We start from the raw sequence: 56,936 nt of genomic DNA on the forward strand, positions 1-56,936 counted from the left end.
GCTTTTCTTGCAGGGTGATGACAGAAGCACCACGACATCACGCATGACGTGCGCTCGAAGATCACTGCGGCGTTGCCCGCGCGTTGCGCGGTCAACGCCGCACCCCCTCCTATCAATGCAGGGATGCACAATGCAGGGATGCACAGTGGAGACAGAGCAATGAGCATGCAGGTGCGGCGCGCGTGGTGGCGCGATCTTTCGATGCCGGCAATCGTCGCTGGCTTCATTACGGTGCTGGTGGGCTTCGCCAGCTCGGCCGTGATCGTGTTCCAGGCTGCACAGGCCGTCGGTGCCGATCAGGTGCAGATCGCCTCCTGGATGTGGGCGCTGGGGCTGGGCATGGGCGTGACCTCCATTGGCCTGTCGCTGCGTTATCGCGTGCCGGTGGTGACGGCGTGGTCGACCCCGGGTGCGGCCATGCTGGTGGTGGGTGCCGGCGGCGCCTCGCTCTCTGAGGCCACGGGTGCATTCCTGCTGGCCGCAGTGCTGGGCATGCTGGCGGGCTTTTCGGGCATCTTCGCCCGACTGATGCAACGGGTGCCGATGGCGCTGGCCGCCGGCATGCTGGCCGGCGTACTGCTGCGCTTCGGGCTGGATGTGTTCGTGGCCATGAACACCCAGCTGGTGCTCGCGCTGGCAATGTTCGCCACCTGGCTGGCCGGACGGCGGCTGTTCCCGCGCTATGCGGTGATCGCCACGCTGCTGGTCGGCATCGCCGTCGCCGCCAGCCGCGGCCTGCTGCATGCCCAGCAGGTACAGCTGCAACTGGCAATGCCACAGTGGGTGGCACCTTCACTGTCGTGGACGGCCGTGGCCGGCATTGCCCTGCCCCTGTTCGTGGTCACCATGGCCTCGCAGAACATTCCCGGTGTGGCGGTGATGCGCGCCTCAGGCTACGACGCGCCGGTGTCGCCGCTGATCGGCTGGATCGGCGTAGTCAACACGCTGCTGGCGCCGTTCGGTGCATACGCGCTGAACCTGGCGGCGATCACCGCTGCCATCTGCATGGGCCGCGATGCGCATGAGGATCCGGCGCGACGTTACACCGCCGCCATGGCCGCGGGCGCTTTCTATATTGTCGTCGGCCTGTTTGGCGCCACGGTGGCGGCACTGTTCGCGGCCTTCCCCAAGGAACTGGTGGCCTGCGTGGCCGGTATCGCGCTGTTCGGCACCATCGGCAACAGCCTGGCCAGTGCGTTGGCGGTGGAACGCGACCGCGAGGCGTCGCTGGTCACCTTCCTGGTTACCGCCTCGGGAGTTTCCCTGGCCGGGATCGGCTCGGCGTTCTGGGGCCTGGTGGCCGGTGCGTTGTGCCTGCTGGTGCTGCGGGCACGGGTACCGGCCTGAGCAAACGGATCAGGCAGCCAGGCGAGCGACGGTGTTGATCACCGCGACGGCTGCCATGCCGGTCACCACCGCCCACACGCTGGTGCCGCCACGACGCTGCAGTTCTGTGCGGATGCGGTTGTGCTGCCCGGCGTGGGCAGTCTTCACCTTGGCCAGCAGCCGCGTGCAATAGCGCAGGTACAGGCTGTTGGCTGTCACGGCGATGGCGAACCGTGGCACCGCCAGCAACGCCACGGTGAGCAGCGGGTTGGCGTGGGCCGACAGCAGCGCGATGCCGAACAGGACCAATTCGAAGAGAATGGCCGCCAGGTACATCTTCCGGTGCAGCAGCCAGTACGTCGGCACCAGGAACGCGGGCCAGTGCCACGGCCGCGGCGGCTTCGGCACCGGGCTGTCCAGATGCCAGCGCTGGCGGTAGAGCGCCGCGTTGGGTCCCACAAGGAGGTTCAGGTAGTCCGCGTCCGCCGGAGCGGCCGTGCCGTCCACCTCTGCGGCGGGCGCGAGATAGGGATTGTCATCCGCCGGGGAAGCCGGCGGGGTATCCAGATGATTCATGTCGGCGGTTCCTTGCCCGTGATGAACCTGCGGTAGCGGCAGGTGCGCGCGAATCTGAAGCCGCCCAGCCTCAGCCTGCCATCGCCTGCCCCACCAGCATCACCGCAACGACGGCGATGGCCACCACTGCCGCTGCCAGGGCATTGGTGTCACCCCGTCTGGCCAGCTCGCTGCGCAGGCGCGCCTCATCGTCACCCGCCAATGCGCGCGCGCGGGCGATCTCGCGCTGGCAGTGCGCCAGGTACCAGCGATTGGCATACATCGCAGCAGTGACGTTGATGGCAAGGGTAATGACCGTCGACACGCCTTCCGGCACGCCCAGCAACGCCTCGGCGATGCTGAAGAACACCAGCAGGCCGGCCCAGATCGCCGCCAGCCGGTACATCCTGCGGTACACCATCCAGATCACGCCGATCAGGAACGCCGGCCAGTGCCAGGTGCCGCTGCCCTCGGCAACGCCCTGGTCCAGCCGCCAGCGCTGGCGATAGATGGGGAAGTTGCCGCCGACCACGGCGGCGTACAAGGCAATGTCGCCTTCCAGCTGCGGCGCGGTCGCTGCTACGGGCGAATTGGCGGGTGCACGATAGGGGTCGGACGGATCAGCGCTCGGCGCTTCGCTGGCGGTGACGGCCTGCACCGGTTCAACCGGCAGCGGAGTCGGACCCAGCGGCGTCACCGAGGGGTCCAGCTCGGCCAGCGGCCGCCACGATGCCATTCCTTCGCGCCACATCAGCGTGTGGGCGGTTACCGTGCCGTCCTGCCGCAGGCGGCGCAACCCGGCCAGGTCCACCGGTCCTTCGCTCTGCTTGCTGTTGGCGTACCACCATTGTGCTTCCTGCATGCCATCCATTCCTGTCGATCCCATCGCTACTCTGAACGTCCGGCCACGGCCTCCAGCGGTTCACTGGCCAGCACCTGTACCAGAAGGTGGCGCGCGCCGGGTGCAAGCGTAATCTGCTCTGGACCTGCATTGGCCACTTCCAGGCACACGTAGTCGTGCCAACCGTCGCCGACATCGGCCATCTTCGCCGCCGCCTCCGCGCCCGGATTCCACGCCACCAGGGTCTGGCTGCCTTCGCTGCGGATCTCGATCCGCCGCTGCAGGACGGGATCGCGCAGCACGTAACAGCCACCGGCACCGGTATAGATGCGGTCGCTGCGCCCCGGATCGCGCGGGTCGCGCAACGACCAGGGCCCCTGCTGCTGGCGCAGCTGCGCGTAGTCCTCGTACTTGTCCAGATAGTGCAGGCCATCGAGGCCATCGACTTCGACACGACGGGCATCGCCGACCCGGAAGTAGCTGTGCAGGGCCTGGGTGAAGGTCACCGGGGACGTGCCGGTGTTCTCGGTGGCCAGTTGCTGCCGCAGCTGGCGACCGATGCGCAGCTGCATCTGCAGGCGCAGGCCACGTTCGGCAGTCAATGCGGGTGCCAGCTGCAGCTCCAGCTCACCGTCATCGTCCTGGCGGGCCTGCAGCAGCTCCCAGCGCGCGGTGCGCACCAGGCCGTGTGCCAGCGCATCGTCGCTCTGGCCCTGGCGACCGAACCACGGCCAGCACACCGGAACCCCGCCCCGGATCGGCGTGGGCAACCCGGCCCGTTTCGGCGACAGCCACAGCAGGTCCGGCTGCCCCTCTGGAATGAACGACAGCAGCTGTCCACCGAACACGCTGATGACCGCGGTGGCGCTGGGGGTGCGTATCTGCCAGGCCTCGAGCCCGTGGTACAGGCCGGTGCTGATGTCCGGGTTCGACTGCATGCGCTGACACTCCTTGATGACCGCGGCGATGATGTCGCGGCCACCGTGCGATCGGCAAGGTCTAGCGGCTGGCAGGCGCCCCTGCTGCTGCCTCCTGCTGCAACGCGCGCAGGATGCGCTGGCCGGCGCGCCCATCCGCATTGGCCCAGCCCAGGCGCTGCTGCTCGGCCTGGATCGCGCGGCGGGTTGCGGTGCCGATCATGCCGTCGGCGCTGCCGATGTCGTGGCCACGGGCCAGCAGCAGGGTCTGCAACTGGCGGCGTTCATCGCGGCCGATGCCGGGATCATCGGTCGGCCAGGCGGTGGCCAGGCCGGTGCCGCCACGCAGCTGGTCGGCCAGCGTGGCGATCGCCAGCGCATAGCTTTCGGCGGCGTTATAGCTGTAGATCGCATCGTAGTTGCGGAACACCAGCAATGCCGGGCCCTTGATGCCAGCCGGCAGCAGCAGGGCGGCGCGCGCGTCGACCGGCAGGTTGGCTGGGGCCAGCACGCTGCCATCGAGCGCGGTCACGCCCTGCGCGCGCCAGTCGGCAAGGGCCCGGCGCTGGGTGCGGCCCGCCAGACTGGCGTTGAAGCCGGCGGGAACACGGACCTCCATGCCCCACGGTTCGCCACTGCGCCAACCGGCACGCTTGAGGTAGTTGGCGGTGGACGCCAGCGCGTCGGGAATGCTGCCGACCAGATCGCGGCGGCCATCGCCATCACCATCGACCGCGATACGTGCGTAGGTACTGGGCATGAACTGCGTGTGCCCGAAGGCGCCGGCCCAGGAACCGGTGAGCCCCTGGCCCTGCAGGTCACCGCGATCGATCAGCTTGAGCAGCGCCAGCAGTTCGCCACGGAAGAACGCCTGGCGGCGTCCGGCACAGGACAGCGTGGCCAGCGACTGCAGCAGCGGGCGCTTGCCGAAGACGCGGCCATAGTCGCTCTCCACGCCCCAGACCGCGACGATGGTGGCCGGATCGACGCCGTACTGCGCGGAGACACGATCGAGCAGATCGCGATGTTGCTGCAGCAGGGTGCGGCCATCATCGACGCGCTGGCGGTCGACCAGCGCGGCCAGGTAATCCCAGATCGGCGTGGTGAATTCCGGTTGTGCGTCCAGCAGCCCGAGCACGCTTGGGTCCGGCGTGAGCCCGGCGGTGATTCCGTTGAATCGATCGGCGCTGATGCCCTGGGTCGCGGCGGTGGCCTGCAGGCCCGCCAGGCAGCGGCTGAACGCCGGATCGATAGTGGCGGCGGGGGCCGCAGGCAGCGGCGGGGTCGACGCGAGGGCGGCCGCCAGGCCGAGCGTGGTCAGAATGGGCATGGCGTCCTCCGTGTTGCCGTTGCACGGCCATCTTAGGGGCAGCGGTGCGACCGAACCTGAAGGGGCGCCGGCTGGTTGGCCGCCCTAGGCGATGCGCAGCAGGCGCAGGCCATAGGCGGGGCTTGCGGCATCCCAGCGCTGCGCGACCTGCAGGCCGGCCTGCTGCACCAGCGCGTCGAAGCTGTCATCGGTGTACTTGTGGCTGTACTCGACGCGGATGGGTTCACCGGCAGCAACGTGAAACGTGCGGCCATCCAGGTGGACGTCCTGCGCCCACTGGCTGACCAGGTCGGTTTCGATGCGCAGCCGCGCGGTGCTGTAGCAGGCACGGTGGCGGAAGCCGTCGAGGTCGAAGTCGCTGCCGATCTCGCGATTGAGACGCGCCAGCAGGTTGAGGGTGAACGCGGCGGTGACGCCCTGCGCATCGTTGTAGGCCGCTTCGATCAGTGCCGGGTCCTTGTGCAGATCGATGCCGACCAGGGCCAGGCCGTCGCGGCCCATGGTCTGGCGCATCGCCCGCAGCAGGGCGACGGCATCGGCTTCGGAGAAATTGCCCAATGTGGAACCGGGGAAGAACAGCAGGCGGCGGGCCGGTGTACGTTCCGGTGCGGGAACGGCGACAGGGCGGGTGAAGTCGGCGCAGACCGGCAGCATCTCCACCTCGGGCAGCGCCGGTGCCAGGTGATCGATGCTGGACAGCAGCGCGGCCCGCGAGATCTCGATCGGCGTGTAGGCAACAGGGTCGTGCAGTGCGGCCAGCAGCAGCGCGGTCTTGCGTCCGCTGCCGCTGCCCAGCTCGACCACGTGCAGGCGCGGGCCAACGGTGCAGGCGATGTCCGGCAGCACGCGCTTCAGCAGCGCCAGCTCGGTGCGCGTGGGGTAGTACTCGGGGGTCTGGGTGATCTGCTCGAACAGGCGCGAGCCGCGTGCATCGTAGAAGTACTTGGACGGCAGCTGCCGCGGCGTACGTGAGAGCCCAGCCACCACGTCGGCCAGGATCTGTTGGCGGCCGGGAGTGAGATCGGTCAATGCCTGCAGCGCGTCATGCACGGTGCTCATGCAAGGTCCCTGGCCAGGCGCAGCCCGGAGAACTGCCACCGTGCCGGTGGCATGAAGAAGTTGCGGTAGCTGGCGCGCACGTGGCCGCGGGGTGTGGCACAGCTGCCGCCGCGCAGTACCCACTGGCCGCACATGAACTTGCCGTTGTATTCGCCGAGGTTGCCGTCAAAAGGACGGAAGCCCGGGTAGGCGCCATAGGCGCTGGCGGTCCACTCCCAGACATCACCGAACAGCTGCCGCAGCCCACTGCCCTGCCCCGCCTGCGGGTGCAGGTGTTCGTCGTCGGCGAAGTGGCCGCGCAGGGGCTGCGAGGCGGCGGCCGCTTCCCACTCGAACTCGCTGGGCAGGCGCGCGCCGGACCAGCGGGCGCAGGCATCGGCCTCGTAGTAGCTGAGGTGGCAGACCGGCGCGTGCGGATCCAGTTCGCGCCAACCGCCCAGGGTGTACTCGCGCTGCAGGGCATCATCCCAGTACAGCGGGTGCTGCCAGTCCTCGGCTTCGCGCAATGCCCAGCCTTCGCTGAGCCACCAGCGCGGTTCGCGGTAACCACCCGCCTCGATGAAGGTGCGGTACTCGGCATTGCTGACGGGGCGCTCGGCCAATGCATGCGCGGGCAGCAGCACGCGGTGTGGCGGCGATTCATTGTCGTAGGCGAAGGCAGCGTGCCGTGGCCATGCTGCGGCACCGACGGTGACGATCCGTTCGGGCGATTCGATCCAGCCCTGCGCCGTAGCGGTGCTTGTGACGGGCCGCAGATCCTCGCGATACGGTGGCTGCAGTGGATTGCACCAGAACGCATGCTTGATGTCGGTCAGCAACAGTTCCTGGTGCTGTTGTTCGTGCTGCAGTCCCAACTGCAGGTGGTGCAGCGCCTGCTCGTCGAGGTCACCCGCCGCCAGCCGGGACTGCACCTGCATGTCGACCTGTTGCCGATAGTCGCGTACCTGCTGCAACGAGGGCCGTGACAGCAGCCCGCGCTGCGGCCGCGCATGCGCCGGACCGACGCTCTTGTAGTAACTGTTGAACAGGTAGTCCCAGGCCGGATCATGTGCCGGCGTGGTGGCAAAACCGGCCAGCACGAAGCGTTCGAAGAACCAGGTGGTATGGGCCAGGTGCCATTTGCTGGGACTGGCGTCGGCCATGCTCTGCAGCATGGCGTCCTCGGCACTGAGCGGGGCAGCCAGCTGCAGGCTGCGGGCCCGTACCTGCGCAAAGCGGCGGGCGAGATCGCGCTGCGGAGCAGCGACGGCGGCGGGTGCGCTGTCCATGTGGGCAGCATCGGCGCTGGACGGTGAGTGCGATGTCATGGTTCGGCGTCACTTCGTTCACATGGCAGCGGCCGCACGCGTTCAAGAAGTGCGTGGGGACGCCGCTAACGGCAATGCTGCGGTCGCATCGTCACCGCACTGGACTTACCGCGTGCCCCTGCATCCGCTCCGCCAGCCTGCGCATTACCTGTTCGTGCTGCCCGCCGTGCTGGTCGTCGGGGTGCTGTGGATGGCGCTGGGCACCGAGGATGTGGCCAGCCCGGCCCAGCGCATCCTGCCCTGGCTGCTGGCCTGCCTCGGTGCCGGCCTGGCCCTGCTCTACCACCAGGTGCGCACGTTGTGCCTGCTGCTGGTGATGGCGGTGGTGTTCGCGCTGCTGCACCAGGACGTCGCTGGCTACCTGCGCAATGGCCATGTCACCACGCTGACCCCGCTGCGCTTCCACGCGATCTCGGCCTGGGTGCCGGCGCTGTTCGCGGGACTGGCGCTGTGGCCGGAGCGCGGACGCCGGCGCCAGGACCTGCTGCTGCGCAGCGTGGTCTGCGGCGCGGCACTGGTGATCTTCCTGCTGCTGGCGGCACAGCAGCCGCAGGGCATGCACGATCTGCTGTCGAACCGTCATTGGGCCTGGATTCCCGCCGACTGGAACGCGTTGGCGCAGCTGCCCGCGCTGCTGTTCCTGCTGGCGACCGCGGCATTGGGCTGGCAGGCGTGGCGACATCCGCGGCCACTGCACACGGCGATGCTGCTGGCCCTGCTGTGCCTGTGGTGGATGCTGCCGCGGATCTTCCTGCAGCCGGTGCTGCTGCCCGCGCTGAGCGGTGCCGCCCTGCTGCTGATGCTGGGCGCGATGCTGCAGGAATCCTTCCACATGGCCTTCCGCGATGAGTTGACCGGCCTGCCGGGGCGACGGGCGTTCAACGAGACCCTGCAGCGGGCACGCGGCACCTACAGCATCGCAATGGTGGACGTGGACCACTTCAAATCGTTCAACGACACCCATGGCCACGACACTGGCGACGATGTGCTGCGGCTGGTGGCGTCGCGGCTGGCGCGGGTGGGCGACGGTGGCCGTGCGTTCCGCTATGGCGGCGAGGAGTTCGCGGTGGTGTTCCTGGACCGCCCGGCGGCGGCGTGTGTCGATGCCGTGGAAGCATTGCGGCAGAGCATCGAGGATACGCGCATGCAGCTGCGCGACCGCAGCACCCGCAGCCGCGACGATGAAGCCGGCCGCCAGCAGCGCGGACGCGGCGGCAACGGCCAGGTGGTGCAGGTGACGGTGAGCATCGGGCTGGCCGACAGCCGCGTGGATCCGCGGCCGATGGCCGTGGTCAAGGCCGCCGACCAGGCCCTGTATGTGGCCAAGGACGAGGGCCGCAACCAGGTGCGGGCGCACGGCGGCCAGCACCTGCTGGCTGCGCGCAGCGCGTAGGGCTCAGACTGCGTCGAGGTAGTACCAGCGGCCGTCGATGCGTTGGAAGCGGCTGTGTTCGGTCATCCTCACCGCGCTGCCGCCGCCGATGCGATAGCGCGCGGTGAAGCGGACTTCGGCGCTGTCGGTACCGGTGACGGTGTGCTCGTGCACGGTCAGGCCCAGCCAATGGGTGCGCTGGCCGGGTGCTTCGTCCAATGACAGCTCGGCCGGACGCGTGTCCGGGTGCCAGGTCTGCCGCAGGTAGTCGGCCAAGCCCCGCACATAGGCGCTGTAGCGCGAACGCATCAGATGCTCGGCATCGGGTGCGGCTTCGCCTGCGTGGAAACGGCCGCAGCAGGCGGCATAGTCGGCAGGCAGGCCACAGGGGCAGGGATCGGCGGGTTTTCGGCTCATGCCGGCATTGTCGCCGGGTTGCGCGGATTGATCCACGCGCGGCACGGGCCAGCTGAAGCAGGACAGGCGTATGCTGTCGCGCCCCCACCTTGATTGATCGCCGTGCTGGAACTGGTTCCCCCTGAGTTGTGGTGGCTGGTGGTGATCGCCTTCATCGCCGGCCTTGTGGATGCTGCCGTGGGTGGCGGCGGCCTGGTGCAGCTGCCCGGCCTGTTCACGGTGCTGCCGCAGCAGACGCCGGCGATGCTGTTCGGTACCAACAAATTCAGTTCGATGTTCGGTACCGGCGCGGCCGCCTGGCGCTATGCGCGCAACGTGCGCTTCCCGTGGAAACCGGTACTGTTCGCGGCCGGTACCGCCTTCATCTTCTCCTTCGCCGGCGCCACCGCGGTGAGCCTGCTGCCCAAGGACGCGGTGCGCCCCCTGGTGCTGGTGCTGCTGATCGCCATGCTGGCCTACACCCTGTGGAAGAAGGACTTCGGCGCGCTGCACCGCCCGCAGGAGATCGGCCGCCGCGAACTGGCGATCGCGCTGGCGATCGGTGCGGCAATCGGCTTCTACGACGGCTTTTTCGGGCCGGGCACCGGCAGCTTCCTGATCTTCCTGTTCGTGCGCTTCTTCGGCCTGGATTTCCTGCGCGCATCGGCGGCATCGAAGGTGGTGAACCTGGCGACGAATGTTGCGGCGATCTCGTTCTTCGTGCCGACCGGCAACATCCTGTGGTTGTTCGCGCTGCCGATGGCGGCGGCCAACATCATCGGATCGGTGGTGGGCACGCGGTTGGCGTTGAAGGGCGGCACGCCATTCATCCGCAAGCTGTTCGTGGGCCTGGTGGTGGTGCTGATCGCGCGGATGGCGTGGGATACGTTCCGCGGAACGTGAATGCGGTTGCCGGCCAGCGGCCGGCACTACCGGGTCATGAACCCTGCCGATGGGCAGTGCCGGCCGCTGGCCGGCATTCCCATTCAACCGGCCGGATCAGGCCTCCGCTTCTTCCGGTTCGTTGGCCTGCTGGCGGCTGCGCTCGGGCAGCTTCAGGCGCTTGCCTTCTTCGTCGTACTCGATCAACAGCACGCCGGAGTCGTGGCGGCCGCTGATCTCGACGAAGCAGGCACCACCAATGAAGGGTTCCAGCGTCATCACCGACTTCAGCGGCGTGGCCACCACCATCTGGAAGCCGAAGTTGTCGAAGATGTTCATTGCCAGTGCGGTGAACTCGTTGTCGGCCTTGTCGAAGGCTTCGTCGAGCACGACCGCGGCATAGCTGGGCAACTGGCTGTCGGCACCGCCGAGCTGGTAGCGCAGTGCCGCGGCCAGGCAGGTAGTAGCCAGCTTCTGGCGCTGGCCACCGGACTTGCCGGCACCGCTGCGGTAGATCTCGACCTGCTGGCGCGTTTCCGCATCCAGCTCGACGCCGATGAACTCCACGTGCATGCGCACGTCCAGCACCAGCTCGCGCCAGCGCTTGTCTTCGCCTTCCTGCGAACCCAGGCGGTTGACCAGCTGGCGCAGCACGGTGAACTGCGATTCGGCCAGCTCGCGCTGCTCGGTCTGCTGCTGCGACAGCACCTCGCGCAGCTGCAGGTGGAACTCGCCCACTTCTGGCAGGCGGCGGTCGCTCAGTTCGATGGTCAGCAGCGTGCCACGGTTGAACGGCACCTGCTCCAGGCTGGCGTTCACTTCGTCCAGGCGCTGGCCGATCGACTTGCGGGCTTCTGCACTGTGGCGCTGCAGGGCCAGCAGGTTGTTCTTGCTCTGGTTCTGCAGCAGATCGAAGAAGCGCTCTTCGTGCTGCGGCAGGCCATCACGCTCCAGCCGTTCGAGGCGGGCCAGGAAGTCCTCGGCCGAGGCCACCGAGACGGTGAAATCGCCCGATTCCTCCGGCCACTGCTGGACGAAGCGGCGGAAGCAGCCGATCAGCTGGTTCTCGATGCGGTTGAGATCCTGCTGCGAGGACGACAGCTGCTCGTTCAGCGCGTTGCTGACCTGGCGCATGTGCGCTTCGAGCGTTTCCAGGCTGAGCGGGCCCTGCTCCTGCAGGCGCTCGGCCAGCCCGGCTTCCTGCTCCTGGGCCAGGCTCGGCAGCACCAGTGCACGGCTCTGCTGGCGGGCGCGGTCGAGGCGATCACGTTCCTTGACCAGCTGGCCACGCTCGACGCGGACGTCTTCATAGGTGCGGCGCGACTGCTCGATGTCGGCGCGCACGGCATCGATCTGCCTGGCCAGCTTGGCGAGGTCGGCATTGCCTTCGCGCAGGTCGCGCAGGGTCGCCTCGATATCACTCAGGCGCTGCTGCGGGGCAGCGATGTCGATCTCGTTCCAGCTGATGCTGACCAGCTCGTGGCAGGCCAGGCGGCGCTCGTTGTCGCGGTCACGCTGGCCGCGCAGGCGCGCGATGTCGGTCTCGCAGCTGGCGATGCGCTTGGCCAGTTCCTGCGCTTCGCGCTCGAAGGCGCCCACCTTGTCGTGGTTGTTGAAGCCGAGGATCCAGCGACGGCGGTCGCCCACCGCACTCCGGTCATCCTTCTCGAAACGGTCGCCGGGATGCTTGACCTGGCCCTCGCGGGTGATGCCGCGGTCGACGTTGCGCAGCTGCTTGGCATCCACGCACTCGTAGTCGAAACGCTTGCCAAGCTCGCGCCGCAGCCAGCTTTCGAACACGTGCTCGCGCAGTTCCAGCTTGTGCAGCAACGATCTGGGCGACGGCTCACGCGCGAACGCATCATCGTTGCGGCGCACCCGGTAATAGGTGAAGCGCATGCCCAGGTGGGTGCGGTTCACCCACTCGGCGACGTCGTTGTAGTGCTTGTCATCGACCAGCAGCGACAACGCGAAGCCGCCCAGCACACGCTCGATGGCGCCCTGCCAGCCCTGCTCTTCCGAGCGGACCTGGATCAACTCGCCGACGAACGGCAGTGCCGCTTCGGCGATGCCGGTTTCCTCGGCCAGGCGCGCGCGCAGCTTCTGCATTGGCGCCGGAATGTTGGACGGCGTGCGCTGCATCGCTTCGAGTTCGAGGCGCACTTCGCCGAAGCGACGCTCGTCATCGCGCTTGCCACCGAGGCGATCACTGATCGCGTCGTCCAGCGCCGAAGAGGCACGCTGGCGATCCTGTAGCTCGTTCTGCGCGCGTTCGACCAGCTCGGCGAAACCGTGAGCGTCGTCCGGCAGCTCAGCCTGCAGCTGCTTTGCCGCCTGGATTGCCTGCTCGCGCTTGGCCTGGCGGCGGTCGCGCTCGGCTTCGGCACGGCCCTGCTCGCGTTCCAGTTCCTCGATGCGCTCGCCGCCCTGCTGGCGGCGCTGCAGTTCCAGTTCGGCCAGGCGCTCGGTGTGGTTGTCGAGTGCGGCGCGGCGCTGGGCTTCTTCGCCGAGCAGGCCACGGTCGCGCACATCCATTTCGCGCAGGCGTGCTTCGATCAGCGCCTGGCGGCGGCTTTCGCGGAAGCTGTCGACGCCGAGCTTCAGGGCTTCGTCGTCGCCACGCTGGCGGTGCATTTCCTTCAGGTCGTTGTAGTAGGCGCGTGCCGGCAGCAGGGTTTCCACCTGGCGGCGAGCGGTGACCACGGCCTGGTGCGCACCATCGAGCTCGGCGAAGTCGCTGACCAGGCGCTCGGCGGCGTCGAAGGTCTTCGGCGTGTCGAGCATGAAGTCGCGCAGGAAGACGTTGAGGTCGCCCAGGTTCTTCGCCGACTGCGTCTTGTGCAGCAGGCGCAGCGCCATTTCGTTGTCGATGCCGAGCAGGTCGCGGAAGCGCTCGGCGTAGCCGGAGAAGGTGTCGAAGTGGTGCAGGTCTGGCAGCTTCTGCTTGAGCTTGCGCAGGTCCAGGTCGAAGCCGCCAAGATCCTTGGCGATGTCGAACGGACGCTCGGCGATCATGTAGTGCTTGCGCACGTCACCGGCCGAGGTGCCGTTGCCGGAGATCCACAGCAGGCGCACCAGGCTGACCACGCGGCCATCGCCGGCGCGGTATTCCAGCACCAGTGCGGTCCAGGTGGCGCCCTTGCGCAGATACTGTGTGGCGATTTCGCCGGTGCCGCTGTCCTGCTGGTCGGCCCATGCGCCACGCACGTAGGACACCAGGTTGCGGTCGCGGCCACTGCGCTCGGCTTCACGCGCGGCAGCGTTGAAGTCGACGATGGCCGGCGGCGTCAGCAGCGCGGACATGGCATCGAGCAGGGTCGACTTGCCCGAGCCGGAACGGCCGACGAACAGGAAACCACGCTCGGCGATCGGTACTTCGGTCAGGCCGTTGAAGGTGCCCCAGTTGTGCACCTGCAGGCGGCGCATGCGGAACTGCTGCAGGCGCGGGTCCGGCAGGCCTTCGTTGAACAGGGCGGGAGTGTGCTTGGAGATAGCCATGCGATGTTCGGGTCTCTCAGGCCTCGGCGGCCGGGGTTTCACGCAGCTGGCGGTAGACCGCCGAAAGCTGGGACACGTCTTCGGCGGAGAACAGCAGCTTCAGCGCCGGCGAGACTTCGTGGCGGTCTTCCTGGCCGCTGAGGCGGGTCAGGATGTGGTTGTCCTTCATCTTCTGCACCGCCGAAGCAACGCGGCGGTTGAAGCCGGCGCGGTCGGTGGACAGGTTCTTCTCGTAGATGGCCAGCGCTTCGGCCATCTCGGCGTCGGCGACCACCGCGCGGTTGCCGCGCGCATCGGCCTCGGCCAGCTGCTGGCGCAGGTACAGCAGCAGCACCGAGTCGATGAAGGTCAGCGGCGAGGTGCGCAGCAGCACCGGCGCGTCGACGTCTTCGGTGTCGGCCTGGCGGGTGAAGGCCACGCCGCTGTCGCGGTCCAGCACCAGTTCCAGGAATAGGTCGGCCAACGCTGAACGGATGGCGGCTTCGCTGCGGATCAGCGCCGGCCACAGCTTGGCGTGGCGCAGCTGGTCGATGCTGGGGCCGATCAGCAGCTGGCACAGCGCGCGGCGCGCATCCAGCGGCAGGCGTCCGGTATCGCCCAGGTAATACACGTCGTTGCCACGGCGGGGCTGCGCCACGGCCGCCACCGGCTCGGCCTCGTAGGCGTCTTCCGCCACGTCGGCCTGCGATGCGTCGATGGGATCTTCATGCCAGCTCATGGCGTCTCTCCTGGGTGAACCAAACCAGCGGGATGCGGGCGCGACGGACCTGGCCGTCGCCACCACGCCATTGCGCAAGCTCCTGCTCGCCGGCGACCACGTTGCCGAAGCGCGTGCCCAGCGACAGGTAGCCGATGACGCTGCCAAGACCCTGCGGCGCTTCGCGCTGCGACAGGGCCTGGGCGATGCTCAGCCGCGGCTGCGCATCGAGCAGGTCGTGCAGGTCGCGGCGCAGGGTGCGGAAGTCGATCTCGGACGAAGCGACCAGATCGCCGACACTCTCCAGGCTGATCGCGGCTGCGTCGTTGTACTCGACGTTGCCGTCGACCTGGGCACTGCGTGGATCGTGCAGCTTCCACTGCGACCACGAACGCAGGCGGCTGGTGGTCAACTGCAGGTCGCGGCCGATGCCGCGCTGCGCGGGGAACTCGTCGCGCAGCGCCAGCGCTTCAGACTGCGCCTGCTTCAGCAGCTGGTTGAGGCGGCGCTGTTCCAGATAGCCACGGCTCTGCACGAAGCCGCGCAGGCTGCGCGCGAAGTTCTGCAGCACGTCGTGCACCTGGCCACCGCGCTCGAGCATGGTGCTGGTGAAGCCACGCAGGAAGTTGCGTTCGTTGCGGTCCAGGCGGCGCGCAAACCCGCGCGCCAGCACCGCTTCCAGCGCGGCATCAAGCTGCGCGCTCTGTTCGGCGTCGTTGAGCAGGCGCCAGAACGCCTGGAAGCTGCGCCCGGCATCGCTCTCGCCGATCACGTCCACGCCTTCGAACAGCTGCGACAGCACGTCGCCGCGCTCGCCCTCGTCGTCGATGATGCGTTCGCGGAAATCGCGGTTGAGCTGCTCGAAGTCGTCGCGCACGCGGCGGAAGTCCTCGGTCAGCTCGTCGGCCAGGCCGATGATCTGGCGCGCACGTTCCAGCGCGCGCTTGCCGTCCAGCGCGACCACGCGGCCGGCACCGACGCGGGCGATTTCGGCGTCGATGCGGTCCCGCTCGTCGCGCAGCGCCGACAGGCGCGCGTCCGGATCGGACTCGGTCTGCGCGGCCAGCTGCGAGAGTTGTTCGATGACCAGCGCCAGCCGGCTTTCGGTGGCCGCCACGCGAGCCTGCTCCAGGCCGTCGGCGAAGCGGATCGCCTGCAGTGCCGCGGTCGACAGTTCGTACTGCTCCTGGTCGGCGCCCTCGGGCAGGCGGCGTTCCAGCCAACCCTGGGCCAGCCAGTGCGCGATGTAGGCCTGCGCGGTACGCGGCAGGTCGCGCGACAGTTCGTCGCCGTTGAGCTGGTCCAGCGCGCGTTGCAGGCGCTCGTTGAGCACCGACGAGGGCAGCGTGCGCTCGCCATCCATCAGCAGCCCCTGCAGCAGGCCGATGATTTCCGGAGCGTGGTCGGCGGCAAGCAGCTTCCACTGGGGCTGTTCGCGCAGATGGCGGTAACGGGAGATGCGTTCGCGATGCTTCATGCAGCGAAAGAGGTCTGTTGGGCTGACAGGGACGAGCCGCCACGCACGGCTGCCGCGTGGGCAGCCGTGGGCATGCCGGCTTGCAGCGGCCGGCGGGGTGCGGGCAGGCGGCTCAGCGCTTGCCGCCCACTTCGATGAAGCGCAGGAACTCGGCGCGGGTACGCGCGTCGTCGCGGAAGCTGCCCAGCATCTTCGAGGTGACCATGCTGACGCCGCGCTTGTGGATGCCGCGGGTGGTCATGCATTCGTGGGCGCCTTCGACGACCACGCCGACACCGATCGGCTGCAGCACATCCTGGATGCACTGGGCGATCTGCGCGGTCATCTTCTCCTGCACCTGGAAACGGCGGGCGTAGGCTTCGACGACGCGGGCCAGCTTGCTGATGCCCACCACCTTGCCGGCCGGCAGGTAGCCGACGTGCACGCGGCCGATGATCGGCGCCATGTGGTGTTCGCAGTGGCTTTCGTACTCGATGTCGCGCAGGACGATCAGTTCGTCGTAGCCGGCCACTTCCTCGAAGGTCCGCTCCATGTAGGCGCGCGGGTCGTCGCGGTAACCGCTGAACCAGTCGCCATAGGCTTCGGCGACACGGCGGGGGGTATCCAGCAGGCCTTCGCGGGACGGGTCCTCACCGGCCCAGCGCAGCAGGATGCGCACGGCATCCTCGGCCTGGTCCTGGGTCACGTCGCCCTGCGGGGCGGCCTTTTCGTTGTTCTTGCTCATTGCGTACAGCGTCCCGAACGGGGGGCGAGCATCGTACCCGACCGGGGGGTGGGTCGTCCTGTTGGGACGGTTCATCGGGGGGTTCTTGCGGCGCCTCGTTGCTATCGGTTTGGAGGGGGAGAGGGGGCTGCGCAGGACACGCCGTGAACCCATCCCTGGGGGCTCGATGGCGCCATCCATGGCGCCAACGGTCCTGCGCAGCCCCCTCTCCCCCTCCCTGACGGTTTCCCGCGGGCGCGGCCGGACCGCCCGAAAGCGGGGGCAAAAGCGGGGGTTCATGACTTCGGAAGCAGCGCGCCACTGCTGTGCTGTCTTCTGCTTTGGTGGGTGCGGACCGTTGGTCCGCACTGCTTCTGCTCTTGCTTCCAAGAGCCAACCCACCGCGCTCGCGGGGTGATGGGAGGGCAGCGGGAGCCGGGCGGCAGGACCGTCCGCGGCATGGGCCCGAGGCATGCCTCGGGCGGGTTGGGCAGGACGCCCAACGGTCTTGCCGTGTGCGCAGGACGCGCACACGAGCAAGCCGCGGCCGAGCCCCCAAGGATGGGTTCACGGCGTGTCCTGCACCGTCCGGCCCCCGCTGCCCCACCCGACACCAGGCAGGCGCAACGCTTTCCTCATACATCCTACCCATTCAGAAAAACCATTGATAGGAATGAAATTAGTAGTATCCTATCTATCTCTTATGGACCGACCCCTCGACGAGCGCACCGTGCTGCAGATGCAGCTCAGCTCCGGCCTGCTGTACGCAGGGCGGCAGTGGCAGCGCCTGGCCGACAGCCGGCTCGGCAGCTACGGCATCTCCACCGCCTGCACCATGCCGCTGCTGATGATCGGCCGCTCCGGTGGTGGCATCCGCCAGGTCGCGCTGGCCCAGCAACTGGGCATGGAGGGGCCTTCGCTGGTGCGCCTGCTGGACAAGCTGTGCGCCAGCGGCCTGGTCCGCCGCGAGAGCGACGCCAGCGACCGCCGCGCCAACCTGCTGTGGCTGACCGACGCGGGACACGCGCTGGTCAGCGAGCTGGAAGACCAGTTGATCGGCCTGCGCCAGGATGTGTTCGGCGAGCTTTCCATGGATGAACTGCACGCCGTGCTGAAGGCATGGCGCCTGCTGGCCGAGGCTGCCGACCGCATCACGTAAGACCGCTGCCCCCGAATACCGCCGCTGCCGTGCACACGCCAGCGGCTTTTGCCCGTTGCTGTTGTTTTGTTGTTCCTCCCCTCCCCCCACATCGCCCCCGCCCCTACCGATGCCCGGTGAATTCAGTCTCCACGGAGTGTTCGTCCCGACCCTGCTCGGGTTGATGCTGCTGGCCTACCTGGTCAACAGCGGCCTGCACGCGCTGCTGCAGCGTGCCGGCGCCTATCGCCATGTATGGCACCCGGCGCTGTTCAACCTGGCGCTGTACGGAATCGTGCTGGGCCTGCTGTTCCACCTCCTGCGTTGGATGCAATCGTGAACAAGATCGTGAAGAAGACCCTGCCGGTGCTGCTCACCAGCGCAGCCGTGATCGTCGCCCTGCTGGTACTGCGCCAGCTATGGGTCTATTACATGGATGAGCCGTGGACCCGCGATGCTCATGTCGGCGCCGACGTGGTGCAGGTGGCGCCGGACGTGTCCGGGCTGGTGGAAACGGTGAGCGTGGCCGACAACCAGGCGGTGAAGAAGGGCGACCTGCTGTTCGTGGTCGACCGCGCCCGCTACCGCATTGCGCTGGAGCAGGCCCGCGCCAGCCTGGGCGAGCGCCAGGCCTCGGTGGCGCAGCTGCGCCGCGAGATCGGCCGTGACCGCAGCCTGCAGGACCTGGTTGCCGCCGAGGACGCCGAAGTGCGCCGCGCCAAGCTGCAGGCCGCACAGGCTGCGCTGGCCACCGCACAGGCCGCGGTCGACCTGGCCGAGCTCAACCTGGGCCGCACCGAGGTGCGCGCACCGGCCGATGGCCGGGTCAATGACCGCACCATGCGGGTGGGCGACTACGTGGTGGCCGGCAAGCCGGTGCTGGCGCTGCTGGATACCGGCTCGTTCCGCATTGATGGCTACTTCGAGGAAACCCGCCTGCGCGGCGTGGCGCCGGGGCAGCGCGTGGACATCCGCCTGATGGGCGAATCGACCCCGCTGCGCGGCCATGTCGAGAGCATCGCCGCCGGTATCGAGGACCGCTACCGCAGCAATGGCAGCACCCTGCTGCCGAACGTGACCCCGGCCTTCGACTGGGTGCGGCTGGCGCAGCGCATCCCGGTGCGCATCGCCATCGACGAGGTGCCCAAGGGCGTCGAGCTGATCGCCGGGCGCACCGCCACGGTGACCGTGGACACCGCCCAGCACCCGCACAACGACAAGGCCGGCACCGCGCCGACACAGGCGGGCCTGTGAACGCCGCCCTGCCCCGTCTCGGCCTGATCGTCGCGCTGGCCAGCCTGGCCGCGTGCAGGACCGTCGGCCCGGACTACGCCTTGCCGGAAGGCTCGGCGTTCAAGCGCCCGCAGGCCAATGCGGCCTTCATCGATACGCAGAACCCGCAGGTGGCCGCCAACCAGGCGCTGCCCGACCGCTGGTGGTCGCTGTACAACGACCCGGTGCTGGACGGCCTGATCACCCAGGCGTTGCGTGACAACGTGGAACTGAAGGCCGCCGATGCACACCTGCGTCGTGCGGCGGCGGTGTACGAGCAGGCGCTGGACGCCGGTGGCTTCGAGTACGAGGCCGAGGCCGGCGTCAGCCGCGCGCAGCTGTCGGCCGAATCGTTCCTGCAGGAGCACGAGCTGCCGGTGATCAACCTGGCCGATGGCAAGTTCGCGGTCAGCTACCAGTTCGACCTGTTCGGCAAGCTCAAGCGCGGCGCCGAAGCGGCGCGTGCCGACGAGCAGTCGGTTGCCGCTGCACGTGACCTGGCCCAGGTCAGCGTGGTCGCGCAGGTGGCCGACAGCTACCTGGAAATCTGCCACGCCAACCACGAGCTGCACGTGGCCGAGCATTCCCTGCAGTTGCAGCAGCGCAGCCGCACGGTCACCCAGCGTCTGATCGCGGCTGGCCGTGGCACCCCGCCGGAGCTGGCCCGCGCCAATGCCCAGGTAGCGCTGCTGGAAGCCGCACTGCCGCCGCTGCGCGCGCAGCGTTCGGCGGCCGCCTATTCGCTGGCCGCCCTGCTCGGGCAAACCCCGGGCCAGCTGCCGGCCGGGGTGATCGACTGTGCAGCTGCGCCCAACCTGGCGCAGCCGCTGCCGGTCGGTGATGGCCGCGCACTGCTGCAGCGCCGCCCGGACGTGCGCCAGGCCGAGCGCAAGCTGGCCTCGGCCACGGCGCGGATTGGTGTCGCCACCGCCGAGCTGTACCCGGACATCCGGCTGGGTGCCTCGCTCGGTGCCGCCGGCCTGCTCGAAGACTTCGGCACGCCGATGACCCAACAGTGGTCGATCGGCCCGCTGATCTCGTGGACGCTGCCGTCGTCGGGCACGCATGCGCGCATACACGCCGCCGAAGCCGGTGCCGATGCGGCCCTGGCCGAGTTCGACCACACCGTGCTGCAGGCGCTGCGTGAGACCCAGACCGCGCTGGACCGCTACGCGCAGGACCTGCGCCGGCTGCAGTCGCTGCGCACTGCGCAGGAACAGGCCGCGCTGGCCGCCGAGCAGAACCGCCGGCTGTACCAGGGCGGCCGCACGCCGTACCTGTCCAGCCTGGATGCCGACCGCAGCCTGGCCAGCAGCGATGCCACCCTGGCCGCCGCCGAAGCGCAGGTCTCGCGCGACCAGATCCACCTGTTCCTGGTGCTGGGTGGTGGCTGGCAGGCCAGCGCCGCCGCGCCCAACGCCTCGACCGCAGCGAAGTAAGCCATGAACGCGCTCACCGACCGCCAGGCCTGGCTGTTCTCGATCAAGACCTACCTGGCCGCGGTGGCCGCGCTGTACATCGCCATGGCCGGCAACCTGTCGCGCCCGTACTGGGCGATGGGCACGGTGTACATCGTCAGCCAGCCGCTGCTGGGCCCGACCCGCGCCAAGGGTGTGTACCGCATCGTCGGCACCCTGGTGGCCGGCCTGGCCACCCTGCTGGTGCTGCCGGCGCTGGTGGAGACGCCGCTGGTACTGAGCGCGGCCATGTCGATCTGGCTGGCCGGCTGCCTGTTCATGGCCCTGCTCAACCGCGGACCGCGTGGCTACGCGTTCCTGCTGGCCGGCTATACCACCGCCTTCATCGGCTTCCCGGCGGTGACCTCGCCGGAAACCATCTTCGACACGGTGGTGGCGCGCAGCGAGGAGATCATCCTCGGCACGGTGGTGGCGGTGCTGTTCGCCTCGCTGCTGTTCCCGGCCTCGGTACGCCCGATGCTGCGCGCGCGCATCGGCAACTGGATGGAGGACGCCGCACAGTGGTGCCGGCAGATCCTTGAACGTGGCCGCGCGCATGCGCCACGCAACCGGCTGGCCGCCGATCTGGTGCAGTTCGAGGCGCTGATCGAGTTCCTGCGCCGCGATGATCCACGCCACGCCGGTTCGGCGGTGTCGATGGAGCGCCTGCGCGAGCGCATGCTGCTGCTGTTGCCGGTGCTGTCGTCGATTGCCGACCGCCTGAGTGCGCTGCGCGGCGATGGCCAGGCTCTGCCGGAAGGACTGCCGGCACTGGTCGACGATATCCATGACTGGCTGGACGGGCCGACCAACGCCAGCGAGTACGCCCGCCTGCGCGCGCGCATCAGCGCACTGAAGCCGCAGGTGGACCGCGACCTGCAGCACCTGCAGCTGGCCAGCCTGCTGCTGCGCCTGGAGGAACTGGTGGACCTGTGGCAGGACTGCCGCACCCTGCAGCACGCAATCGACCACGGCACCGCGCCGCTGGACCGCGCGCACTACCGCATCCGCACCGAACGCGCGGCCGCCGACAAGCACGTCGACTACGGCATGGCGCTGTTCTCCGCGCTCAGTGCCGGCGTGGCGCTGATGAGCTACTGCGTGCTGTGGATCGCGCTGGGCTGGGAAGGTGGTGGCAACGGCGCGATGATGGCTGCGGTGACTGCCGCATTCTTCGCCGCACAGGATGACCCGGCACCGAGCATGGTGTCGTTCCTGGTGTGGGCGATGGTCGCCTCGGTGGTGGCCGGCGTGTACCTGTTCGGTGTGTTCCCGGCCGTGCACGATTTCGGCCTGCTGGCACTGGTGCTGGCGGTGGCGTTCCTGCCGCTGGGGCTGATGCTGCACCATCCGAAGAGCGCGCTGTTCGCACTGCCGCTGACGGTGAATCTGGCGGCGCTGCTGAGCCTGCAGAACACCTACAGCGCCAACATCCAGACCTTCCTCAATTCGTCGATCGCAATGTTCATCGGCATTGGCTTTGCGGTGGTGATGACCCGCCTGTTCCGTTCGGTCGGTGCCGAGTGGACCGCACGCCGCCTGGTGCGGCAGGGCTGGACCACGCTGGCCGAGGCCGCCGAAGGACGTGGCCAACAGGACCGCCAGCGCTTCGCCGCGCGCATGCTCGACCTGCTGGGCCTGCTCGCACCGCGCCTGGCAGCGACGCCGGAGGGCAGCGACATCGCGTCGGTGGACATGCTCAACGAGGCGCGCATTGGACTGAACATCCTGCAGCTGCGTCGCGCCCGGCTGGAACTGCCCGAGCGCAGCCGTGAAGCGGTCGAGCACATTCTTGAGGAGATCGCCGGGCATTACCGCCGGCAGATCGCCGCGCGCAAGCCGATCGTGGCGGCCGAGGCGCTGCGCGAGCGCCTGGATACCTCGCTGGGCCGGGTCGGCAGCGTGGCCGCCTGCAAGGCCCGCGATGAAGCACTGATGGGCCTGATCGGCCTGCGCTTCGCGCTGTTCCCCGAAGCAAAGGCATTGGCGCCAGGGTGGGCGATGAGTGCGGCCGCACAGCCGTAGCGCGATACCCTGTGCGTCCACAGACTCCGCGCAGGGGTCAGAGCCCTCTCCTGCGGAGAGGGATCCGACCCTGGCGCTGCAACAGGACGGTTCAATGAGTTACGACATGATGGTGTTCGAGGCCGGTGTGGCCCCGCGCGAGGCGGCGGCCTTCATCGCCTGGTTCGAGAAGCAGACCCAGTGGAACGAGCGCCACGAGTACGACGACCCGGCAGTCAGCAGTCCGGCACTGCAGGCGTGGTTCGCGGAGATGGCGCAGGAATTCCCGCCGTTGAACGGCCCATTGAGCAACGACGACGACGAACGTGCCGAGGTGACCGAATACAGCATCGGTAGTCAGGTGATCTACGGTGCGTTCGCGTACTCGGTGGCCGAGCGTGCGCACGGCCGCGTGCAGGACCTGGCCGAAAAGCACGGCGTGGGCTTCTTCGACGTGAGCGCCGATGAAGCCGCGATCGTATTCCCCGATGGGCTGGTATTGATCGCTGAATGACGCAGGGTCGGACCCTTCCGGAAGGGAGGGCTCTGACCCGGAGCATGCGTGCCTCGGCGACGGGGGTCAGAGCCCGTTCCCGTTGGGAACGGGATCCGACCCCGTGTCAGAACAGCGAGCCCTGCACCGTAGGCTGTTCGATGCGCGTCGGTGCTTCGGCCGCCGCTTCCGCGCCCAACCGCCAGGCCAGGCCACCGACGCGGCTGGCGTGGCGCTTCAGGGCGGCCTGCAGCACGTCAGTGCCGCCCGCCACGTGCAGGACCTGGCGAGCGCGGGTCATGCCGGTGTAGACCAGTTCGCGCGACAGCACGCGGCTGTCCTGGCGTGGCAACTGCAACCACACCTCGTCGAATTCCGATCCCTGTGCCTTGTGCACGGTCATCGCGAAGGCACTTTCGTGCGCAGGCAGTGCGGCCGGATGGAACGCGCGCGGCTGGTCGACGTTGTCGCCTGGGAACCAGGCCACCATCGCGCCGCTGCCATCACGCAGGCAGATGCCGATGTCGCCATTGAACAGGCGGTGCCGGTAGCTGTTCTCGGTGACCAGCAGCAGGCGGCCCTGGAAGTAGCCGGGGGTGTTGCCGGCCAGCAGCTGTTCGATGCGGCTGTTGAGCCCGCGCGCGCCCTGCGGGCCTTCGCGCAGGGCGGTCAGCACGCGCAGGCGTCCGGCCTGCTGCAGGGCCCGTACCGGATCGACGGCGTCGGCCAGTGCGCGCCAGTGGCCCAGCAGGTGCTCGCGCTGGCTACGCAGCGGATCGGCTTCGCCTTCGTGGAAACGCACGCCGGCCAGGTCACCACTGCGCAGCAGCTGCAGCACGGTGCTGCTGTCGCCCTCGCGCACGGCATGCGCCAAGGGGGCCAGGTCCAGCGCATCGCTCTGCCGGTAGCCGCGCTGCAGCTGCACGCGGCGCCCGGCGAAGGCGCGTGGCGCGGCCTGCGGCAGCAAGGTGCACGGCGCCAGCAGGCCGTGCAGCGCCTGCGCATCGTCGGCGCGGGTGCCGATGCCATCGCCACTGGCACGCAGGATCGCGCTGAGCACGTCGCCGGCCTCGACCGACGGCAGCTGATCGGGATCGCCGAGCAGGATCAGCCGGGTGCCGCTGGCGATCGCATCGACCAGCTTGGCCATCAGCGGCAGATCGATCATCGAGGCTTCGTCGACCACCACCACGTCCACCGGCAGCGGATTGTCGGCGTGGTGGCGGAAGCGCGGTGAATCGGGAATAACGCCGAGCAGGCGATGCAGGGTGGTGCCGGTACTGGGCAGTGCCGTGCACAGCGCCGGATCCAGTCCTTGTTCCTGCAGGCGCTGCACGGCCACGCGCAGGCTCTCGGCCATGCGTTCGGCGGCGCGACCGGTAGGCGCGGCCAGCGCCACTTCGGGCAGCGGCTGGCCGGCGTGCCGGGCCTGCGCGGCCAGCAGCAGCAACAGGCGCGCGATGGTGGTGGTCTTGCCGGTGCCGGGGCCGCCGGTGACCAGTGCCAGCGGATGGCGCAGGGTCACGCCGGCGGCGCGTGCCTGGTGATCTTCGCCGCCCAGTGCCTGCGGGAACAGCTGCGCGAACAACGGCGCCAACGCTGCCATGTCCGGCGCCGGCAGCGGATGCCGGCCGATGCGCTGCAGCCCAGCCGCCAGCTGGCGCTCGTACTCCCGATAGCGGCGCAGGTAGAGCAGGCCGTTCTCCAGCACCAGCGGCGCATCGTCGGCGATGGCATCGGCCTGCTCCGGCGTCGCCACCCACGGCGATGCGCGCAGCTGTGCCAGCCAGTCCTGCGCGGCAGGCCACTCAGACACGCCTTCCAGCAACCGCTGCGGTTGTGCCGGATCAAACCCGGCGTGGCCCTGCGACACCGCCAGCGAAGCGAGCGCAGCCGCCAGTGCCACACTCTCGGGCGTGTCGTCGCGCAGCCGCTGCAGGCTGGTTGCCAATGCATGGTCGAGGGTGCGCAGCAGGCCCTTCTGGTGCAGTTCTTTCAGCAGGCTCATGCGCTGGCTCCACGGGCACGCGCAGCCAGTTCGGCCTGGGCCTGCTCTCCACCGGCGAACAATGCGTCGAGTGCATCCACCAGCGCCAGCGGGAAGCGGTCCACATGCACGCCGTTGCCGGCAGCGTCCAGGCCGCGGCAGAACAGGTAGCGGATGCCGCCCATGTCGCGTTCATAGTCGTAGGCCGCGCCCAGGCGGAAACGCAGCCAGCGATGCAGGGCCACGGTATAGATCAGCGCCTGCAGGTCGTACTCGCTGTGACGCATGGCAATGGCCAGCAGGTCCGGGCTGTAGCCGGGCAGGCGGTTGGATTTGTAGTCGAGCACGTACCAGCGCCCGTCGCGCACGTAGGTCAGGTCGATCATGCCGGTCATCAGCCCTTCCAGGCGGCGGCGCTGGCCGAAGCCGCGGCGCGTGCTGGAAACCCCATGTGCATGCAGCACCTGCAGCAGCGCCGGTACCGTGGTTGGTTCGATGGCGAAGTGGAAGTCGATTTCCGCGCGGCGCTCGCCTTCACCCAGGCTGTGCAGCGCACCGCCTTCGGGCAGCGGCACGGTGAGCGTGTGGCCGACCAGCGGCACCAGCACCGCCACGCCATCGTCCAGATCGGCATCGGCATAGCCTTCGTCGTGCAACGCCTTGCGCAGCACCTCGGCTTGGCCCTCAGGGGCTTCCAGACCCGGCTTCCAGTCACTCCAGGCAGCGAAATCGACGTTCTCCATCGCTTCGTGCAGCACGTTGCCGAAGCGACTACCCATGAAGCGCGGGTCGACCGGTGTGCTCTCCTCGGCCGGCGCAGCGGGTTCCGGCAGCGCCGGCTCCAGCGGCAGTTCCGGGCCCGCGGGTTCGTCGGCGGCGGGCGCCGGCAGCTCGGTGGCGGCGGCCTCGATATCACTGCCGGCGCCCGCATCGGCATGCGCCAGCTGGGTGAAGCTGTATACCCACCAATCGTGCGGTACGCGCCGGGTCAGGGCACGCACTGCCGGAAGATCCCCTTCCACCTCGGCCGCCAGCTGCGGCAGCGCGACCGGAGCCTCGCTGTCATCGATGTGCACATCGGCGTGCGCGCGCAGCGCCTGCAGGTCACCCAGCAGCGGCGCCAGGCGCGTCTCGCCGAGCCCGGCCAGGTCACCCACCGCGATCCACAGCGCATGCTCGGCGCGGGTCAGGCCGACATACAGCAGGCGCGCATCCTCGGCGCGCTGCTCGCGCTCGCGCTGGGTACTTGCCGCAGCCCACGCATCGTCCTTGCCCAGCTTCCAGTGCAGCTGGCGCTGGCCACCGACGTGCACGGTGCAGTGCGAGGCCGTGTTCGGTGCGCCGCCGTCGATGCCGACGAACGGCAGGAACACCAGCGGGTACTCCAGGCCCTTGCTCTTGTGCAGCGTGATGATCTGCACGCGGCGTGCATCCGATTCCAGGCGCAGCAGCTGCTGCTCATCATCCTGGTCGGCGTTGGCCATCTGCCCCTGCAGCCAGTCCAGCAGGCCGTGCATGCCCAGCGCCTGCGCCGAGGCTTCCTGCAGCAGTTCGCCCAGCTGCAGGTAGTTGGTCAGGCGGCGCTCGCCGTCGATCAGCGCCAGCAGGCGCTCGCCCTGTGCGGCGCAGACATCGGCGATCACCGCGAACGGCCCGCCGCGCTGCCAGCGCTCGCGCCAATGCAGCAGCTGTGCCTGGAACCCGCGTTGCAGGTCGCCCTCGCGTTCCATCGCGGCGATCGCACTGGCACGTTGACCGAGCAATACCGTGGCCAGCGCTGCACGCAGGCGGCCTTCGTCAGCCGGCTGCAGCAGTGCCAGCAGCAGCGCGCGCAGATCACGCGCCTCGCTGGTCGCGAACAGGCTCTGCCTGCCGGCTGCCACCGCGGGAATGCCGACCGCAGCCAGCGCGCGCTGTACCTGGGTGGCCTCGCGATGCGAGCGCACCAGTACCGCGATATCACCCGGCTGCACGGGGCGCCCACGCAGCACGGCCTTGCCGGCCCTCGCATCGACCAGGGTCTGGTGGATCGCGGCCACGCTGGCCTGGGTAGCGGCTTCGCGCGAGGCGTCGGCGCTCATCGCCTTGTCACCCCCGCTACGCAGCACGCGCAGGGTGAGTGCCGCGGCGGCATGGCCATCGCGCTGGTAGTCCTCATCGGTGCGCACGCCACCGGGACGCACCGGCTCGAACTGGATGTCACGCTCGAGGAAGGCGTCTTCGCCACCGTTGTCGTACAGCGCCTGCAATGCACGCAGCACAGCCGGTCGCGAGCGGAAGTTCTGGTCCAGCACCGGCGCCTGCTGCGCCAGCTGCTTGGCCTTCAGGTAGGTGTGGATGTCGCCGCCACGGAACCCATAGATCGCCTGCTTGGGATCGCCGATCAGGAACAGCGCCGGTACCAGGCCGAGTTCGCGTACCTCCGGCGAATCGCCGAACACGCTGTGGAAGATGCCCCACTGGCGGTCGTCGGTATCCTGGAACTCGTCGACCAGCGCGATGCGGTACTGCGCGCGCAGCTGCTTCACCAGTGCCAGCCGCTGCGGGCCTTCCAGGGCCAGTGCCACGCCATCGATCAGGTCGTCGTAGGTCTGCACCCGGCGCGTGCGCTTCAGTGCCTGCAGGCGCTGCGTGGCTTCGTCGCGCAGGCGGTGCAGGAAGTTCAGTGCGGTGCCGCGCAACCAGGCATCACGTTCGGCGAGCAACGCGACATAGCGCGCCAGCGGCGCCTGCAACGGCGACGACGGCGTGCGATCGGCAAATTTCTTGTTGGTCTTGTCGGCCAGCACCTCCGGCAGCAGTGCCGGCAGGCGCTCGCTGGCCAGCAACTCGCGCGGATCGGCGCGCTCGGCCCAGCCCAGCAGCTGCCGGCCCAGCGGGTGCAGCCAGCCCAGCTTGTAGGACACCCCGTTGATCCACTTGTTGTCGACGGCATCGCAGAGGTCGATGAAGAACTGCTCGCCGTGCTCGCGCAGCGCCTCCTGCAGCTCGGCGGCGGTGGCCTGCAATGCCGGGTGTGGATCGGCCAGCGTCACTGGCTGTGGCAACGGGTGCAGTGGTGGCGCAGCCAGCAGCGCACGCAGATCGGCGGCCAGCGCATCCGGGTTGGGCCACAGCCAGGTCAGCGGTTCCAGCGTGGCTGCGTCGTTGGCGTGCACCCGCCAGAGATCGGCTGCCAGCTCCTCCAGCAGCTCACGGTCGCTGGCCAGCAGCTCCGGCGGGTCGAAGGTATGGCCGCTCTCCAGCGCATGCTCGCGCAGCACGCGGGTACAGAAACCGTGGATGGTGAAGATCGAAGCCAGGTCGATCTCGTCGGCCGCCACCTGCAGGCGGCGTTTCAAGGCGGCGGCGCTCTCGGTGCCGCCGTGCAGATGGCGCTGCAGCACGTCGCGGGTCAATTGCACGTCCGGTGCTTCACCCTCGGCCGGTTCCAGATCAACCAGGCGTGCGGCCAGCGCCAGGCGCTCGCGGATGCGCTTGCGCAGTTCCTGGGTGGCGGCATCGGTGAAGGTCACCGCCAGGATCTGGCCGATGCGCAGGCCCTGCTCCACCACCAGGCGGGTGAACAGCGTGGCCAGGGTGAAGGTCTTGCCGGTACCGGCGCTGGCCTCGATCAGCCGGATGCCATCCAGCGCCAGGGCCAGGTAGGGATCGCCCGCCATGCGCTGGGTTTCCTCATCCGCGAAGGCGGTGCTCATGCGCTGCCCTCCAGGCCGGCGTCGGCACCCAGCGTGCGGCCTTCGCGCACCGCGCTGAAGACCACCTGGCTGTTGCGTAGCAGGTCGGCATAGCCGGCGTCGGTGGCGAACGGGTCGGCACCGCGCAGCACCAGCTGCCAGGCGTCGCTGCTGGATTCCCCCCAGCTGCGATCGCTGCCGTGCCACTGCTTCCAGCCTTCGCTGCGCTGTTTTTCCGCCGGCGCGTTGTACAGCACCCAGCCGGTATACGGGGCAAAGCGCAGCGGCTCACGCAGGCCGCGTTGGCGCAGCTGCAGCAGTGCGCGCAGCGCGGCGCGTGCAGCGGGAACGCTCAGTGCCGGCAGCACATGCGGGCCGGGACCGGCATCGCCGCCATCGTGGAACTGCACCAGCGGCAACGCATCGCCGGCAGCGTTGGCCAGCAGCCAGTCCAGGCCCTGGCGGATCACCGCATTGCCATTGAGGGTGCCAGCGCGCAGGCGCACGAGGCCTTCGGGATGACGATCAGCCACGCGGCCGTGCAGGCGCACGCCATCGATCTCCACTTCATAGCGGCGGCTTTCCAGCGGTTCGCCCTGCATCCAGCCCAGCAATGCGCTGGCATACGGGCGGGTCTTCACTTGCTCCACCTCGAACTGGCGTTCGCCCAGAGGGCCCGACGGCAGCAGCCCGCGCGCGCGCAGCCGCGGATACAACGACTCGGTATCGCCACTGAGCGTGGCGCGCACCACCGCCGCCTGCACGCTGCGCTTTTCCGGGCCGCGCGAAGAGAGCACCAGCGGCTCCAGGTCATCGACCTCCTCGACATCGTCGGCCAGGCGCAGGCCCAGCGACTGCGCCAGGAACTGCCCGGCGGGGTCGCACAGGAAGCGGCGCAGGGTATCGAGTGCGACCTCGTCTTCCACCGCATCGTCGAGCGGCGGCGGCAACGGTGCGTCGAACCAGGGCTGCAGGCCGCCACGCTCGCCGATAAGGCGACCGGCGGCCGGATGCCACTGGCGGCGATAGCTGAAGCGGCGTGGATCGCCATCACCGAACGCCGCCGGCGAGAACGGCTGCAGTGCGTGGCGCACGGTGAAGTCACGGACCGCCGCAGTCGGATCAAGGTGATACGCAGCGGCGGCATCGATCAGTTCACTGACCAGCACCGACGGCTCACGCACGCTGCCATCGCGCGGGTCGGCACCGAGATAGCTCAGGTAGAACACCTCCTGCGCGGCGGCGAACAGCTGCAGGAACAGGAAGCGGTCGTCTTCGCGGGTGGAGCGGTCGCCCGGTCGGCGGCGCGGCGTGTCCAGCTCGGCAGTGAGCTGGTTGAGACCGGCAGCCGGATCACGGCGCGGGAAATCGCCATCATTGAGACCGAGCACGCAGATCACCCGGAACGGCAGCAGGCGCATCGGCACCATGCGGCCGAAGCTGATGCCACCGGTCAGCAGCGGCGCGCGCGTATCGGCCTCGCCCAGTGCGCCGGCGAAGTGCGCGCGCACGACCTCCGGCGGCACGCCGTCTTCGAAACCGGCCTTGGCGGCATCGTCGGCGAACTGGTTGAGCAGCTTGCGCAGGCGCTCCAGCGCACGCTGGCTGTTGGGCGAACTGGGCGCGGTCGGCAGCAGCGCGTCCAGCAGCGACAGCAGGCGTTGCCGCCACTGCGCCGGCGTCAGCAGTTCGCCGAGGCGGCGCTGGTAGACCGCCAGCACGCGCAACAGGCGCAGCAGCCGGTCCAGCGCCTCCAATGCGCCACCCTCCAGCTCGATCCACGGTGCGACACCGGCCAGGTCGGCCTCGCTGCCGGTCGCGTGACCGAGCACCAGGCGGTCCAGCGCGAACTGCCAGGTGTAGGCGTCGTCGGCCGGTGCCTGGTGCTGGTTGCGGTGCTTCGCATCCAGGCCCCAACGTGCACCCGCCTGCTGCAGCCAGCCATGCAGGCGGTCGAAGTCCACCGCCTCCAACCCGGCCGCTTCGGCCAGCGGCGCGCTGGCCAGCAGGTCCAGCACTTCATTCAGGCCAAAGCGCGAAACGGGCAGGCCCAGCAGGTGCACGAACACATCGGCCAGCGGCTCGCCCGCCAGCGGACTGCTGTCGGCCAGCGCATAGGGAATGTGCTCCTCCTCGCCGCCGCGACCGCCGAACACCGCTTCCAGGTACGGCACGTAGGGGTCGATGTCCGGCGCCAGCACCGCGATCTCGCGCGCCTGCAACGGCGGATCGAAGCGTGGGTCCTGCAGCAGGCTGCGCAGCTGGTCGTGCAGGACCTGCAGCTCGCGCAGGCGGGTATGGCAGGCATGCACCTGCAGGCTCGGGTCGTCGCGGCGCAGGCCGTCTCGCAGCTGCCCCGAAGGCAGCGCGCGGCGGTGGAACAGATCGCGCTGCAGGCGATGCAGCAGGCTGTCGGACAGGCCGCCTTCGTCCAGCGTCGGCCGGGTGTCGTCTTCCGGATCCGAATACGCTGCAATTTCGCCCGCCGGGTGCACCACCTCGTAACTACCCAGCACCGCCATGAAGTCGCGCCCGGCCGCACCCCAGGCTTCGAGCAGGCGGTTCTCACCGGCCGCTTCACCGAAGGGATCGGGCGCGCCGCTGCGCAGGCGCTCGGCCAGGGTCTGCAGGTCGCCCCAGTACGACTGCACCGGCGTGGGCATATAGAAGTGCAGCTCGCCCACCCGTGCCTGGGTGGCCATCACCCGCAGCACGTCGGGCGAGATGTTGAGCGTCGCGAACGCGGACATGCGCGGCGGCAGGCCCTGTGGCAACGGCTGGCCGGCACCTTCGAAGCGGTCCAGGTATTCCTGGATGCGGCGCGCACGGTAGTCGCAGCCATGGGTGATCGTGCGCCACAGGATCGCCTGCGGGTCGGCCGGATCGGCGCCGGCGGCCCATCGCAGCAGCCAGTCACGGCGCCAGGCCTGGTACTTCTCGAACACCGAGGCCAGTTCACCGGCCAGCGCCCACGGCTTCAGCGCGTCGCTGCCGGCAAGATAGGACTGCAGCGCGCGCATCGGAGGCTGCGCCAGCAGCGCCGGGTCGCGCAGTGCCCGGTACAGCTTCCAGTGCAGGCCCGCAGCGTCCAGGTCATCGCGTTCCCCCGGAACATTGGCGTTGAGGGCACGGGCGACAAACTCACCCGGGGTCAGGAACTCAAGATTGGCGGCCACGCCATACTCGGCAGCGAGTGTCGCTTGCAGCCAACGCCGCATCGCCACCTGCGGGATCAGCACAACCTCCGGCGCCAGCAATGGCTGGCCCGGAACCGGCGCACGCATGTTGCGCGCCAGCAGCGCGGCCAGCACGTCCAGGGAGTTGGAATGGTAGAGGCGGAAATCGCTGCCCGGGTCACTCATCATGCACAGTGTGCAGCACGGCAGGCAGTATTCAATGGCCGGCCCATCGCCAGTACGGATTGTTCCGGGCAGCCAGCCGATTGTCCCGGCCTGGCAAGGGTCTTGCCGTGCCACAATACTGGACCGTCCAGTCTGCTTATGTTCAGCCGACGGACCCGATCCTTCGATGTCTAAAAAACGTTAATGGTGCCCATGTCGGCTTCCACCTCCAGTCTGGTGCAGTTATCCAACGTCCGCATCGACCGGAGCGGGCGCACGATCCTGCGCGACGTGTCGCTGCAGGTGCCGAAGGGCAGCATCACTGCGGTGCTGGGTCCATCCGGCAGCGGCAAGTCGACCCTGCTGGCGGCACTGACCGGCGAACTGCGCCCGGTCGCCGGCGAAGTCACCCTGTTCGGCAAGCCGATTCCGCATGACAGCGGCGCGCTGCTGGAGATGCGCAAGAGCGTGGGTGTGCTGCTGCAGGGCAATGGCCTGCTGACCGACCTCACTGTGGCCGAAAACGTCGCGCTGCCGCTGCGTACGCATACCCGCCTGCCGACCGCCGTGCTGCGCCGGCTGGTGGAAACGAAGCTGCATGCGGTGGGCCTGCTGGCCGCGGCCGATGCCTGGCCGCGCGAGCTGTCCGGTGGCATGGCGCGCCGCGTGGCGCTGGCCCGCGCGCTGGCGCTGGACCCGCCGCTGATGATCTACGACGAGCCGCTGACCGGTCTGGACCCGATCGCCTCGGGGGTGATCATGAGCCTGATCCAGCGCCTCAACCACAGCCTGGGCCTGACCAGCATCATCGTCAGCCACCACGTGCACGAGACCCTGCCGATCTGCGACCAGGTGATCGCCATTGCCAATGGCGGCATCGTGTTCCAGGGCACGCCCGAGGCGCTGCAGTCCAGCCAGGACCCGCTGCTGCGGCAGTTCCTGCACGGCCAGCCCGATGGCCCCATTCCGTTCGATGCCGCGCCGCGCGCGAGGGTCGCCTGATGCCGTTCGTCCAAGCCACCCGCTCGCTGGGCCGCGCCGGCCTGTTCTCGCTGACCGTGCTGCGTGGTTCGCTGCCGACCGGTGACTTCCTGGCCGAGCTGACCCGCGAGATCTACAAGATCGGCGCGCGCTCGCTGCCGATCATCGCCGTCGGTGGTGCCTTCGTCGGCCTGGTGCTGACCCTGCAGGGCTATCGCACGCTGACCACCTTCGGTGCGGCCGACGCGCTGTCGACCCTGCTCGGCCTGTCGCTGTACCGCGAGCTGGCGCCGGTGCTGACCGCGCTGCTGTTCATCGGCCGCGCCGGCAGTTCGATTGCCGCCGAACTGGGCCTGATGCGTGCCACCGACCAGATCAAGGCGTTGGAACTGATGGCGATCGACCCGGTGGCCAAGGCTGTCGCGCCACGCTTCTGGGCGGCGGTGCTGACCGTGCCGCTGCTGACCGGCATCTTCTGCTCGCTGGCGATCAGCGCCAGCTACTTCGAAGCGGTGCACGTGCTGGGCCTGGACAATGGCGTGTTCTGGTCGGCGCTGCGCAACAGCGTCGATTTCTGGGATGACTTCGGCGTGGCGATGCTGAAGTCGGCGATCTTCGGCGGCACTGCCGCGCTGGTCGCCGCCTACGTTGGTTTCCATGCCGAGCCGACCATCGAGGGCACCTCGGTGGCGACCACCCGTGCGGTGGTCAATGCCTCGCTGCTGGTGCTGATGTTCAACTTCGTGCTGTCGGCAATGTTGTTCACCTAACCCCTCCACCGGCGGTGCGCAGGCGCGCGCGGCCACCACGACTCGATCAGGTAATCCACATGGCCATCCGCGGTCCCAGACTCGAATTCTCCGTCGGCGCCTTCCTGCTGCTGGCCCTGGCCTCGCTGATGGTGCTGGCCGTGGCCTCGACCAACCAGCGCTGGAGCTGGGGCAGCCAGGGCTACGAGCTGAAGGCGCGCTTCTCCCAGGTCGGCCAGCTGCGCAAGCAGGCGCCGGTGAAGATCGGTGGCGTCACTGTCGGCCAGGTCGCCTCGATCGACCTGGATCCGGTGAAGTTCGAATCCATCGTGACCCTGCGCATGGACAGCAAGGTCAAGGACCTGCCGGCGGACACCTCGGCCGGTATCTTCACCAGTGGTTTGCTGGGCGAGAGCTATATCGGTCTGCAGCCGGGCGGTGACCCGGACGTGCTCAAGGCCGGTGACGAGATCGTCTTCACCCAGCCAGCAGTCGACCTGATCCAGCTGGTCGGCAAGTACATGTTCAGTGGCGGCGCCGGTGGTGGCGCAGGCCAGAAGCCCAACGATGGCGCACAGGCGCCTGCAACGGAACCGCAACCATGAAGATGAAACTGATCCCGGCCCTGCTCGCCTCGACGCTGCTGCTGGCCACGCCGTTCCTCGCCCAGGCCCAGGCCGCCGCCCCCGCCGCAGCCGCGACGCAGGGCCAGGCCGGCAAGGTGGTGATCGATGCCAGCACGCGCATCCTCACCACCCTGCAGCAGCGCCGCAGCGAGTTCAGCAGCAACCCGGCCAGCCTGCGCAGCTACATCGACAGCGAACTGAACCGCACCTTCGATCGCGACTACGCCGCGCGCCTGGTGCTGGGCACGCACGCCCGCGGCGCCTCGGATGCCGACATCAAGCTGTTCGCCGATGCCATGGCCGACAGCCTGATGCAGCGCTACGGTTCGACCCTGCTCAACATCCAGGGCAAGCCGAGCTTCCGCCTGAAGGGTGAGAGCCCGCTGCCAGGCAACCGCGGCGTGCGCGTGAGCACCGAACTGGTGCGGGCCGGCAGCGAACCAACCCCGGTCGAGTACTGGATGCGCAACGTGAACGGCCAGTGGAAGATCTTCGACGTCAACATCGAAGGCATCTCCTACGTGCAGACCTTCCGCAACCAGTTCGATACCCCGCTGCGCCAGAAGGGCATCAAGCAGGTGGCCAGTGAACTGCACAGCGGCAGCATGCAGGCCGGGCCCGCGGGCAATGGCAAGTAACGCCCTGGCGCTGCTGGAAGGCGACGCCCTGCGCCTGCGCGGGGTGCTCGACCGTGCCGCGGTGATCGCGCTGTGGCCGCAACTGCAGGCCCTGCCGGCCAAGCTGGCGCGGCTGGAGCTGGGCGAAGTCGAGCGCGTGGACAGCGCCGGCCTGGCCCTGCTGGCCGAACTGGCGGCCCGTGCACGCAAGGCCGGCCATACGCTGGCCATTTCCGGCGCGCCAGCCGGTTACAACGAGCTGAGCGCAGCCTACCGGCTGTCGCCCGACCTGGATTTCAACGCTACTTCTGCTGCGAGCTGACATGAACGTCGTACGCACTTTCCCCCTGATCCTCCTGGCCACCGCCCTGACCGCCTGTGCCGGCAAGCCCGCGCGCAGCGATGCTCCGGTCGCCAGCACCATGGTCGCGCCCAGCCCGGCTGCCGAAGCACCCGCCGCAACGGCCGATACCGGCGTGGTCGACGCTGCTCCGGTCGCTCCCGTGGCCACCCCTCCGGCACCCGCCGCGTCGTCGCCGACGGCTGCGGCACAGGGTGCAGAGGACGGCACCCCGAAGACCGCAGCGTCCACCGCCGCCGATGGCGACGATGATTTCGACGCCCTGTATGGCGGCACCGGCAACACCGGCAGTGCTGCCGCCTACGATCCGTGGGAACCGTTCAACCGCAAGGTCCACGCGTTCAACAATGCGGTCGACCGCGGGGTGGCCCGCCCGCTGGCCACCGCCTATACCCATGTGGTGCCGCGCTTCGCGCGTACCGGCGTCAGCAACTTCTTCAGCAACCTGCGCGCGCCGGTGACCATCACCAACCAGCTGCTGCAGGGCCGCGGAGCCGACGCGTGGGACACCCTCGGCCGCTTCCTGATGAACAGCACGCTGGGCATCGGTGGCCTGTTCGATCCGGCCAGCAAGGCGATGGTGCCGCGTCGCAATGAGGACTTCGGCCAGACCCTCGGCGCCTGGGGCTGGCGGCGTTCGCGCTACGTGGAACTGCCGTTCTTCGGTCCGCGTACCGTGCGCGATGTGTTCGGCCTGGCCGGTGACATCCCGTTGTCGCCGATTCGCCGCATCGAAGAGGACAAGATCCGCATCGGCCTGCAGGGCCTGCAGCTGGTCGACACCCGTGCGCAGCTGCTGGCGATCGACGATCTGCGTGACACCGCCGTGGACGAATACTCGCTGGTACGCGATGCCTGGATGCAGCGGCGCAACTACCAGATCGAGAACGATCTGCGCAGCAAGCGCGACCGCGGCCACGATGATGCCAACTCGCCGATCCCGGTCGATGCGATGCCGATGCCGCAGTGGACCCACTGAGCCAGCGCATCAATGCATGAAAAACCCCGCCTCGGCGGGGTTTTTCTTTTTCAGCAAGGTGCTTTTCCGGTAGGTACCACCTTGGTGGGCACGCGCTCCTCAGGCAGCCAGCGCGGCCTCGATGGCTTCACGCAGGCGCGCGTCATCGGCAGCCACGTCCGGGGCAAAGCGCGCGATGACCTGGCCGTCGCGGCCGACCAGGAACTTCTCGAAGTTCCACAGCACCGCCGGTGCCGGATGGATCGGGATCTCCTTGCTGGCCAGGCGCTCACGCAGCGGGCCTTCGCCGATCGACTGCGGCTGGGCGGCGGTCAGCTGCTGGTACAGCGGATGGGTGTCGTCACCGGCCACGCTGATCTTGGAGAACATCGGGAAGCTGACGTCGTAGGTAAGCTGGCAGAACTGCTGGATCTCGGCCTCGCTGCCCGGCTCCTGGCCGAGGAAGTTGTTGGCGGGGAAGCCCAGTACTTCCAGGCCCTGCGCGTGCTTTTCCGCATACAGCGCCTGCAGGCCTTCGTACTGCGGGGTCAGGCCACACTTGGAAGCGACGTTGACCAGCAGCAGCACCTTGCCCTGGTAGTCGGCAAGCGAGGACGGCTGGCCGTCGATGGTGGTGAGGGAAATGTCCTGGATCGGGGTGCTCACGCGGGGGCTCCGGCAACAGCGGGGAATGGCCCACCAGCATAGCGCCGCGCGATGCCGGTAGTGCCGGCCGCTGGCCGGCAAAGGTGCGATCGTTCGCAAGGGTTCATGAGGATGCCGGCCAGCGGCCGGCACTACGATCAATCCACGCAGATCGTGCCCTGCGCCTTGCCGTCGTCGATGCGCTGGCGGCAACCGAAGTTCTGGCGCACATCGCGCTGGCAGGTACCGGTGGCGGCACTGCCGACGGCCACTTCGCCCGTGGCCAGGCACTGGCCGGTGCAGTCACTCCTGCGGCTGCAGGCCTTGCCGGCGTCGGCATAGGGAATCACGCACTGCTCGCGCTGCAGCCGGCCAAGCCGCTGCAGGGTGCCGCCGGCTGCCTGGCAGTCGACGTCGCGCGCTTCGCGGTACGCTTCGGCCGCTTCGGGGCTGGTGGCTGCGGCAGGTGCCGCCGCCGTATCGGCGGCCGGTGGTGCGCTGCTGCAGGCGGCAAGCAGCGCGGTCAGGACAAGGCTGGTGAAGCGGCGCAGGCGCATGACGATACCTGATCGAAGCGGACAGGCCGCCAGCATACGCATCGGCGATGCAGGCGGCGTGTCAGCGTGGCTCAGGCCTCGTCGCCGTCACTGCCTTCCTCTGCTGGCAGCGCGTCCGGCAGCAACTGGCGGCTCTGCTCAACCGGCAGCGACTCGACATCCCTCAGCTTGCGGGCGATCGCGCGGGTGCGCACCCCGGTCTGGTCGATCTGCTTGCTGGCCTGGTCCAGCTTGGCCTTCACGTTGTCCAGCACATCGCCGAACTTGCCGAATTCGGTCTTCACCGCACCCAGCAGGCTCCATACCTCGCTGGAGCGCTTCTCGATGGCCAGTGTGCGGAAACCCATCTGCAGGCTGTTGAGCAGCGCGGTGATCGTGGTCGGCCCGGCGACCACCACGCGGTGGTCACGCTGCAGCAGATCGACCAGGCCGGGGCGCCGGATCACCTCGGCATACAGGCCTTCGGTGGGCAGGAACATCACTGCGAAGTCGGTGGTGTGCGGCGGCACGATGTACTTCTCGCAGATCGACTTGGCCTGGACCTTCACCGCACGCTCCAGCTGCGCACCCTGCACGCGTACCAGTTCGGCGTCGCCCTGCTCCTGTGCGTCCAGCAGGCGCTCGTAGTCTTCGCGAGGGAACTTGGAGTCGATCGGCAGCCACACCGGCGTGTCATCGCTGCTGCGGCCCGGCAGGCGCACGGCGATATCGACCATCTCGCCACTATCCGGGCGTACCTTCACCCCGCGCGCATACTGCTCCTGGATCAGGGTCTGCTCGAGGATGTTCTCCAGCTGTACTTCACCCCAGCTGCCGCGCGTCTTGACGTTGGTCAGCACGCGCTTGAGGTCGCCCACGCCGGTGGCCAGCTGCTGCATCTCGCCAAGGCCGCGCTGCACCTGTTCCAGGCGCTCCGAGACCAGTTTGAAGGACTGGCCCAGGCGTGTTTCCAGCGTCGACTGCAACTTCTCATCCACCGTCACGCGCATCTGTTCCAGCTTCTGCGCATTGTCGCTCTGCAGCGCGCGCAGCTGTTCTTCCAGCGTCGTGCGCATCTCGGCGATGCGCTGCTCGTTGCGTTGGGTCAGTTCCTGCAGGCGCAGGCCCAGGCTTTCGGTCAGGCGCTGCTGCGACTGCGCGCCCTCCTCGCGGCCCTTGCGTGCATCGTCCACCAGGGTCTGCCGCAGCGCGCCGAGCTGGGTATCGGTACGCCCGGTGAGCTCCTGCAGCTGCTGGCCAAAGGCATGGATGCGGGCTTCCTGCTGCTGGCCGAAGGTCTCCAGCTGGCCGCGCAGTTCCTGCAGCCGCTGTCCCATCAACGCCGCGCCCCGCTGCTGGCTCTCGGCCGCTTCGGCGCGCGCCTTTCGGGCATCTTCGCCCAGCGCTTCGCGCAGCAGGTCCAGGCGCTGGTCGGTGCGGGTGGACAGATCGGTCAGCGCGCGGGCGAAGCCATCGAGCTGTTCGCGCAGCTCGCTGCGCCCGGCCCGCGCCTCCTCGCGCACCGCCTGTTCCAGGCGGTCATGCGGCGGGCGGCGCAGCAGGGCGACCAGCTGCAGGATGAGCACGGCCAATAGAAGGCCGCCAATGAGCAGATATTCGGTTTGCATGGGGGAAGTGTAGGCTGGCCGAGTCTCAGCTGCTGCGTCAGGAACATGCTCGCTCTGTACGGAAAGCCCACCTCCATCAACGTACGCAAGGTGCTGTGGCTGTGCGCCGGGCTCGACCTGTCACTTCACCACGAACCAGAACCGCCGGCGGGCCTGCTGGCCACACTGAACCCGAACCGTCAGGTGCCGGTGCTGCGTGATGGGGACTTCGTGCTGTGGGAGTCCAACAGCATCTGTCGCTACCTGGCAGCGCGCGCCGGCCGCGACGACCTGTTGCCCGGTCAAGCCCAGGACCGGGCCCGGGTGGAGCAGTGGATGGACTGGCAGGCAAGCGACCTCAACAGCGCGTGGCGCCACGTGTTCATGGCGCGCGTGCGCCAGCACCCGGACTACCCCGACGATGCCCGCGCCGAAGCCAGCCTGGCGCAGTGGAATCGGCTGATGGCTGTCCTTGATGCGCGGCTGGCCACGACCGACGGCTACGTGGCAGGCAACGCCTTCACCCTGGCCGATATCGTGCTCGGGCTGTCGACCCAACGCTGGCGCAGCACGCCTGGCAACAAGCCCGTGCTGCCACACCTCGCGGCGTGGTTCGAAGGCCTGCGGCAGCAGCCGGGTTTCGCCGAGCACGTCGACAACGGCGTGGCCTGAGGCAGGGGTCAGATCCCTTTCCCGGGGAAAAGGGATCTGACCCCAAGGGCACGGGAACAGCCGGTGTTACCAGCCTTCCAGCACGATCTTGCCCTTGGCGCGATGGCTTTCCAGCAGCGCATGGGCACGCCGCAGGTTGGCGGCGTCGATGCGGCCGAAGTGCTCGCCCAGCGTGGTCTGCAGCACGCCCGTGTCGATCAGCTCGGCCACGCGGTTCAACAGGTCGTGCTGGCGCTGCATGTCGGCGGTGCGGTACAGCGGCCGGGTGAACATCGACTCCCAGTGCAGGGACAACGCCTTGCGCTTGAGCGCCATCACGTCCACCTGGCCAGGATCGTCGATCAGCCCCAGCTGGCCCTGCGGCGCCAGCAGTTCCACGATCTGCGCGTAGTGCTGGTCGGAATGGGTCAGGCTGGCCACGTGCTGCACCTCGCTGATGCCGAGCCGCGCCAGGCCCTCGGCCAACGGCAGGCTGTGGTCGATCACATGGTGCGCGCCCATCGCATACACCCAGTCCTGGGTATCCGGACGCGAGGCGGTGCCGATCACGGTCAGCTTGGTCAACTTCCGCGCCAGCTGTACCAGGATCGAACCAACGCCGCCGGCAGCACCGATCACCAGCAGGGTCTGGCCTTCACCACCGCCCTCGGCAATGCGCAGGCGGTCGAACAGCAGCTCCCAGGCGGTGATCGCGGTCAGCGGCAGCGCGGCGGCGGCGGCATCGTCAAGGCGGGCCGGCTTGCGGCCCACGCTGCGCTCATCCACCAGCTGGTACTCGGCATTGCTGCCCGGGCGATCGATGACGCCAGCGTAGTAGACCGCGTCGCCAGGCTGGAACAGGGTCACCTCGCTGCCCACCGCATCGACGATGCCGACCGCATCCCAGCCCAGCACGCGCGGGCCGTCGGTGGCCACGCCACGGCGGACCTTGGTGTCGACCGGGTTCACCGCCACCGCGCGTACCGCCACCCGCAGGTCGCGCGGGCCGGGTTGTGGCAGATCCAGGTCGATATCGATCAAGGCCTGGGGATCATCGATCGGCAGGCCGGCGTGGGTGTAGGCAATGGCGCGCATGGCAGCGGTCCAGGGGGAAGGAGACGACAGGTTGCGCCGCGCACGATCCGGCAAAAAGGCGCAGAATCGGTCAGCACTTTCACTCCAGCAATGAAAATGATCCGTTTCGACGACCTGCAGCTGTTCGTCCGCACTGCCGCGCTGGGCAGCTTCTCGCAGGCGGCCCGCGAGGCCGATCTGCTGCCCGGCCAGGTTGCCGCAGCGGTGGCGCGGCTGGAACGCGAGCTGGACCTGCGCCTGTTCGTGCGCACCACCCGCAGCCTGCGCCTGACCGGTGAGGGTGCGCTGTACCTGCCGTATGCACAGGAGGTACTGGCGACCCTGCGCGAGGGCCAGGCCCGCGTGCAGGGCGATGACGCCGAACTGCACGGCACCCTGCAGCTGTCGGCGCCGTCGGACTTCGGCCGCAACCTGCTGCTGCCGTGGCTGAGCGCGTTCCGCGCGGCGCATCCACGGCTGCGCCTGCACCTGCGCCTGTCCGACGAGGTCGCCGACGTGTTCCGCGACCCGGTCGACGTGGCCATCCGCATCGGCCACTTCGACGACGCCAACTACGTCGCCCTGCCGCTGCTGGAAGGCAACCGGCGCGTGCTGGCCGCCTCGCCCGGCTATCTGCGCCGGCGTGGCACTCCCACGCGCCTGGAGGATCTGCGCGAGCACGACTGCCTGGTCTATCAACTCAATGGCCGCGCCTACGATCGCTGGTCGTTCGAGGTCGACGGGCGCCGCAGCGTGATTCCGGTGCGCGGCCCGCTGGTCTGCGACGATGCCGACGTGGTGCGGCGCTGGGCGGTGGCCGGCGAAGGCATCACCTACAAGTCCTGGCTGGACCTGCGCGAGGACGTGCAGGCCGGGCGCCTGCAGCTGCTGCTCGACGGTGTTGGCAGCAGCATTCCGTTGCAGCTGGTGTGCCCGCACCGCAAGCAGTTCTCGCCGGCCGTGCGGCAACTGCACGCGCAGCTGCGCCAGCACCTGCAACCGCTGCTGTCTGGCATGCCTGATGGCGTTGCCCGCCCCCTGTCGCCAACTGCGGCGCTGGCCGACAATGGCGGCCCCCCGTGACAAGAGAACACCGCCATGCCGTGGATGGGCATCCAGGACCTGTGGACGTTTCTGGTCGCCGTGCTGGTGTTCCTCGCCCTGCCGGGCCCCGGCACCTTCACCCTGCTGACCGCCACCGGCCGCGGCGGCGTGCGTGGCGGCTACACCGCGCTGGCCGGCCTGCTGGTCGGCGACCAGATCCTGATGTGGCTCGCCTTGGCCGGCGTGGCTGCGCTGCTCAAGGCCAACCCACTGGTATTCCACGCGGTGCAGTACCTCGGCGCGGCCTACCTGGTGTGGGTGGGCATCAGCCTGCTGCGCACGCCCAAGCACGAGGGTAGCGACGCCGGCCCGATCCGCATGCAGCCGGGCCGCTACTTCCAGCAGGCGATCCTGGTCAGCCTGCTCAACCCGAAGGCGATTTTGTTCTACATGGCCTTCCTGCCATTGTTCATCGATCCCAAGGCACACCAGGGCATCGCCACCTTCGCCGCGCTGGCCGGCATCATCCTGGTGGTCAGCATCGCCTACTGCTCGATGCTGATCGGCGTAGGCAACCTGGCCCGCCGCCGGCTGATCCAGCACCCGCGGATCAGTGACGCGCTGCGCCGCGTGGCCGGGCTGTTCCTGGTGGGGTTCGGCATCCGCTTGGGGCTGAACGGGTGACATCCTGACCGTCGGCCAGCCCGGAGGCCCGGCAGGAAGATGGCTGCCGCTGGCCCGGCAAGGAAGCGGCGTGAACTACAGGATGGTGCTCCAGACGCCTGGGGGTTCCTCGAGTAATTTCGAATCGTGCTGGTATTTGTGCCGATTCCGGCAGCGGGCTCGGCGTGCAAGCGCATTGGTGACGCATTTGACCCGCGCATGACCCCCGTCAGTGGTAATGCTGCGCTGCGTTCGGTCACACTCGGGAACTTGTCGTTCTCAGTCACCCCTTCCGAGGCCTGCATGTCCCTGTTCCGGCGCAAGTCCCTAGATTCCGTCACCGTCCACGAAGCCGGCAGGCGTCTGATCCCGACGCTCAGCTGGCCGCACCTGATCGCGCTGGGCATCGGTGCCATTGTCGGCACCGGCATCTACACGCTGATCGGCGTCGGAGCCAACCTGGCCGGACCGGCGGTGCTGATCTCCTTCGCCATCGCCGGAGCGGTCTGCGCCTGCGCGGCGCTGTCCTATGCCGAGCTGTCGACGATGATGCCGGCCGCCGGCAGTGCCTACACCTACAGCTACAGCGCGCTGGGCGAGGTGTTCGCCTGGGTGGTGGGCTGGAGCCTGATCCTGGAGTACTCGCTGGTGGTGAGTACGGTGGCGGTGGGCTGGTCCGGCTACTTCGTCGGCTTCCTCGAATGGGTCCACACCCAGTTCGGCTGGAACGTGCACCTGCCGGCCTGGCTGGCAGCGGGCCCGCACGTGGAAGGCGGCATGATCAACCTGCCGGCGATCGTCATCACCTGGCTGGTGGCCGGCATGCTGATGGCCGGCACCAAGGAAAGCGCCACCCTCAATGCCATCCTGGTGGTGTTCAAGCTGATCGCGCTGGCCATCTTCGTGGCCGTGGCCCTGCCCGCCTTCGACAGCGCCAACCTGCAGCCGTTCATGCCGTATGGCTTTGCCAAGTCGATGGGCCCTGATGGCGTCGAGCACGGCGTAATGGCGGCGGCGGCGATCATCTTCTTCGCCTTCTATGGCTTCGATGCGATCTCCACCGCGGCCGAAGAGACCAAGAACCCGGGCCGCGACCTGTCGATCGGCATCATCGGTTCGATGATCGGCTGCACCATCGTCTACGTGCTGGTCGCGCTCGCGGCCGTTGGTGCGATGAGCTACGCGGTGTTCGGCCACAGCGCCGAGCCGCTGGCGCTGATCATGCGCCAGCTCGGCCATCCGACCGCGGCGATGGTGATCGGCGTGATCGCGATCATCGCGCTGCCGACCGTGCTGCTGGCCTTCCTGTATGGCCAGAGCCGCATCTTCTTCGTGATGAGCCGCGACGGCCTGCTGCCGCGTGGCCTGTCCAAGGTCAACGCACGTACCGGCACGCCGGTGGCGACCACGCTGTTCACCGCCGTGGTGGTGTCGGCCCTGGCCGGCGTGGCACGCCTGGACGAGATCGCCGCACTGGCCAACGCGGGCACCCTGGCCGCGTTCACTGCAGTGGGTGTCTGCCTGGTGGTGCTGCGCCTGCGCGAGCCCAACCGCGAGCGTACCTTCCGCACGCCGCTGGCCTTCGTGGTTGGCCCGCTGGCCGCACTGGGCTGCATCTACCTGTTCCTGAGCCTGCCGCACACCACCCAGTTGTATTTCCTGGTGTGGAACGTAGTTGGCCTGGTGCTGTACTTCCTGTACAGCCGCCGCCACGCATTGATCGCGAAATAAGCGCTTCACCGGTAGTGCCGGCCGCTGGCCGGCACTACCGCAAGGCGTTTCACCCGCCCTGTTTTGCTGCGTAATCCTGCGCCTGGCGCATCACCCGCAGCAGGTTGCCGCCCCAGATGGCGGCAATCTGCTTCTCGGTATAGCCCTTGCGCAGCAGCCAGGCGGTAATCTTCGGCAGCTGGCTGACATCGGGCAGGTCAGTCAAGCCACCACCACCATCCCAGTCCAGGCCGATGCCCACGTGTTCGGGGCCGACCACCTTGAGGATGTGCTCGAAGTGGGCGAAGAAGTCGTCCAGGCTGGCATGCCGCACCGGATGCTCGTGGTCCAGCGCCTGCTCGGCCTTCAGCAGGGCAACGCCCTGTTCGATGCCCATGCCCTCCCAGCCACCCAGCTGCTTGCTCAGCGCTTCCTCCGCCTGTTTGCGCTCGGGCGTCTTCGCGGTGTCGATCAGGTAGCCGCCATAGGCGTTCACCTGGATCACGCCACCGGCCTTGGCCAGCGTGCGCAGGCGCGCATCGTCGAGATTGCGAGGGTGGTCGTAGACCGCTTTGGCCGAGCTGTGCGACAACACGAACGGCACCGGCATCATCGCCAGCAGATCGTCGAACACCGCGTCCGATGCATGCGACTGGTCGATCACGATGCCCAGCTTCACCGCCTGCCGCACCAGTTCCTTGCCCGCCGGGCTCAGCCCCTTCCACTCGGCGCCCTTGGGATCGGTGGCCGAATCGGCAAACTCGTTGTTGGCGAAGTGCACGGTGCTGAGCAGGCGCAGGCCGGCGCGGTGATAGAACGACAGCAGGCTGGGATCGGCTACCAGCGGGCTGGCGTTTTCCATGCTGATGTAGACCACGCGCTTGCCGGCAGCCTTGATCCGCGCCGCATCGTCGGCGGTCAGCGCCAGCGCGAAGCGCTCGGGATTGGCCGCCAGCATCTCGCGGATTTCCATCAATCGCTGCAGGCCGTGGTCACGCTCGGCCTGGTGGGCCGCTGCGCTGCGGTCGCCCTGGTCGGTGTAGATCGCCCAGAAGCCACCGTCCAGCGCGCCTTCGACCATGCGTGGGTAGTCCACCTGCGAAAGCGCATTGCGGTCGTGGCGCTGTTCGATGTCGAAACCGCTGCGACCGAAGTTGGCCGGTGTATCCAGATGGCTGTCGAGGGTGACCAGGCGCTGCTGCAGCGCCTTGGCACGGGCCAGCTCCTGCGCGCTGAACTCGATGGCGTGGGCGGACAGCGGCGCGCACAGCGCCAGGGCAAGCACGACGGACAGGCGACGCAACGAAGGCATGGGCTCTCACCGGCATTGGGAAGAGCCCGACCATAGCGCTGCGGCCACGCATTGGGTAGCGCCGGGCCGCGCCCGGCGAATCGCGAGGCTTCCACGCAGATCCGCCGGGCGTGAATCATGTTCACTGCCCGGTGCCCAGCTTCCCGCGCATTGCGATGCGCCCGTAAGAATGGCGCCCCATTGATCAGGTGGCGCGGCTCGGCTTTAGAGCTACAGGGTCAGTCGACCACGCGGCAGTACACGGCCTTCAGGTAACGCGATTCCTGCACGTGGGCCATGAACGGATGGTCCGGGCCGGCGCCGGCTACCTTCAGGATCTGGATCGTCCGGCCGGAGAAGTACGCCGCACGACGCAGCATGTCGAGGAACTGGTCCTCGGCCACCAGGCCGGTGCAGGAGAACGTGGCGAACAGGCCGCCCGGCTTCACCACGCCCAGCGCCAGCTTGTTCATGTCCAGGTACTTCTTCAGCGCAGTGATCACCTGGTCGCGGTCGCGGGTCATCTTCGCCGGGTCCAGGATCACCACGTCGTACTGCTCGCCACGGTTGGCCGCATCGCGCAGCCACGGGAAGATGTCGGACTGGACGAACTTCGGGCGCACGTTGTTCAGGCGCGAATTGCCCTTGGCAATCTGGATGACGTCTTCATCGATGTCGATGCCGACCACTTCCGAGGCGCCACGCGCCGCCGCATACACGGCGAAACCGCCGGTGTTGCAGCACAGGTCCAGCACGCTCTTGCCTTCCACCTGCTGGCTCAACCACTGGCGGTTCTCGCGCTGGTCGGCGAAGAAGCCGGTCTTGTGCGCACCGGCCGGGTCGGCACGGAACTTGATGCCGTACTCGGTGATCACCGACGCTTCAGTGGTGGTGTTGCCGTGGAAGTCGAAGCTTTCCTGCTTCTGCACGTGCTCGTCGGCGAAGCTGTGGAAGCGGCAGCCCGGGAACTGCTCGCGCAGGGCGTCGTAGATCCACTCGCGGTGGCGGAACATGCCGGCGGCGAAGAACTCGACCACCACCAGGTCGCCGTAGCGGTCGACCACCAGGCCGGACAGGCCATCGCCTTCGCTGTGCACCACGCGCCAGGCGTCGGACACCGCATCGAGCTTCAGCACCTCACGGCGCAGCGACACCGCCTGGGCGATCTTGCGCGAGAACCAGCCGGCGTCCACCGGCACGTTCTGGTCAGTCTCAAGGATGCGCACGGCAATGCGCGAATGCCCGTTATAGAACCCGCGGCCAATGAACTCGCCATCGATGCCGACCACGTCGACGATGGAACCGGGCTTGGGCCGGACGGTCGGCTTCTCGACCAGTTTCTGGAAGATCCACGGGTGGCTGGAGCGCCACGCATTCTTGAGGCGGACAATGGGAAGGGGGGTATTCATCCACCTATTGTAAACCGGGCGCCGGGATCAGATCCCCGCAGGGGCTCTGACCCCGGCCGGTATGCCAACCAAGGTTGGCATCTACCAGAGCGGCAGCGCGGGAGGGCGCGCGGAGCCCCGCAGGGGATCCGGCCCCGGCCACCTGCCATTTGACGGCAGCCCGGCCAGGCCGCAGAATCTGCGCCAGAAGGGGAGTAGCTCCCAGACGTTGTCGCCGTCATTTCGAGCCCGCAGGCTCCGGTGCAACGGCAGTTCCAGCCGACTGGAACTGCGAGCGAGACCTTCGCCGTACCGGCGAAGCTCTGTCCCTGGATCCCCTCCCGATCCTCCGTTGCAGATCCTCGCCGTCCGGCCTGGCATTCATCTTTCCAACGGACATTCCCAATGCAGACGATCGGTAACGTGTGGTTGTGGGGCGGCTTCGCAGCGGTGGTGGTCATCGCCCTGCTGGTCGACCTCGTGTTGATGCGCCATGGTGGGCCGCACAAGGTCACCTTCAAGGAGGCCCTGTGGTGGTCGATCGGCTGGGTCGCGCTGGCCCTGCTGTTCAACGCCGGCCTCTGGTACTACCTGAATGAGACTGCCGGCCAGGTCGTGGCCAACAAGGTCGGCCTCGAGTTCCTGACCGGCTACCTGGTCGAGAAGGCGCTGGCGGTCGACAATATCTTTGTCTTCCTGATGATCATGAGCTACTTCGCGGTGCCGGAAGAGCAGCGCCAGAAGGTGCTGATCATCGGCATCCTGGGCGCGATCGTGCTGCGTACGATCATGATCTTCGCCGGTAGCGTGCTGATCAGCCAGTTCCATTGGCTGCTCTACGTGTTCGGTGCCTTCCTGCTGTTCACCGGTTGGAAGATGTGGTTCGCCGCCGGGCAGGAACCGGACCTGGAGACCAACCCGGCCCTGCGCTGGATGCGCAAGCACCTGCGCCTGCTGCCGGACTATGCCGGCAACGCGCTGAGCGTGAAGCGCGATGGCGTGCGCTGGTTCACCCCGCTGTTCGCGGTGCTGATCCTGATCGCGGTCACCGACGTGATCTTCGCCGTGGACAGCATCCCGGCAATCTTCGCGATCACCACCGACCCGTTCATCGTGCTCACCTCCAACGTGTTCGCGGTGCTGGGCCTGCGTGCGATGTTCTTCCTGCTGGCCGGCATGGCCGACCGCTTCCACCTGCTGCCGTACGGCCTGGCGCTGGTGCTGGCCTTCATCGGCATCAAGATGATGATCATCGACCTGTTCAAGATCCCGACCCCGGTCTCGCTGGGCGTGGTCGCGGTGATCATCGCCGCCACCGTGGTGCTGAGCCTGAAGTACCCGCCGAAGGAAGGCGAAGGCCAGGCCTGAGCCTGACCGGCTGTATGGCGCGGCCGGTGGGATTGTCCCGCCGGCCGCACTGCACTCTCCCGCCGCGATGGCCTTGGTTTCGCGCCAGCCACCGCCATTGCTGAGGTATGGACAACAACGCGCCCCTGCCCGCCGGCGATGTGCCGGCCCCCCGCAATGACCGCTCGCGCATCCTGCGGGCGTTCAATGCCAGCCTGGCCGCCGTGCTGGTGCTGGTGGCCGTGTTCGCCCTGCAGGGCACGTTCGACTGGCGACCGTGGGCGGTCGCGCCGCTGGAAGCGAAGGGCCTGCTCGGCCTGGTCGGCGGCCCGATGCTGCATGCCTCGGTCGAGCACATCGCCGCCAACAGCATCGCCATCCTGATCCTTGGCACCCTCGCCGGCAGCGTGTATCCGAAAGCCACCGTGCGCGCCCTGCCCCTGCTGTGGCTGGGTTCAGGCCTCGGCGCGTGGATGCTGGGCAATCCGGGCAGCGTGCACCTGGGCGCCAGTGGCGTGACCCATGGCCTGATGTTCCTGCTGGCCAGCCTCGGCCTGCTGCGCCGCGACCGCGCGGCGATCGCCACCGGCCTGATCGGCATGCTGTTCTACGGCGGCATGCTGATGACCATCCTGCCGCACGCCGATGGCGTGTCCTGGCAGTCGCACATGGGCGGCGCCTTCGCCGGCATCATCGCCGCGCTGCTGTTCCGCAACGCCGATCCTCTGCCGCCGCGCCAGCGCTACAGCTGGGAAGACGAAGAAGACGAGGCCGAGCCGCTGGCCGACGACGAGCTGGAGCCGCCGTCACCGCAGCGCGTGCCGGTGCTGTGGCAGCCGCGCGAGGGCCAGGACTACGTAGTGATCCCGTTCCGCCGCCCGGACGAGCCGCGCGGCTGAGGCGTGGTAGATGCCGACCTTGGTCGGCGCTGTTCCCATGGGGCCAACCAAGGTTGGCCACTACCGCACGGCATTCGGCGACCGAACGAGGTCAGTTCGTCGCGTTCCCCGCCGTGCCCATCCCGTCCACCGCCTGCCGGCCGAGCGCAGGATCATCGGTGAAGAAGGCATCGATGCCCGTTGCAAGGTAGGCGCGTATCTCGGCAATCGAGCCTTCGGCATTGCGCGTGTTGTCAGCGCCATTGCGCAGGTTGCTGGGCTGGAAGTGGTTCTCCGGGCGGAAGGTGTACGGAATGACCATCAGGCCCGCCGCGTGCGCATCATGTACCAGCGAGGCCGGCGTGCCCAGCGCGCCCTTGGCATCCAGCGGAATGATCGAGCGCAGCTCGGGGCCGATGCCATCGGCGTAGCCGGCGATGTCCTTCAACCCGGCCGGGGTCATCATCTGCGCATAGGTCAGCGTGCCACCGGCCTTGGCGATGTCGGCCGGCTGTGTATCGCCCTTCCACAGCAGCTGCAGCAGGCGGATGTTGCTGCCCCGCCCAAGCTTGCCGCGCAGGTAGCGCAGGTTGGCGGTCTCGAACGACTGGATGGTGACCGGGCCGACGTTGGTATAGGCGTTGCCGCGCAGCGCGGCCAGCAGCTTGTCCTCCATCGGCAGGCCGATGGACTGGAAGTAGGTCGGGTGCTTGATTTCCGGCACCAGGCCGATGCCGCGGTTGGCGCGCCCGGCCTGCTGCACCAGGAAGACCAGGATCTCGTCCAGGCTGGCGATGCGGAACTGCCCGTCATAGGCGGTGCTGCGCAGCTCCGGCAGGCGCTCGCGCGCATACAGGGTCTTCAGCTCGGCCAGGGTGAAGTCTTCGGTGAACCAGCCATCGACCTTCTGTCCATCGATGACCTTGCTGGTGCGGCGGCTGGCGAACTCCGGATGCGAGGCAACGTCGGTGGTGCCGCCGATCTCGTTCTCGTGGCGGGCCACCATCACCCCGTCCTTGGTCATCACCAGGTCCGGCTCGATATAGTCGGCGCCATCGGCGATGGCCTGCGCATACGAGGCCAGGGTGTGCTCGGGCAGCAGTGCGCTTGCCCCGCGATGGCCGTAGACCGACACCTTGTGCGCGGCCGGGGTGGAGGATTCAGCACTCATGGCCACCGATGGTGCCACGGCCAGCGACAACAGCAACGCACAACCCCACGACTTCACTGCGACTTCCCCAAGCGGTATGTGATGGGCGTCAGTATGAGGCGGCAATGTGACAGGTGGGGGACCTGGGGTCGGATCCCCGCAGGGGCTCCGACCCCGGCCTACTTCCCGATGCAGAAGCTGGAGAAGATCCTTCCCAGCAAGTCATCGGCACTCATCTGTCCGGTGATCTCACCCAGCGCATCGTGCGCCAGCCGCAGTTCCTCGGCAGCCAGTTCCAGGTGTTCGTGTGCCAGTTCGGCATCGGCGCGTTGCGTGTGTTCCTGCGCCCGCTCGATTGCGTCCACATGCCGCGTGCGCGCGGAGAACTCGCCGTCCACCTGCTCCCCTGCCCCGGCCGATGCGATCGAACGCAGGCGCGCGTGCAGATCTTCGAGCCCGGCGCCGGTGGCGGCCGAAACGAACACGCGGTCCGGATCGTCCAGCGCCGGCAACGCCTCCAGCAGGTCCGACTTGTTGTGGATGTAGACCTTGTGCGGCACCGCCGCCACGGCATCGCCCAGTGCGGCTTCACCCGTAGCCGGATCGCGCGCATCCAGCACGATCAGCGCCAGGTCGGTACGCTCGATCTCCACATGGGCGCGGCGCATGCCTTCGCGTTCGATGGCGTCGCCGCCGTCGCGCAGGCCGGCGGTGTCGACCAGGGTCAGCTCCAGGCCATCCAGGCGGATGGTCTCGCGCAGCGTGTCGCGGGTGGTGCCGGCGATGTCGGTAACGATGGCGCGTTCGCTGCCGGCCAGTGCATTGAGCAATGAGCTCTTGCCGGCATTCGGCGGGCCGATCAGCACCGCGTGCAGGCCATCGCGCAGGCGACGGCCGCGTTCGGCGTCGCGGCGCAGCAGGCCCAAGTCGCTGCGCGCCTGTTCCAGGCCACGCCGCACCTGCGCGCCACCGAGGGTATCCAGCGGTTCGTCGGCGAAGTCGATGGCCGCTTCCACATGGATCCGCAGCAGCACCAGCTGCTCGACCACAGCGTCGATGCGGCGCGAGAACACGCCATCCAGCGAACGCCGTGCAGCGCGCGCGGCACGGTTGTCGCCCGCGGCGATCAGGTCGGCGATGGCCTCGGCCTGGGCCAGGTCCAGCTTGCCGTTGAGGAACGCGCGTTCGCTGAACTCCCCCGGCCGCGCCTGGCGCGCACCGAGCGCGATGCAGCGTGCCACCAGTTGCTGCAGCAGCACCGGGCTGCCGTGGCCCTGCAGTTCCACCACTTCCTCGCCGGTGAAGCTGTTCGGTGCCGGGAACCACAGCACGATGCCATCGTCGATGACCTCGCCATCGGCATCACGCAGCCGCGCATAGTGCGCATGGCGCGGCCGCAGCGCGGGCGCGCCCAGCGCATTGGCGATCGCCGCAGCACGCGGGCCGGACAGGCGCAGCAGACCAACACCCCCGGCGCCGGGGGCACTGGCGATGGCCACGATGGTGTCGGTGCGGATCGCATCGTTCATGGCTCAGAGTTTCTCCAGCTGCACGCGTGCCTGCGCGGCACCGCTGCCCTGCGGCTGCAGCGCCAGGTAGGTGGTATAGGCCTGCTTCGCCTTGGCCTTGTCGCCGGCGTTGAAGTAGGCATCGCCCAGGTTGAGATAGGCCACCGCACGCGACGGATCGATTTTCAACGTGTTCTCCAGCCAGCGCGCGGCTTCGGCATAGCGCTGCTGGCGGTAGTAGACGAAACCGAGGTTGTTCGCGGCCTGGGCGAAGTCCGGGCGCAGCTTCAACGCCTCGGTGAACTGCGCGGCCGCCTCGTCGTACTGCTTCTCGCGGTACAGCTGCAGGCCACGGTCGTTGGCCTGCTGCGCGCGCTGGCGGTCGGATGCCGGGCCGGCGGTGGGCACCACCAGCTTGGCCTTGCCACCCTGCAGGTCGGCCACGGTCACCGGTGCCTGGCTGCCCTTGGCCTCGCTGGCCGCATCCACCTTGTTGTTCAGCGCGATCGCATCGGCGGTCAGCTGGCGCGTATCGGCGTTGAGGAATTCCTGGCTGTCCGGCACCTGGAACACGAACTCGCCGCCCTGCGAACCCGGCAGGCTGCCGAAGGCCGGGGTCTGGTGCGAGACCGCCGACACCGCCGGCGCCACGTAGGCGGCCAGCTCGGTACCGGTGATCAGGCCGTCGCCGTTGAGGTCACCCTTGCCGGCCAGCGCCTGCAGCAGCACCCAGGTGAACACCGAGTGGCCGTTCGGGCCGGCATCAGCCACCTGCTGGTCGGCACCACCGGCGGTCAGCATCTGCCGCGCGCTGCGACGCGCGTTCTCGCGCAGGAACGAGGACGAAGACGGGCCACCACGGGTCAGGCCCAGTCCGCTGTAGCAGGCGTCCATCACGAACATCACGTGCTTGGCCTGCATGCTCTCGGCGATGTTCTGGATGTCGGTCATCGCGATCGCGTCGGTGGCGAATTCCTTCGGATCCGAATCGACGGGAATGATGTAGCCGAGGTCGCGCCCGGAGGCGAGCTGGCGGGTCGCGCCATGGCCGGCGAAGAACACGAACACGCGGTCGTTCTTGCCGGTACGGTCATCGGCCAGGCGGTCGTGGAAGGCGGCCAGGATGTTGTTGCGGGTGGCCTGCTCGTTCTTCAGCACGATCACCTGCGAGGACGGGAAGCCGAACTGCCCGGTCAGGGTATCGGCCACCGCCTGCGCGTCGTGGCTGGCGTACTCCAGCTTCGGCCACTTGGCGTAGTTGTCGATGCCGACCACGATCGCCCAGGACTTCTCGTAGCCGGTGGTAACGGTGGCGGCACCGGTATCGCCCTTGCGCGCACGGGCGACGGTGAAGTCGCGACCGTTCCAGCCGGCGAACTGGTAGCCATCAGCGATCAGGCGATCGAGGATCTGCGGCAGCGCCTTCACCGCACGGTCGTGGATGTCGTGGAACAGGATGATGCCGCGCTGTTCCTTGTTCACCTGGTCGAGCACGCGCTGCACGATCGATTCCGGCACCGGGTCGGCCCAGTCCATCGAGTCGATGTTCCACATGATCGACTTCAGTCCGGCTTCGTTGAGCAGCTGCAGGCCTTCGGCATTGCGCGCGCCATACGGGAAGCGGAACAGTGGCGCACGCTTGCTGTCGACGTCCTTCAGCAGCGTGTCGGTGTCCAGCACCTGCTGGCGCAGCGCGTCACCGGTGGTGCGCGACAACTGGGCATGGGTCAGGCTGTGGTTGCCCACCGCATAGCCCTCTTCCATCAGGTTGCGGCTGATCTTGGCCATCGGGCCAAGGTTGACCTTGCCATCGGCCTCGACCTTGCCCAGGTTGCGGCCCACTTCGAAGAACACGCCCGGCACGTCGTAGCGCTTGAGGATGGCCACCACTTCATCGGTGTAGGCCTTGTGCGGGCCATCGTCGAAGGTCAGCACCACGGTCTTGGCCGGCAGGTCGCGGCCGAAGATCTCGCGGTCGCTGTCCTTCATCGACATCGGGTACGGCTCGATCACGCCATAGTCGCGCAGGATCGCTTCGCGGCTGTAGTCCTTGTGCAGGTGGGCGATGTAGTCGTCCCACTTCTCGCGCTTCAGTTCGATGGCACGGGTGCGCTCGAAGCGGCTGAAGATGCGGGTCAGTTCCTGGTTGTAGTTGCGCTCGATCTCGTCGAGCGCCTCCAGGTCCTCACCGATGCGCTGGTGCAGCTTCACCGCCGGCAGCGATGAATCGGTGCCGACCCGCTCATGCAGATCACGCAGCACTTCGCGGAAGGCCAGGCGATCGGCATCGAACAGTTCCGGCGCGGACTCGATGTAGTCCAGCACGGTGCCGAGGGTGGCGAAGCGCTGCGGACTGGAACCGCGCAGCAGGGTGTCGAACTGTACGGCGATGGCTGTGCGCTGTTCCAGGCCATCATGGAACAGCTGCTGGCCCACACGCGTGGAGGTGCCGCGGTCGGCCGCAGACTGCTGTTCCTCGTCGGCCAGCAGCACGATGATCCGGCGGTAGCCGTCGAGCTGCTTCTGCAGCGCGGCCAGCATCGGTGCAGCGGCCGGATCGGCGGCCGCCGCAGCCTGCGCGCTCGGTTGGGTGACGGTGGTCGCCGGCGCCTTCGCATCCTTGTCGCCACACCCGGCAGCGACCAGGGTCAACAACAGCGAGGGCAGGAACAGGCGGAACGACAGCGCACGCGGCATGGCGGACTCGAAGATGGGAGGATCGGTGTGCCGGCGATTCTAACGCCGCATGCGAAAAGCCCGCCTTGCGGCGGGCTTTCGCTGAGGTCAGCCGGCCAGCGGCCGGCTCTGCCGATTACTTCTTTTTGACCGGGGCCGGAGCGCTGGTGGCCGGGACCGGTTCGCCACCGTGGCGCTTGGTCATCCACCACTGCTGCAGCAGGCCCAGGCCGCCGTTGACCACCCAGTACAGGACCAGGCCGGACGGCATGAAGGCCATCATGACGCCGAACACCAGCGGCATGAACTGCATCATCTTCTGCTGCATCGGGTCCATGCCCGGTGCCGGGGTCAGCTTCTGGGTGAACCACATCACCGCCACGTTGATCACCGGCAGGATGAAGTACGGGTCACGGGCGGTCAGGTCCTGGATCCAGCCGAACCAGGGCGCCTGGCGCAGTTCGACCGATTCCACGAGCACCCAGTACAGGGCGAAGAAGATCGGCATCTGGATGAGGATCGGCAGGCAGCCGCCCATCGGATTGATCTTTTCCTTCTTGTACAACTCCATCATCGCGGTCTGGAACTTCTGGCGGTCATCGCCATAGCGCTCCTTCAGCTGCGCGATGCGCGGCTGGAAGCGACGCATCTTGGCGCCGCTCTTGTACTGGGTCGCCGACAGCGGGTACAGCACCAGCTTCAGCAGCACCACCAGGCCGACGATCGCCCAGCCCCAGTTGCCGACCAGCTTGTGCACCTGGTTCAGCACCCAGAACAGGCCCTGGCCGATCACCGCCATCATCGAGAAGCGGCTGTAGTCGACCACGCGGTCCAGGCCCGGCACGTCTTCCTTGGCGATCAGGTTGACCAGCTTCGGGCCGACCCACAGGCGGGCCTCGGTGCTGGTGGACTGGCCCGGGGCCACGGTGAAGGCCGGGCCTCGCGCTTCGATCAGGTCACGACCGGCCACCTGCGACAGCACGTAGTGCGCGGTCTGGTCCTTCTGCGGAATCCAGGCGGTGAAGAAGTGGTGCTGCAGCATCGCCAGCCAGCCACCGGTGATGTTCTGGTTCAGCGTGCCATCTTCCAGGTAGTCCTTGAACGCACGACGCTGGTACTTCTTGTCGTTGTCGTACCAGGTGGCACCGTTGAAGCTGAACGAATCCGGGTTGGTCATGCTCCGCGACAGGATGGTCGGGGTGCGGTCCAGGGTGCGGTAGACGTAGCCGTTCCACGGCGCGGTGCCGGTGTTGCTGACTTCGTCCTTGAAGCGCACGGCGTACTCGTTGCGCGAGACGGTCAGGGTGCGCTTGATGGTCACGCCGTTGTCGGCGGTCCATACGAACGGGATCTGCAGTTCGTTCTGGCCCTTGGCCAGCACGAAGTCCCGGGTGTCACCGACCAGCTTGAAGCCGTCAGCGCCGGGCACCGGGGTGTTCTTGTCCTCACTGGCCCAGCCACTGATCGCGCTGTACGGATGCGCGGGGTCTTCGGTCAGCAGGCGGACCGGCGGGCTGCCTTCGTCCTTGGTCTGCGGGAACTGCAGCAGCTCGGCATCGAGCACGCGGCCGCCGTCCAGTACCAGGCGCAGCACGTCGGTGGTGACGGTCACGCGCTGGCTGGCCGGGGTGGCGCTGGCCTGGGCCTGCACCGTGGCCTGGCCCGGGGCACCCGGCACCTGGGCGCTGGGGATGCTGCCCGGGGTCGCACCCGGAACACTCTGTGCAGCAGCCGGGGCCGACGTGGTCGTCGGTGCCGGGGTCGGAGCAGCCTTTTCACGGCTCCACTCCATCCACAGCAGCACGGCCACCATCAGCCAGGCAAAAATGAGGAATACGCGGGTCTGGTTCATCAGCGGACAGGCTCGGCGGGGCCGGGACGCGATGCCGGCTCGGTCAAAGAAGGAGTTGCGATGCCATCAGGCGGCGGCATTGTGCCGTCCACGCCCGGCGCGGGCAATGCACGCAGGCGACGCAGCAGGCGCAGGAAGGCCTGGCGGATCTCGTCGTTGCTGGCGGAACGCGCAGCACTACGGGCCACGACGACGAAGTCGCCTGGCTGGATTTCGGTACGTGTCTGACGCAGGATGTCGCGCAGGACGCGCTTGATCCGGTTACGCCCAACGGCGTTCGGGTCAACCTTGCGGGAAACAGCCAGACCCAGCCTGGCCGGCCGGTCAGCCGGCAGCCAGTGCAGGGTCATCAGCGGATCGGACACACGGCGGGCGCCGTTGAAGACCGTTGAGTATTCGGCACGCGTGCGAACCCGCGCAGAGCGAGGAAATCGCTTGCGCGGGTCTGCAGTATTCACTGTCGAAGGGATTGCGTCTGCCGCGAGGTGCGGCATGGCAATCAGGCGCTCAGGACTTTGCGGCCCTTGGCGCGGCGACGCGACAGGATCTTGCGGCCGTCAGCGGTCTTCATACGGGCACGGAAGCCGTGGTCGCGCTTACGCTTGAGGTTGCTGGGCTGGTAGGTGCGCTTCGTGGCCATTGGGGGCCTCTCGTATGAATGGGACGGAAAGAACCGGAAATTCTAGAGAGGTACCCTACCCCGCGTCAACCCCTGGCAGCTACGCGAATTCACTGGGCTGTGCAATAGCTGTGGATGTTTTTGTGAATAAGTAGGGGACAAGCATTCCGAAGGCGGGCGCTCGGTGGTAGTCTGAGCCATCCATTTCCCCCCTTTCCGGCCTGTGTTTGGGCGCCTTGTCGCGTCCATGCCCCGGCCACCGGACGATTATTGCTG

47 protein-coding genes are annotated in these 56,936 nt (G+C 68.2%); 21 read left to right on the plus strand and 26 right to left on the minus strand.

What is annotated here, in order from left to right; all coding sequences use genetic code 11:
* The first annotated feature begins 159 nt into the window (after window positions 1-159).
* Window positions 160-1,347, plus strand: a complete 1,188-nt coding sequence (locus ACYKG1_RS21335) for a benzoate/H(+) symporter BenE family transporter (protein ID WP_478471359.1) — start codon at window positions 160-162, stop codon at window positions 1,345-1,347.
* 9 nt (window positions 1,348-1,356) lie between these two features.
* Here the strand turns inward: ACYKG1_RS21335 and ACYKG1_RS21340 are convergent, their stop codons facing one another.
* The 6 genes from ACYKG1_RS21340 to egtB form a co-directional block, all read right to left on the minus strand.
* Window positions 1,357-1,902: a DUF2628 domain-containing protein gene (locus ACYKG1_RS21340; protein ID WP_100475146.1), complete on the minus strand. Its 546-nt coding sequence runs from the start codon at window positions 1,900-1,902 to the stop codon at window positions 1,357-1,359.
* Window positions 1,903-1,972: 70 nt separating this feature from the next.
* Window positions 1,973-2,743, minus strand: coding sequence for a GYF domain-containing protein (locus tag ACYKG1_RS21345; protein ID WP_478471361.1), 771 nt, complete (start codon window positions 2,741-2,743; stop codon window positions 1,973-1,975).
* Between the two features lie 26 nt (window positions 2,744-2,769).
* A complete protein-coding gene (locus tag ACYKG1_RS21350) occupies window positions 2,770-3,660 on the minus strand; it encodes a D-hexose-6-phosphate mutarotase (protein ID WP_262227354.1) in 891 nt (296 codons plus the stop codon).
* Between the two features lie 61 nt (window positions 3,661-3,721).
* Window positions 3,722-4,969 carry a lytic murein transglycosylase gene (locus ACYKG1_RS21355; protein ID WP_262227355.1) on the minus strand — a complete coding sequence of 416 codons (1,248 nt, stop codon included), beginning with the start codon at window positions 4,967-4,969 and terminating at the stop codon, window positions 3,722-3,724.
* Window positions 4,970-5,053: 84 nt separating this feature from the next.
* Window positions 5,054-6,028, minus strand: coding sequence for an L-histidine N(alpha)-methyltransferase (gene egtD, locus ACYKG1_RS21360; RefSeq protein WP_478471363.1), 975 nt, complete (start codon window positions 6,026-6,028; stop codon window positions 5,054-5,056).
* Window positions 6,025-7,296, minus strand: coding sequence for an ergothioneine biosynthesis protein EgtB (egtB, locus tag ACYKG1_RS21365; RefSeq protein ID WP_478472782.1), 1,272 nt, complete (start codon window positions 7,294-7,296; stop codon window positions 6,025-6,027). Before egtB ends, egtD begins: the two co-directional genes overlap by 4 nt.
* 151 nt (window positions 7,297-7,447) lie before the next feature.
* Between egtB and ACYKG1_RS21370 the strand changes: the two genes are divergently transcribed.
* On the plus strand, window positions 7,448-8,728 hold the full coding sequence (locus ACYKG1_RS21370) for a GGDEF domain-containing protein (RefSeq protein ID WP_262227358.1): 1,281 nt from the start codon (window positions 7,448-7,450) through the stop codon (window positions 8,726-8,728).
* Window positions 8,729-8,731: 3 nt separating this feature from the next.
* Here the strand turns inward: ACYKG1_RS21370 and ACYKG1_RS21375 are convergent, their stop codons facing one another.
* A complete protein-coding gene (locus tag ACYKG1_RS21375) occupies window positions 8,732-9,124 on the minus strand; it encodes a YchJ family protein (protein WP_100475139.1) in 393 nt (130 codons plus the stop codon).
* Window positions 9,125-9,226: 102 nt separating this feature from the next.
* On the opposite strand from ACYKG1_RS21375, the gene ACYKG1_RS21380 reads away from it, so the two are divergent.
* The gene (locus tag ACYKG1_RS21380) at window positions 9,227-10,006 is read left to right on the plus strand and encodes a sulfite exporter TauE/SafE family protein (protein WP_262084137.1); all 780 of its coding nucleotides are present in this window, start codon (window positions 9,227-9,229) and stop codon (window positions 10,004-10,006) included.
* Between the two features lie 96 nt (window positions 10,007-10,102).
* Here the strand turns inward: ACYKG1_RS21380 and ACYKG1_RS21385 are convergent, their stop codons facing one another.
* The 4 genes from ACYKG1_RS21385 to folE form a co-directional block, all read right to left on the minus strand.
* Window positions 10,103-13,483 carry an ATP-binding protein gene (locus ACYKG1_RS21385; protein ID WP_478471366.1) on the minus strand — a complete coding sequence of 1,127 codons (3,381 nt, stop codon included), beginning with the start codon at window positions 13,481-13,483 and terminating at the stop codon, window positions 10,103-10,105.
* A gap of 16 nt (window positions 13,484-13,499) precedes the next feature.
* Complete coding sequence (locus tag ACYKG1_RS21390) at window positions 13,500-14,201, minus strand: DUF4194 domain-containing protein (protein WP_100475137.1); 702 nt, start codon at window positions 14,199-14,201, stop codon at window positions 13,500-13,502.
* A complete protein-coding gene (locus ACYKG1_RS21395) occupies window positions 14,188-15,657 on the minus strand; it encodes a DUF3375 domain-containing protein (RefSeq protein ID WP_478471367.1) in 1,470 nt (489 codons plus the stop codon). Before ACYKG1_RS21395 ends, ACYKG1_RS21390 begins: the two co-directional genes overlap by 14 nt.
* Window positions 15,658-15,769: 112 nt before the next feature.
* Window positions 15,770-16,381 carry a GTP cyclohydrolase I FolE gene (folE, locus tag ACYKG1_RS21400; RefSeq protein ID WP_008267997.1) on the minus strand — a complete coding sequence of 204 codons (612 nt, stop codon included), beginning with the start codon at window positions 16,379-16,381 and terminating at the stop codon, window positions 15,770-15,772.
* A gap of 682 nt (window positions 16,382-17,063) precedes the next feature.
* On the opposite strand from folE, the gene ACYKG1_RS21405 reads away from it, so the two are divergent.
* From ACYKG1_RS21405 to ACYKG1_RS21430, 6 genes are all read left to right on the plus strand, one after another.
* On the plus strand, window positions 17,064-17,519 hold the full coding sequence (locus ACYKG1_RS21405) for a MarR family winged helix-turn-helix transcriptional regulator (RefSeq protein WP_087924082.1): 456 nt from the start codon (window positions 17,064-17,066) through the stop codon (window positions 17,517-17,519).
* Window positions 17,520-17,628: 109 nt separating this feature from the next.
* Window positions 17,629-17,838 carry a DUF1656 domain-containing protein gene (locus ACYKG1_RS21410; protein WP_010487502.1) on the plus strand — a complete coding sequence of 70 codons (210 nt, stop codon included), beginning with the start codon at window positions 17,629-17,631 and terminating at the stop codon, window positions 17,836-17,838.
* The gene (locus ACYKG1_RS21415) at window positions 17,835-18,752 is read left to right on the plus strand and encodes an efflux RND transporter periplasmic adaptor subunit (RefSeq protein WP_162292092.1); all 918 of its coding nucleotides are present in this window, start codon (window positions 17,835-17,837) and stop codon (window positions 18,750-18,752) included. The genes ACYKG1_RS21410 and ACYKG1_RS21415 overlap by 4 nt, the downstream gene beginning before the upstream one ends.
* Window positions 18,749-20,209: an efflux transporter outer membrane subunit gene (locus ACYKG1_RS21420; protein ID WP_478471370.1), complete on the plus strand. Its 1,461-nt coding sequence runs from the start codon at window positions 18,749-18,751 to the stop codon at window positions 20,207-20,209. The genes ACYKG1_RS21415 and ACYKG1_RS21420 overlap by 4 nt, the downstream gene beginning before the upstream one ends.
* Window positions 20,210-20,212: 3 nt before the next feature.
* Entirely contained in the window at window positions 20,213-22,252 is a 2,040-nt protein-coding gene (locus ACYKG1_RS21425) for an FUSC family protein (RefSeq protein ID WP_262084134.1), read from the plus strand.
* A gap of 94 nt (window positions 22,253-22,346) precedes the next feature.
* A complete protein-coding gene (locus ACYKG1_RS21430) occupies window positions 22,347-22,745 on the plus strand; it encodes a hypothetical protein (RefSeq protein ID WP_100475132.1) in 399 nt (132 codons plus the stop codon).
* Window positions 22,746-22,851: 106 nt separating this feature from the next.
* On the opposite strand, the gene recD is transcribed toward ACYKG1_RS21430, so the two are convergent.
* From recD to recC, 3 genes are read right to left on the minus strand one after another with little or no spacing between them, the layout of a single operon-like run.
* Entirely contained in the window at window positions 22,852-24,732 is a 1,881-nt protein-coding gene (recD, locus tag ACYKG1_RS21435; RefSeq protein WP_478471373.1) for an exodeoxyribonuclease V subunit alpha, read from the minus strand.
* Window positions 24,729-28,409, minus strand: a complete 3,681-nt coding sequence (gene recB, locus ACYKG1_RS21440; RefSeq protein ID WP_478471374.1) for an exodeoxyribonuclease V subunit beta — start codon at window positions 28,407-28,409, stop codon at window positions 24,729-24,731. Before recB ends, recD begins: the two co-directional genes overlap by 4 nt.
* Complete coding sequence (gene recC, locus ACYKG1_RS21445; RefSeq protein ID WP_478471376.1) at window positions 28,406-31,753, minus strand: exodeoxyribonuclease V subunit gamma; 3,348 nt, start codon at window positions 31,751-31,753, stop codon at window positions 28,406-28,408. The genes recB and recC overlap by 4 nt, the downstream gene beginning before the upstream one ends.
* Before the next feature lie 189 nt (window positions 31,754-31,942).
* Between recC and ACYKG1_RS21450 the strand changes: the two genes are divergently transcribed.
* The 6 genes from ACYKG1_RS21450 to ACYKG1_RS21475 are packed head-to-tail and all read left to right on the plus strand — an operon-like array spanning window position 31,943 to window position 36,042.
* Window positions 31,943-32,731: an ABC transporter ATP-binding protein gene (locus ACYKG1_RS21450; RefSeq protein ID WP_478471378.1), complete on the plus strand. Its 789-nt coding sequence runs from the start codon at window positions 31,943-31,945 to the stop codon at window positions 32,729-32,731.
* Entirely contained in the window at window positions 32,731-33,480 is a 750-nt protein-coding gene (locus ACYKG1_RS21455; RefSeq protein ID WP_100475128.1) for an MlaE family lipid ABC transporter permease subunit, read from the plus strand. The genes ACYKG1_RS21450 and ACYKG1_RS21455 overlap by 1 nt, the downstream gene beginning before the upstream one ends.
* Window positions 33,481-33,539: 59 nt before the next feature.
* On the plus strand, window positions 33,540-34,064 hold the full coding sequence (mlaD, locus tag ACYKG1_RS21460) for an outer membrane lipid asymmetry maintenance protein MlaD (protein WP_014039020.1): 525 nt from the start codon (window positions 33,540-33,542) through the stop codon (window positions 34,062-34,064).
* The gene (locus ACYKG1_RS21465) at window positions 34,061-34,723 is read left to right on the plus strand and encodes an MlaC/ttg2D family ABC transporter substrate-binding protein (protein WP_100475127.1); all 663 of its coding nucleotides are present in this window, start codon (window positions 34,061-34,063) and stop codon (window positions 34,721-34,723) included. The genes mlaD and ACYKG1_RS21465 overlap by 4 nt, the downstream gene beginning before the upstream one ends.
* A complete protein-coding gene (locus ACYKG1_RS21470) occupies window positions 34,713-35,024 on the plus strand; it encodes an STAS domain-containing protein (RefSeq protein WP_100475126.1) in 312 nt (103 codons plus the stop codon). The genes ACYKG1_RS21465 and ACYKG1_RS21470 overlap by 11 nt, the downstream gene beginning before the upstream one ends.
* A gap of 1 nt (window position 35,025) precedes the next feature.
* Window positions 35,026-36,042 (plus strand): MlaA family lipoprotein, encoded by a 1,017-nt coding sequence (locus ACYKG1_RS21475; RefSeq protein WP_478471381.1) that lies wholly within the window; start codon window positions 35,026-35,028, stop codon window positions 36,040-36,042.
* A gap of 99 nt (window positions 36,043-36,141) precedes the next feature.
* On the opposite strand, the gene ACYKG1_RS21480 is transcribed toward ACYKG1_RS21475, so the two are convergent.
* The 3 genes from ACYKG1_RS21480 to ACYKG1_RS21490 all read right to left on the minus strand — a co-directional run bounded on the left by ACYKG1_RS21480 (window position 36,142) and on the right by ACYKG1_RS21490 (window position 38,830).
* On the minus strand, window positions 36,142-36,687 hold the full coding sequence (locus ACYKG1_RS21480; RefSeq protein ID WP_262084127.1) for a glutathione peroxidase: 546 nt from the start codon (window positions 36,685-36,687) through the stop codon (window positions 36,142-36,144).
* Between the two features lie 137 nt (window positions 36,688-36,824).
* The gene (locus ACYKG1_RS21485) at window positions 36,825-37,223 is read right to left on the minus strand and encodes a hypothetical protein (protein WP_100475123.1); all 399 of its coding nucleotides are present in this window, start codon (window positions 37,221-37,223) and stop codon (window positions 36,825-36,827) included.
* A 71-nt stretch (window positions 37,224-37,294) separates the two neighbouring features.
* On the minus strand, window positions 37,295-38,830 hold the full coding sequence (locus tag ACYKG1_RS21490) for a DNA recombination protein RmuC (RefSeq protein WP_049400349.1): 1,536 nt from the start codon (window positions 38,828-38,830) through the stop codon (window positions 37,295-37,297).
* Window positions 38,831-38,875: 45 nt separating this feature from the next.
* Here ACYKG1_RS21490 and ACYKG1_RS21495 point away from each other — a divergent pair, with 45 nt between their 5' ends.
* Window positions 38,876-39,481: a glutathione S-transferase family protein gene (locus ACYKG1_RS21495; RefSeq protein ID WP_478471383.1), complete on the plus strand. Its 606-nt coding sequence runs from the start codon at window positions 38,876-38,878 to the stop codon at window positions 39,479-39,481.
* 66 nt (window positions 39,482-39,547) lie between these two features.
* On the opposite strand, the gene ACYKG1_RS21500 is transcribed toward ACYKG1_RS21495, so the two are convergent.
* Window positions 39,548-40,555 (minus strand): zinc-binding alcohol dehydrogenase family protein, encoded by a 1,008-nt coding sequence (locus ACYKG1_RS21500; protein ID WP_262227369.1) that lies wholly within the window; start codon window positions 40,553-40,555, stop codon window positions 39,548-39,550.
* A gap of 90 nt (window positions 40,556-40,645) precedes the next feature.
* Here ACYKG1_RS21500 and ACYKG1_RS21505 point away from each other — a divergent pair, with 90 nt between their 5' ends.
* The 3 genes from ACYKG1_RS21505 to ACYKG1_RS21515 all read left to right on the plus strand — a co-directional run bounded on the left by ACYKG1_RS21505 (window position 40,646) and on the right by ACYKG1_RS21515 (window position 43,972).
* Entirely contained in the window at window positions 40,646-41,617 is a 972-nt protein-coding gene (locus tag ACYKG1_RS21505; protein WP_262084124.1) for a LysR family transcriptional regulator, read from the plus strand.
* A gap of 15 nt (window positions 41,618-41,632) precedes the next feature.
* Window positions 41,633-42,262 (plus strand): leucine efflux protein LeuE, encoded by a 630-nt coding sequence (leuE, locus tag ACYKG1_RS21510; RefSeq protein WP_262084123.1) that lies wholly within the window; start codon window positions 41,633-41,635, stop codon window positions 42,260-42,262.
* Between the two features lie 282 nt (window positions 42,263-42,544).
* Window positions 42,545-43,972, plus strand: coding sequence for an amino acid permease (locus ACYKG1_RS21515; RefSeq protein WP_100475118.1), 1,428 nt, complete (start codon window positions 42,545-42,547; stop codon window positions 43,970-43,972).
* Window positions 43,973-44,021: 49 nt separating this feature from the next.
* On the opposite strand, the gene ACYKG1_RS21520 is transcribed toward ACYKG1_RS21515, so the two are convergent.
* Both ACYKG1_RS21520 and ACYKG1_RS21525 read right to left on the minus strand, forming a co-directional pair.
* Window positions 44,022-45,263: a dipeptidase gene (locus ACYKG1_RS21520; protein ID WP_262084121.1), complete on the minus strand. Its 1,242-nt coding sequence runs from the start codon at window positions 45,261-45,263 to the stop codon at window positions 44,022-44,024.
* Window positions 45,264-45,481: 218 nt separating this feature from the next.
* On the minus strand, window positions 45,482-46,651 hold the full coding sequence (locus ACYKG1_RS21525) for a class I SAM-dependent rRNA methyltransferase (protein ID WP_478471386.1): 1,170 nt from the start codon (window positions 46,649-46,651) through the stop codon (window positions 45,482-45,484).
* A 384-nt stretch (window positions 46,652-47,035) separates the two neighbouring features.
* Between ACYKG1_RS21525 and ACYKG1_RS21530 the strand changes: the two genes are divergently transcribed.
* Both ACYKG1_RS21530 and ACYKG1_RS21535 read left to right on the plus strand, forming a co-directional pair.
* Window positions 47,036-47,998: a TerC family protein gene (locus tag ACYKG1_RS21530; protein WP_005421228.1), complete on the plus strand. Its 963-nt coding sequence runs from the start codon at window positions 47,036-47,038 to the stop codon at window positions 47,996-47,998.
* A 107-nt stretch (window positions 47,999-48,105) separates the two neighbouring features.
* Window positions 48,106-48,876, plus strand: coding sequence for a rhomboid family intramembrane serine protease (locus tag ACYKG1_RS21535; protein WP_100475115.1), 771 nt, complete (start codon window positions 48,106-48,108; stop codon window positions 48,874-48,876).
* Window positions 48,877-48,967: 91 nt separating this feature from the next.
* Here ACYKG1_RS21535 and ACYKG1_RS21540 read toward each other — a convergent pair whose 3' ends face one another.
* The 6 genes from ACYKG1_RS21540 to rpmH form a co-directional block, all read right to left on the minus strand.
* Window positions 48,968-50,083, minus strand: coding sequence for a glycerophosphodiester phosphodiesterase (locus ACYKG1_RS21540; RefSeq protein ID WP_478471388.1), 1,116 nt, complete (start codon window positions 50,081-50,083; stop codon window positions 48,968-48,970).
* Window positions 50,084-50,184: 101 nt separating this feature from the next.
* Window positions 50,185-51,534: a tRNA uridine-5-carboxymethylaminomethyl(34) synthesis GTPase MnmE gene (mnmE, locus tag ACYKG1_RS21545; protein ID WP_478471390.1), complete on the minus strand. Its 1,350-nt coding sequence runs from the start codon at window positions 51,532-51,534 to the stop codon at window positions 50,185-50,187.
* 3 nt (window positions 51,535-51,537) lie between these two features.
* The gene (locus ACYKG1_RS21550) at window positions 51,538-54,210 is read right to left on the minus strand and encodes a polysaccharide deacetylase family protein (RefSeq protein WP_478471392.1); all 2,673 of its coding nucleotides are present in this window, start codon (window positions 54,208-54,210) and stop codon (window positions 51,538-51,540) included.
* Window positions 54,211-54,325: 115 nt separating this feature from the next.
* Window positions 54,326-56,041 carry a membrane protein insertase YidC gene (gene yidC / locus ACYKG1_RS21555; RefSeq protein WP_478471394.1) on the minus strand — a complete coding sequence of 572 codons (1,716 nt, stop codon included), beginning with the start codon at window positions 56,039-56,041 and terminating at the stop codon, window positions 54,326-54,328.
* Window positions 56,041-56,535, minus strand: coding sequence for a ribonuclease P protein component (gene rnpA, locus ACYKG1_RS21560; protein WP_074725861.1), 495 nt, complete (start codon window positions 56,533-56,535; stop codon window positions 56,041-56,043). Before rnpA ends, yidC begins: the two co-directional genes overlap by 1 nt.
* Window positions 56,536-56,540: 5 nt before the next feature.
* Window positions 56,541-56,681, minus strand: coding sequence for a 50S ribosomal protein L34 (gene rpmH, locus ACYKG1_RS21565; protein WP_005411729.1), 141 nt, complete (start codon window positions 56,679-56,681; stop codon window positions 56,541-56,543).
* Window positions 56,682-56,936: the final 255 nt, after the last annotated feature.

The organism is Stenotrophomonas sp. 85239_Sma, from assembly GCF_056481725.1.

Coding starts and splice junctions, on each gene's coding strand:
- ACYKG1_RS21335 (WP_478471359.1), top strand. CDS start 160: ATGAGCATGCAGGTGCGGCGCGCGTGGTGGCGCGATCTTTCGATGCCG.
- ACYKG1_RS21340 (WP_100475146.1), bottom strand. CDS start 1,902: ATGAATCATCTGGATACCCCGCCGGCTTCCCCGGCGGATGACAATCCC.
- ACYKG1_RS21345 (WP_478471361.1), bottom strand. CDS start 2,743: ATGCAGGAAGCACAATGGTGGTACGCCAACAGCAAGCAGAGCGAAGGA.
- ACYKG1_RS21350 (WP_262227354.1), bottom strand. CDS start 3,660: ATGCAGTCGAACCCGGACATCAGCACCGGCCTGTACCACGGGCTCGAG.
- ACYKG1_RS21355 (WP_262227355.1), bottom strand. CDS start 4,969: ATGCCCATTCTGACCACGCTCGGCCTGGCGGCCGCCCTCGCGTCGACC.
- egtD (WP_478471363.1), bottom strand. CDS start 6,028: ATGAGCACCGTGCATGACGCGCTGCAGGCATTGACCGATCTCACTCCC.
- egtB (WP_478472782.1), bottom strand. CDS start 7,296: ATGGACAGCGCACCCGCCGCCGTCGCTGCTCCGCAGCGCGATCTCGCC.
- ACYKG1_RS21375 (WP_100475139.1), bottom strand. CDS start 9,124: ATGAGCCGAAAACCCGCCGATCCCTGCCCCTGTGGCCTGCCTGCCGAC.
- ACYKG1_RS21385 (WP_478471366.1), bottom strand. CDS start 13,483: ATGGCTATCTCCAAGCACACTCCCGCCCTGTTCAACGAAGGCCTGCCG.
- ACYKG1_RS21390 (WP_100475137.1), bottom strand. CDS start 14,201: ATGAGCTGGCATGAAGATCCCATCGACGCATCGCAGGCCGACGTGGCG.
- ACYKG1_RS21395 (WP_478471367.1), bottom strand. CDS start 15,657: ATGAAGCATCGCGAACGCATCTCCCGTTACCGCCATCTGCGCGAACAG.
- folE (WP_008267997.1), bottom strand. CDS start 16,381: ATGAGCAAGAACAACGAAAAGGCCGCCCCGCAGGGCGACGTGACCCAG.
- ACYKG1_RS21405 (WP_087924082.1), top strand. CDS start 17,064: ATGGACCGACCCCTCGACGAGCGCACCGTGCTGCAGATGCAGCTCAGC.
- ACYKG1_RS21410 (WP_010487502.1), top strand. CDS start 17,629: ATGCCCGGTGAATTCAGTCTCCACGGAGTGTTCGTCCCGACCCTGCTC.
- ACYKG1_RS21425 (WP_262084134.1), top strand. CDS start 20,213: ATGAACGCGCTCACCGACCGCCAGGCCTGGCTGTTCTCGATCAAGACC.
- ACYKG1_RS21430 (WP_100475132.1), top strand. CDS start 22,347: ATGAGTTACGACATGATGGTGTTCGAGGCCGGTGTGGCCCCGCGCGAG.
- recD (WP_478471373.1), bottom strand. CDS start 24,732: ATGAGCCTGCTGAAAGAACTGCACCAGAAGGGCCTGCTGCGCACCCTC.
- recB (WP_478471374.1), bottom strand. CDS start 28,409: ATGAGCACCGCCTTCGCGGATGAGGAAACCCAGCGCATGGCGGGCGAT.
- recC (WP_478471376.1), bottom strand. CDS start 31,753: ATGATGAGTGACCCGGGCAGCGATTTCCGCCTCTACCATTCCAACTCC.
- ACYKG1_RS21450 (WP_478471378.1), top strand. CDS start 31,943: ATGTCGGCTTCCACCTCCAGTCTGGTGCAGTTATCCAACGTCCGCATC.
- ACYKG1_RS21455 (WP_100475128.1), top strand. CDS start 32,731: ATGCCGTTCGTCCAAGCCACCCGCTCGCTGGGCCGCGCCGGCCTGTTC.
- mlaD (WP_014039020.1), top strand. CDS start 33,540: ATGGCCATCCGCGGTCCCAGACTCGAATTCTCCGTCGGCGCCTTCCTG.
- ACYKG1_RS21465 (WP_100475127.1), top strand. CDS start 34,061: ATGAAGATGAAACTGATCCCGGCCCTGCTCGCCTCGACGCTGCTGCTG.
- ACYKG1_RS21470 (WP_100475126.1), top strand. CDS start 34,713: ATGGCAAGTAACGCCCTGGCGCTGCTGGAAGGCGACGCCCTGCGCCTG.
- ACYKG1_RS21475 (WP_478471381.1), top strand. CDS start 35,026: ATGAACGTCGTACGCACTTTCCCCCTGATCCTCCTGGCCACCGCCCTG.
- ACYKG1_RS21485 (WP_100475123.1), bottom strand. CDS start 37,223: ATGCGCCTGCGCCGCTTCACCAGCCTTGTCCTGACCGCGCTGCTTGCC.
- ACYKG1_RS21490 (WP_049400349.1), bottom strand. CDS start 38,830: ATGCAAACCGAATATCTGCTCATTGGCGGCCTTCTATTGGCCGTGCTC.
- ACYKG1_RS21495 (WP_478471383.1), top strand. CDS start 38,876: ATGCTCGCTCTGTACGGAAAGCCCACCTCCATCAACGTACGCAAGGTG.
- ACYKG1_RS21500 (WP_262227369.1), bottom strand. CDS start 40,555: ATGCGCGCCATTGCCTACACCCACGCCGGCCTGCCGATCGATGATCCC.
- ACYKG1_RS21505 (WP_262084124.1), top strand. CDS start 40,646: ATGAAAATGATCCGTTTCGACGACCTGCAGCTGTTCGTCCGCACTGCC.
- leuE (WP_262084123.1), top strand. CDS start 41,633: ATGCCGTGGATGGGCATCCAGGACCTGTGGACGTTTCTGGTCGCCGTG.
- ACYKG1_RS21515 (WP_100475118.1), top strand. CDS start 42,545: ATGTCCCTGTTCCGGCGCAAGTCCCTAGATTCCGTCACCGTCCACGAA.
- ACYKG1_RS21520 (WP_262084121.1), bottom strand. CDS start 45,263: ATGCCTTCGTTGCGTCGCCTGTCCGTCGTGCTTGCCCTGGCGCTGTGC.
- ACYKG1_RS21525 (WP_478471386.1), bottom strand. CDS start 46,651: ATGAATACCCCCCTTCCCATTGTCCGCCTCAAGAATGCGTGGCGCTCC.
- ACYKG1_RS21530 (WP_005421228.1), top strand. CDS start 47,036: ATGCAGACGATCGGTAACGTGTGGTTGTGGGGCGGCTTCGCAGCGGTG.
- ACYKG1_RS21535 (WP_100475115.1), top strand. CDS start 48,106: ATGGACAACAACGCGCCCCTGCCCGCCGGCGATGTGCCGGCCCCCCGC.
- mnmE (WP_478471390.1), bottom strand. CDS start 51,534: ATGAACGATGCGATCCGCACCGACACCATCGTGGCCATCGCCAGTGCC.
- ACYKG1_RS21550 (WP_478471392.1), bottom strand. CDS start 54,210: ATGCCGCGTGCGCTGTCGTTCCGCCTGTTCCTGCCCTCGCTGTTGTTG.
- yidC (WP_478471394.1), bottom strand. CDS start 56,041: ATGAACCAGACCCGCGTATTCCTCATTTTTGCCTGGCTGATGGTGGCC.
- rnpA (WP_074725861.1), bottom strand. CDS start 56,535: ATGCCGCACCTCGCGGCAGACGCAATCCCTTCGACAGTGAATACTGCA.
- rpmH (WP_005411729.1), bottom strand. CDS start 56,681: ATGGCCACGAAGCGCACCTACCAGCCCAGCAACCTCAAGCGTAAGCGC.